Genomic DNA, 56,592 nt, shown 5'->3' on the forward strand with positions numbered 1-56,592 from the left:
GTCGAGACGGCACAAAGTGCCTTCGGCCATGTCGACACCCTGGTGAACAATGCCTTCGCGATTCCGCCGATCACCGATCTGGCCGATGTCGATCTCGATGATGTGCGCGCCGGTTTCGAGACGAATGTGCTTGCCGCACTGCGCTTGACGCGTCTGTTCGTGCCCGCGCTCACCGAGTCGAAGGGTTCGGTGATCATGATCAATTCGGCGGTGCTGCGGCATTCGCGGCGCACCTTCGGGCCGTACAAGATGGCCAAGGCGAGTCTGCTCGCGCTGGCTCAGAGCCTGGCCACCGAGCTCGGGCCGAAGGGCATTCGGGTGAATACCATTGCGCCCGGCTACATCTGGGCCGACAACTTGAAGTGGTACTTCAACTATCAGGCCAAGCAGCGCGGGATCACCCCCGAAGAGGTGTATGCCGAAACGGCCGAGACGATCGATCTGCGCAAGCTGCCCGAGCCCGATGAGATCGCTGACGCCGTCGTCTTTTTCGCCTCGTCGCTGGCGCGGGCGATCACCGGCGCCTGCCTGGATGTCAATGGCGGCGAATACCACCACTAGGAGATGACTGTGATCGGCAGAGACGACGTCGGCACCATCGACGATCTGCACGCCTCGGCGACCAAGGTCGTCGGATTGAGCGATTTCGGCGACGACGGCTACCGCGAGGGGCTGGCAGTGCTGCTCGAGTCCTATGCCAAGGAGGCTGAGCTGACGCCCTTCGGGAATAAGGTCAATCGGGCCTTCCTGCGAGGTGCGCTGATCGCTCGGCTGCTGAGTGAGGCGGCGTGGCAACGCTTTCCGGAACATGCCGAGGTCGCGATCGAGCGCCCGATCTTCGTGACCGGACTGCCGCGTTCGGGTACCACGGCGGTGCATCGGCTGCTCAACGCGGATCCGGCGCATCAGGGCCTGGAAATGTGGCTGACCGAGATGCCGCAACCGCGGCCACCGCGCGAGACCTGGGCGGACAATCCGGTGTATCAGCGGATCGAGGCGGCATTCGAACAGCACCATGTGGAACATCCGGAATTCATGGGCGTGCACCATATTTCGGCGGACCAGGTGGAGGAGTGCTGGCAGCTGCTGCGGCAGTCGTTGATGTCGGTATCCTACGAATGCCTCGGCTATGTGCCCGGATATTCCGAATGGTTGCGCGAACAGGATTGGACCGATGCCTATCGCAGGCATCGGCGCAACCTGCAGTTGATCGGGATGCCCGATGCCGACCGGCGCTGGGTTTTGAAGAACCCGAGTCATTTGTTCGCGCTGGACGCGATCTTCGAGGTATATCCGGATGCGCTGGTGATCCAGATGCACCGGGATCCACGCACCATCATCGCCTCGGTATGCAGTCTGAACGAGCAGGCCTCGGCCGGGTGGTCGGAGAAGTTCCGCGGTCCGGTCGTCGGTGCGGCGCAGTTGGATCTGTGGGCCAGGGGCGCGGATAAGTTCCTCGCGGACCGCAAGCGGCACAATCCCGCTCAATTCTGCGATGTGTACTACGACGATTTCATCGCGGACCCGATCGGCACCGTCGGATCGATCTACCGGCACTTCGATATCGATCTGAGCTCAGCGGCCGAAGCCGCGATGACGGCATTGCATGCGGAAAGCACCACCGGGGCGGCCCGTCCCGTGCACCGCTACACGCTGGAGGATTTCGGCCTCACCGCCGATCAGGTCGACGCGCGCTTCGCCGAATACCGCAACAAACATTTCCCGACGAGCTAGGACATGCGAGATCAGGTGGAATTTGCGATTTCACCTGATCTCGGTTCTCACTGCTGACCTGGTTTGAGCACGATGAACAGCCCCTTCGCCTCGGCGCAGAGGCGTTCGCCGTCGTGCAGGGTGGCCCGGACATAGACCTTTCGGCCCTCCTGCCGCTCGGTCCAAGCGTGCACCCGCAGTTCGGTGTCGAGGGGAGTGATGGAGCGGTAGTCGACGGTGAGCGACGCGGTGCGGGTCACCTGGCCCGCGTGCACCGCGGCGGCCATACCGAGCAGATCGTCGAAGCCGACCGCGACCTGTCCGCCGTGGGCGGCATTATTGCCGCCCAGGTGGAAGGTGCGAAAGGTGATGCGGGCTTCGATGCCGTCCTTGCCCGCCTTGTCGACGACGAACGGCGGCAGCGTGATGTTGCCGCGGGAGGGCAGGTCGACCCTGGTCCAGGTCGGCGCGGACCATTCGTCGACGATTGCCGTATCCAACTTGTCGTTGAGCTGTTTGAGGATGCCGATCGTCTCCAGCGCGAGCTCATCGGTCGGGCAGGCCAGCCTGGCCCGATCCATCAGACTGCGCACTTGCTCGACGAACGCACCATAGTGCGGCCCGCCGCGCGAAATATCGAGCTCGTCCAGCTGTGCATTGATCAGCTCCGACATCGGCCGGAACCCGCCCTCATGGTGTTCTTTGCTCGGCAGCGAGTTACCGACCTGCTCTTCGTTCATGTAGAACACGTTATCGGTTGCCGGTCGAATGCTCGTTCGGTGGGGCTGGAGCAGCGTCGCATCGGCCGTACGCCATGGCTGGTTGCGCGCGTCGACACGATGGCCGAATGCGGGGGCGGGGTGGGCTGGCCTAGTGTGGGTACTCGTTGTTCATCAGGTCTTCCGAAAACCCCCACCGCGGGGCGGGTCGATGGGTCGACCATCGGGTCGTCGCCGAACGGTGTCGCTGGCGAAAGGCTTTGTCCCGTATGCACATTGCGGCTGTTGTTTTTGATATGGACGGCGTTCTGATCGACTCCGAGCCAGTGTGGGAGCAGGTGCGCCGCGCGTACGTGGCGGAGAAGGGCGGGCGCTGGCTACCCGATACCCAGCAGCGCTTGATGGGGATGAGTACGGGGGAGTGGTCGGACTATCTCAGCGGTGAACTCGGTGTCGGTGCGACGCCGGATATCGTGGCCAATGACGTGATCGATCGGATGGCCGAGCACTACGAGAAGTCGGTGCCGCTGCTGCCGGGGGCAGTTGAGGCGGTGCAGCGCATCAGCGAACACTGGCCACTCGCGGTGGCCAGTTCGTCGCCGCGCAGTTTGATCGACACGGTGCTCGGCCGCACCGGGCTGATCGAATTCTTCGGCGTCACCTTCTCGACCGAAGAGGTCGATCGAGGTAAGCCCGCACCGGATGTGTACGTGGCGACGGCCGCCTTCATGCGGCACAAATCCACCGAATGTGCCGCCGTCGAGGATTCGAGCAATGGACTGCGCTCGGCACATGCCGCGGGGATGCGTGTTATCGCCGTGCCGCGCCCGGAATATCCGCCTGCGCCGGACGCCCTTGCCCTGGCCGCCGAGGTGATCGACACCCTCGACAAACTCACCCCCGAAATCGTCGCCGGAGGGTGAGACCGACTCGCCGATCATCCAGACCACCGAGGTCTTCCAGTGCGGACGCATGCGCCCCCGTGTCGGCGATCGGGTTCGATTCCGGTGCGATTCGGAGCCGAAAACCATCGCCACAGCGCCCGCAGAACCGCTTGGTTATCGAGTTCATCGACACCCGCCGGTAGACGCGACCTCGCGGTCTGCGCTCTGAACCCCTTTCATGTGGGGCCGTAAGACGCGCGGATCCCGGGACAGGGGTCAGGGCTGGTAGGACTCGAGCAGGGCGCGGGCGGCGGCGGTGAGGTCGGCTTCGAGCCAAGTGGGGAGGGCGGGGGCCTGGGCGTGGCGGCGCAGGGCGGCGTAGGGCAGGTCCACCACGGCGCGGCTGACGGCGTCGATTTCGCGCTCGCCGTCGCGGCCGAAGCGGGCGGCGGCGATGCGGCGCAGGTGCTCGATGAGCGGTGCGTTCATTTCGTCGAGCCGGGCACGGAACTCCGCGTCCGGTCCGCCGTCGAGCAGATCACTGGGGCGCAGGTTCAGCAAAAGCCTCGCGTCGTCGGGTAATTCGCGACCGAAGCGAATGCTCGCCACGGCCATTGCGACACCGGCCTCGACCGGATCCGGATCGGTGGCGGCGGACTTGACGCGGTCCTGGAAGCGTTCGAGCGCGCGCAGCCAGGCCGCGGTCAGCACGCCGTTGCGGTTGCCGAAGCGGTGATAGAGCGTACCGACGGGTGCACCACTGGCCGCGGCGATCGCCGCGACGCTGGCGGCGCGGGGGCCATCGGTGAGTACGAGGGTGCGCGCTGCGTCGAGGATCACGTCGGTGTCGTGCTTGCGGGGAGGCGCCATGTACTAGTACGTTCCTTCTATATGGAGCGATTGTCCTACATAGATGAGCATGCCAGATCGGTGGAAGCGAATCGCGATCGGGCGTGGAAAGCCTTGCTGAAGGTTGTCTGCAAGGATCCGAGCGATCCCTCGAAGACGCCGGTCGGCTTCGTGCTCGACGCGGCCGAGGAGCCCGCTCGGCTGGCACTGCGTGGGCGGCACTGGTTCTCGCGCTATGCGCTGGTCTTCGAACTGGACGAGCAGGGGCCGAGCCGGACGTTGCTGCGAGCGCGCAGCTGGGCCGAATTCCCAGGTCTGCACGGAAAAATTTACCGCGCGTTGGTCATCGGCACCGGCGGCCACAAGATTGTGGTGCGCGATATGCTGCGCCGAATCGCGGCCGCGGCATGATCCCGGGGTTGGTCTGGGGTGCCACCGAGGCCGAATGCGAACTCCCCCTGCCATGTGACGAGGTGCAACCTGGTGGGGTGCAGGCGGATCGGGCCATCAGCATTGATGCGCCACCCAGCGTGGTATATGGCTGGCTGTGCCAATTGCGGGTCGCCCCTTACAGTTACGACCTGCTCGACAACTTCGGCAGGCGCAGCCCACGCCACCGTGATCCGGCGCTGACCGAACTCGAGGTGGGACAGCGGTTCATGTCCACGTTCACCCTCGTCTCCTTCGCGCTGTGCCGCCATATCACCCTGGTCTCCGGCAACGTCTGCGTCACCTACGCGGTGCGACCCGAAGCGCACGGCACCCGACTGATGGTCCGAATGCATTGCGGCGCACCGTGGATTGTCGCCCGCGTGCTGGCCCTCGGCGATGTGGTCATGATGCGCAAACAGTTGCTGACGTTGAAGGAGTTGGCCGAGGCCGAGGTATCGCAATAGCGGTTACTCACATCCGGCCATGCGGTCCAGCAGCAGCGCCTGTTCGGCATTGTTCCCGGTCAGCTCCGCCGCGCGGGCGAATTCGGCCCGCGCTTCGGCTGGTCGACCGAGCCGGTCGAGCAGGTCGCCGCGGACAGCGGGGAGCAGGTGATAGTTGTCCAATGTGCCGGTGGCGACGAGCGCGTCGACGAGTTCGAGACCCGCGGCGGGTCCGTGCACCATGCTGACCGCGACGGCTCGATTCAATTCGACGATCGGGGACGGAAAGCGTTCGGCGAGAACCGCGTACAGGCCTGCGATGCGCCGCCAGTCGGTCTCCTCGGCGCTCGGCGCCATGGCATGCAATGTGGCGATCGCGGCTTGCAGCGCATAGCGGCCCGGCCGCAGCCCGCGATTACGGCTGGCCGCATGGGCCCGGCCCAGCGCTGCGAAACCACGTCGGATCAGCAGCTGATCCCATCGGGAACGCTCCTGATCCGCCAGCAGGACAACGGTTTTCGTGGGACTCATCCGTGCGGCCGAGCGCGAGGCCTGTAATTCCAGCAGCGCGGCGAGGCCGTGTGTTTCCGGTTCGTCGGGCAGCAGATTCGCCAGCATCCGCGCCAATCGCAAGGCGTCCTCACACAATTCGACGCGGATCCAATCATCGCCCGTCGTCGCGGAATAGCCTTCGTTGAAGATCAGGTACACGACCTCCAACACCGAATCCAAACGCCTGGCCAGCTCGTCACCCTGCGGCACCGCATATGGCACGCGCCTGGCGGCGATGGTGCGTTTGGCCCGCACAATGCGTTGGGCGACAGTCGATTCGGGTACGACGAAGGCGCGAGCGATCTCGTCGGTGGTCAATCCGCCGAGCAACCGCAGCGTCAATGCCACCCGGGCCGGTTGTGACAGCACCGGATGGCAAGCCGTGAAGATCATGCGCAGCAGATCGTCCTCGATATCCTCCGCCGACTCGGGCTCGGGAGCGGTCCGCAGTTCATGGCCGACCAGCGTCAGCTTCCGGGCGAGGTTCTGATTGCGCCGCACCCGATCGATCGCTCGATGTTTCGCGGTGAGCATGAGCCAGCCGCCCGGATTCGGCGGCACGCCTTCGCGCGGCCACTGTTCCAGGGCGGCGACCAGCGCGTCTTGGGCCAGTTCCTCGGCGGCGTCGATATCGCCGACTGTCCGGGTCAGCCCGGCTACGAGGCGCGGCCATTCCATCCGCCACACGGTTTCGACGGCATCGCGGATCTGCTCGGGCGGCCGGCTCATCTATCGGATCAGCCCTCGACGACCTGTCGAATCTCGACCTCGATATTCCACTCCGGCCCGTGCACGCTCAGGAAGCGCGAGGTCCATTCCACCGCCTCCTGCTTCGTCTTCGTCTGCAGCAGGCAGTACCCGCCGACGACTTCCTTCGACTCGGTGAACGGTCCATCGAGCACGGTCTGCTTACCGCCGACCTGGGTGATCTTGGTGGCTTCGGTGATCGGATGCAGACCGGCGGTATCCAACAGCACCCCGGCCTTGGTCATCTCCTCGATCACCTTGTTGACCTGCTCGATCAGCGCCTCGTCGGGAACCGGCGCATCCGTCGGATCGACTCGGATCAGCATCATGTGTCGCATCTGGCCATCCTTGGTTCGGTGGTCGGCTTGTCCGACCCTCACTCAACGCATCGAACGGCATCGGCTCGAATCGACATTCTCTCGAAAATTCTTCCAAAAGGCACATTTGTCACGCGGGCCAGGCCCGCACAGCGGCCCGCGCGGTCCAGCGGCCGTCGTCGTAGCGGACTGCCACCGGGTGGTCGAAGGCCGCGCTCACAGTGTCCGTCGTGACCGTCTCGGCGGCGGGACCGGCGGCAACTGTCCGGCCGTCGGCGATCAGCAGTGCGTGGGTCGTGGTGCTCGGCAGCTCCTCCAGATGGTGGGTGACCAGGATCGAGGCGACCTCGGGATGGGTTTCGCCGAGCGCGTCGATGGTCTCCAGGAGTTGTTCACGAGCCGCCACATCGAGTCCGGTGGACGGCTCGTCGAACAGCAGCAGGCGCGGCTCGGCGATCAGGGCGCGCGCGATCAGGGTTCGGCCGCGTTCGCCCTGGGACAGCGTCGGCCAGATCTCCTCGGCCTTACCTTTGAGACCGACGGTGTCGATCATGGCGTCGGCGCGGCGCAGATCCTCCAGTGTCGGCGTCCAGCGCATCGGGGTGTCGATGGTTGCGGTGATGCCGGTGAGCACGACCTCGCGGACGGTCAGCGGATACCGCAGTGGATGGCGCGGATTCACATGGCCGATCGAGTGGCGCAGTGGGGCCAGATCGACTCGGCCCATCCGCTGGCCGAGGATATCGACGGTGCCCGAGGTCGGGAAGGTGACCGCGGCGCAGAAGCCGAGCAGGGTGCTCTTGCCCGCGCCATTGGGTCCGAGCAGTGCCCAGTGTTCGCCCGCGTGGACGGTCAGCGAGATGCCGTCGATGATCTGTTTGCCTTCGCGGCGGAAGGTGACCTCGGTCAGTTGCAGCACTGGGGTTTCGGGCATGAGAGATCTCCGTTCGGTCATCAGGTGAACGCGTCTTTCAAAGCGCTCAAGTGCCTTCGGCTGAATTCGGCTGCGGCACTGGGGTTTCGATGTGCGATCGCATCCGTGAGCCGAATGTGCGCGTCGTGGTCGGTGGGCTCCGAGGGGACCGGGCGGATCTTGAGCATATCGATCATCGCCACCCGGAGTCGGGGGAGGAAGCTGTCGAAGAGTTGGGTGAGCACATCGTTGTGGGCGGCGACGATGACAGCACGATGGAATGCCATATCGGCATCGACATGGTCGGCGATCGGTTCGCCGTGCGCCTCGCGCGCGGCCAGGGCCCGGCGGATGGCGCGCAGGTCGGCCGGGGTGCGGCGCTGCGCGGCCAACGCCGCGGCCTCGGCCTCGATCGCGATGCGGGCTTCGATGACCGCCGCGATGGTGGCACGGCGCAGCACCACATCCCAGTCCTCGGTGACATCCAGCGCGGTCACGAAAACCCCCGCCCCCTGACGACTGTCGAGCACGCCCTTACCCGCCAATTCGCGGATCGCCTCGCGCAGGGTCGAGCGGCCGACGCCGAGCTGCGCGGCGAGGGTCGTTTCACCCGGAAGGCGATGTCCCAGTGGCCATTCCCCGCTCCGGATGCGGGTCAGCAGCAGTTCCGCCGCCTGTGCCGCGAGCGGATGCCGCCGTACCTGCGAGACCATCCGAACCTCTCTACTTGTCTGAGGAGTTGTGTATAGTCTAGCAATCATGCGCACCATGCTTCTGCTCAGCCGCCACGGCGGGGCCTAACGACCGGCCGCCCGCCGTGGGGCTTCGTCGTGGCCGGTCACCGTTCTCTGTGACGGCCCCGAAGGCCAGGAAGCAGCAATCATGACCATGTTCCCCACCATTGCCACGCCAGCGGGTGCCGTTCCGCATGTCGCTCCGGCGTGGAACAGACAGCGGCATTCGCAAATGCCGTCGCACCGCTACCGCAACGTCTACGATCGGGTGGAAGTGCCACTCGCCGAACGCGATTGGCCGAATGCCCGGCTCACCCACGCGCCGCTGTGGGTGCCGGTCGATCTGCGCGACGGCAATCAGGCGTTGGCCGAACCCATGGATCCGGTGCGCAAGCAGCGATTCTTCGAACTGCTGGTTGCCATGGGCTACAAGGAGATCGAGGTCGGCTACCCATCCGCATCGCAGACCGATTTCGATTTCGTCCGCCTGATCGCGCGCACCGATATCGCGCCGGAGGACGTCACGATCGTGGTATTCACACCGGCCCGACGCGATCTCATCGAGCGCACGGTGGAATCGGTGCGCGGCATCCGCAACGAGGTCGTCATCCATATGTACACCGCGACAGCGCCGGTATGGCGAAATGTCGTGCTGGGCAAGGATATCGGCGAACTGCGCGAGTTGATCGTCTCCGGTGGCCGCGACGTGCTCGAATTCGCCGGTGATCTGCCGAATGTGCGGTTCGAATTCTCCCCCGAGGTATTCAACCTGACCGAACCGGATTTCGTACTCGACATATGCGACCGCATGACGACCCTGTGGGGCGCCACTGCGCAGCGGCCGGTGATCCTGAATCTGCCTGCCACGGTGGAGGTTGCGACACCGAATGTGTATGCCGACCAGATCGAGTACATGCACAAGAATCTGGCGCGTCGCGACAGCGTCATCCTGTCGGTGCACCCGCACAATGACCGGGGTACCGGTATCGCGTGCGCGGAGTTGGCCGTACTCGCCGGAGCCCAGCGCGTGGAAGGCTGCGTTTTCGGCAATGGCGAACGCACCGGCAATGTCGATATCGCGACCCTGGCGCTGAATCTGCACGCGCAGGGCATCGATCCGATGATCGACTTCTCCGATATCGACGAGATCCGCAGGACCGTCGAGTACTGCACGCGTATGCCGATCCACGAAAGGCATCCCTACGTTGGCGATCTCGTGCACACCGCGTTCTCCGGCACCCATCAGGACGCGATCAAGAAGGGTATGGCCGAACATCGCGAACGGGCGGCCGCGACCGGTATCGACGAACGCGAACTCGATTGGCATGTCCCGTATCTGCCGATCGATCCGGCCGATATCGGGCGTGGCTATGACGCGGTGATCCGGGTGAATTCCCAGTCCGGCAAGGGCGGCATCGCATATCTGCTGGAGTCCGAATACGGCCTGGAACTGCCGCGTCGACTGCAGATCGCTTTCGCGCGGAACGTGCAGGCGCGTACCGATGACACCGGTCTCGAGATCACCGCCGCCGAACTGTACGAGCTGTTCGAGGCGACCTATCTGCATACCTCGGCGGAGTCGGTCGAGTTGACGCAATGGCGGACGACCGACGCGTACACCGAGGTCACGCTGAGCGTTGGCGGTGTCACTGAGCGTAGCGAACATCGCGGTGTCGGTCCGATCGAGGCGCTCACCGCGGCATTGGCCCGGGTGGGGTACCCGGTCGAGGTGCTCGGCTTGACCCAGCAGTCGATCGGGGCAGGCAACGCCGGGACCGCGATCACCTACCTCGAGTACCGCGTCGGTGCGCAGACCGGATGGGCCTGCGGAAGCAGCGATTCCGTCCTCACAGCATCGCTGGCCGCCGTCATCCGAGCCGCGAACGCGATAGTCTCCTAACGGGTACCAATACGACATCTCGGTCAAAATGCCCGGGACGACGGCCGCGCATGAAAAGGTATGCAGCGTGGTGCGGCACGTGACAGGGAACCTCCCCGCTGAGGTGACGAGCTTCGTCGGTCGTGACGCCGAGGTCGCCACGGCGCGCAAGCTGCTGTCCAGCACGCGGCTGCTCACCCTGACCGGGCCGGGCGGCGTCGGGAAGACCCGGCTCAGCCGACGGGTGGGGGAGACGGTGCGTCGCGCCTTTCCCGACGGTGTGTGGCTGGTCGAGGTGGCGCATGTGCACGACGGGGACTTGGTGGCGTTGAGCGTCGCGCAGGCGCTCGGCCTGCGCGACGACACCACTTCCCCCGTCATCGGCCTGACCGAATTCCTGGCCGACAAGAGCCTGCTGTTGATCCTGGACAACTGCGAGCACTTGATCGGCGCGTGTGCCGAACTCGTGGACCGGCTGATTCCGGCGACCACCGATGTGCGGATTCTCGCGACCAGCCGCGAGTCGCTCGGGGTCTCCGGGGAACAGGTGATGCCGGTATTGCCGCTCGCGGTGCCGGAGGTGGATGAGGACGAGACACGCCCGGCGCACGTCGACAGCGATGCCTTGCGGCTGCTGATCGATCGGGCCGTCGCCGCGAACCCTGACTTCCATGTCACCGATGCCAATCGCGGGACGCTCGCGGCGATCTGTCGTCGCCTGGACGGCATACCGCTGGCACTCGAACTGGCGGCATTGCGGCTGCGGATGTTCACACCGGATCAAGTGCTCGCGCGTCTGGACGATGCAATGCGGCTGCTCACCGCCGGGTTGCGTACCGCGCCGGAGCGGCAGCAGACCCTGGAGGCCGCGATCCGGTGGAGCTATGACCTGTGCACGCCCGACGAACAGCGGCTGTGGGAGCAGCTGTCGGTCTTCGCGGGTGGTTTCGATCTGGAGGCCGCGGAGGCGGTCTGCGCGGTCCCGGACGCACTGTTGGACGCGTTGACCGGACTGGTCGACAAGTCGGTGCTCGGCCACCGGCAGAACAGCGACGGTACCGGGCGCTACACGATGCTCGAACCGTTGCGTCAGTTCGCCTTGGCGCGATTGGTCGCCCGCGGTGGTGAGCGTGCTGTGCGGCTGCGTCATCGCGACTACTACCACGGGATCGCCGCGCAGGGACGCACCGCGTACTGGGGGAGCGAGGATGTCACGTGGTTCCGTGACGTCACCCGCGAACATCCGAATCTACGTGCGGCGCTGCAGTTCTCGCTGGCCGATGCGGAAAGCGCCCATCGCGCACTGGAGATCGCGACGGAACTGCGCCCGTTCTGGGAGCATTACCGCTTCCTGCTGGAAGGCTACCGCTGGCTCCTGGAAGCACTGGAGAAGGATCGCGACCATACGAAGGATCGGGCACGCGCACTCGCGGCGGCCTCGGTGATCGCCGCCATGCTGTCGGATCCGGCGACCGCGACGCGATTCGCTGACGAATGTCTGGATATCGCAACGGAACTCGATGCCGAAGACGTGCTCGTCGAACACGCCCTGCTCGCCGCGCTACTCGCATTCGCCAACGACGAACCGAGACAGGCACTCGATATCGCCGAGTCCGTCTCCGACCGTGCGCGTGCCTGCGCCCACCACGGCGTCGAGATGGAGAGTCTGGCCTTCGCGTATGTGTGTGCGCTGGTGCTGGGCGACGAACGGGCTGGCGCGATCGCCGATCGCTTCCTCGCCAAGACCAACGACTACGGCTCGCACCTGTTGGGCGGGCTGGGGCATTGGGCGGTGGGCACCGATCGCTGGCGTAAAGGCGCGCAGGACGCGGCGATTGCGGAACTGCGCAAGGCGGTCGAGCTGTTCAGCCTGTTCGACCGATGTGTGTGGACGGCGTCCGGGTTCGACGGACTCGCGTGGGTGGCGACGGCCGATGGGGATCTGCAGCGCGCGGCGCGGCTGATGGGGGCGGCGTCGACGGTGCGGCGCGGCAGTACCCAGCGGCTCGCCCATGAGATGACCGAATTCGTGGGGGACAAGGTGCGCCTACAGGTGCGCGATGCGATGGGCGAGAAGGAGTTTCAGGCCGCCTTCGATGCGGGTGCGGCGTTGGGGTTGGAGGCGGCGGTGGCCTTTGCGCTCGGCACCGCGCGGCCTGCCGCGCCGGTGAAAACTGTTGCGGCGGACGTGCTTACTCGACGCGAACGTGAAGTCGCGCGGTTGATCGGGGCAGGTTACAGCAATAAGAGCATCGCGAGTGAGTTGGTGATTTCGATTCGGACCGTCGAGAGCCACGTCGACCACATTCTCACCAAATTGGGCTTCACCTCGCGGACACAGATCGCCGCGTGGGTCAGCCGGAATCAGATCTGACGCATCAGTCGCCGGTCGCGCCGTCGATGCGTTCGCGCAGGAAGTCGGCATGACCGTTGTGTCGCGCGTATTCCTCGATCATGTGCACATAGACCCAGCGCAGGCTGAATTCGGTGCCGCGACGAGTGAAGACGTGGTCCAGGGGAAGGCCCGCGACGGCGGCGTCGGCCGACTTGATCTCCGCGTGCAGCGTCGCCAGATCCGCGGCGGCATCGGCATTGGCTATATCGTCGAAATCGCCGTTCGGGTTGTCTTCGCTGCAGTACAGGTAATCCAGCGGTTCGCCGCGGGTGGCGATGCGGAACCAGCCGCGTTCGCATTCGGCGAGATGGCGGACCAGCCCCAGCAGCGACAGCGTCGAAGGTGCGACGCAGCGCCGTTTCAGCTGTTCGGCCTCGAGGCCGGCGCATTTCCACAGTAAAGTGCGGCGGTGCAGGTCCAGCCAGGTCTGCAGCATGGTCCGCTCGTCGGCGACCAGCGGCGGCTTGGTTCTGGTGATCTCGGGTGCGGTCCACGTCACCGGCCGACTGTAACTGGCGAACCGCGACCGGATCTCGCGAATTAATGCGACATCGTCCGGACATAGTGATGCCTATGTCGCCTCGGCATCGGCGCTACAGCCCGGAGTTCAGGAAGTCGATGACCGCGCGCTCGAAGGCGTCCTTGCGCTCGATCTGCACCCAGTGTCCGCATCGCCCGAACAGCCGCAGATCGGCATTCGGCAGCTGACGTGACGGCAGCAGCGCACCCTCGGCCGGGGTGACCCGATCATCGCGACCCCACAGCAGCAGCACCTCATTGCGCAACGCGCGCAGCCGCGCCCACAGCGGAATCGGTTCCGCGAAGGCGGGATTCGCGAAGGTCGCGTAGGCATCGCGGATCGCCGCGATGGCGGCCGGATCCGCTGCCACGGCCCATCGGTTCTCGATGAGTTCGTCGGTGAGTACCGCCTCGTCGAAGACCATGGTCCGCAGCCAGGCTAGTACGCCGTCACGAGTCGGATTGCCGGTGAAGTCGAGTAGTCGTCGAATCCCTTCGGACGGTTCGGGTCCCAGTACGTTGACGCCGACACCGCCCGGGGCCATGAGCACCAGTCGATCGATGCGCTGGCCGTGTTCCAGCGCCACGAGCGTCGCCACCGCGCCACCCATGGAGTTGCCGAGCAGGTGCACCGTCGGTAGTTCGAGTTGATCCAGCAATCCGAGCACCGCGTCGGCGGCGATGCGCAGATAGTTGCGCTGGTACACCTCGGGTCGCTCGCTCGCGCCGAAGCCCGGCTGATCCAGGATGAGGCAGCGGAAGTGTTCGGCGAGTATCGGCAGATTCGCGCCGAAGTTGGCCCAGCCCGATACTCCCGGGCCCGAGCCGTGCAGCAGCACCAGAGGTGGACCCGAACCCGCCTCGTGGTAGCGCAGTTTCAGGCCGTCGACGGTGATGTGGCGACTGGTGTCCGCCGCGTCCATCAGACCATCCGATCTTCGACCGGCAGCCCGAATTCGCCGCGGCCGAACATCGCCAGGGCGCGCTCGACATCGTTGATGACGTGCACACTGCCCGCGTGTGCGTCGCGCCAATGCCGTTCGATCGGATTGGGTTTGCGGATCGAGTGGCCACCGGAATTGTCGAACAGCAGCTCGATCGCCTGGATCGCGCGCTCGGTGCCGCGCACCTGGTCGCGGCGGGTGCGCAGCCGGATTTCGTACGGAATCTCCTCGCCCGCTTCGGCATAACGCAGTTGCTCGGAGATGTTGTGTTCCATTTGCAGGATGGCCGCGTCGATTTCGGAGCCCGCGCGAGCGACCCGCACATGTGCGAATGCGTCCTCGGCCACCTTCTGGCCGCCGTAGGACAGCCGGACTCGCTCGCGCATGCGCTCGATATGCGCCTCGTACGCGCCCTGTGCGGCACCGATGATGGGTGCGGTAATGGTGTTGGAGAACACGCCGGCAAACGGAATCTTGTACAGCGCAGCGGGATTGGCCTCCTGGCCGGGACCGCGCAGCTGTGATTGTTCGGTGGCGCTGTAGGCGCGGTGGTGCGGAACGAAGGCCTTCTCGATGACGATATCGTTGCTGCCGGTACCGGACAGGCCGACCACGTGCCAGACGTCATCGATGCGATAGTCGTTGCGCGGCACCAGGATTGTCAGATAATCCTTGGGATTGCCGTGTTCGTCCGGGGCCAGTGCGCCAAGGAATGCCCACTGGGCGTGGTCGCAGCCGGAGGAGAAACTCCATCGTCCACTGACCTCGTACCCGCCTTCGACCGGCGTGAGTCGCCCGGTCGGAGCGTACGACGAGGAGATGAGCGTGTCGGCATCCTCCCCCCACACCTGTTCCTGCGCCTGCAATGGGAAAAGCGCCAGCTGCCAGGGGTGCACGCCGAGCACCGAGGAAACCCAGCCGGTGGACGGGCAGGCCGAAGCGATCGTACGAATGACCTCGTAGAACGCCACGGGGGAGGCTTCGTCGCCGCCGAAACGCGACGGCTGCAGCATGCGGAACACCCCGGCCGCGGTCAGTTCCCGGATGCTGGCCACCGGAACCCGCCGCTGCAGATCGGTCTCCGCGGCTCGCTCCCGGATTGCCGGGAGCAGATCGCGAACCCGATCGAGCACCTTATTGGCCATGACGGGTGTCCTCCTATGTTCTGATTCCGCGACCGGTGTGCCGGACGACGCCATAGTTGTGACGCTATGGCGGCCGTGACCGCGCGTCGGGAACAAGTCCCGGTGATCGGAACGCTCGGAGGGGCGTCTATACCGCGTGCAGCAAATTCGAATCGGCGTTGGTTTCGTACGGGTCCGGACCCCACCGGTAGCCGTAGCCGCGGATATTCGTGATCAGCCCGGGACGGTCCAACTTCGCGCGCAGCGAGGCCATATGCACATACAGTTTCCGCGAGACCGCCAGCATCGAGTCGCCCCAGACGCAGTCCATCAATTGCTCACGGCTGACCGCGATTCCGGGCCGCTCGACCAATACCCGCAGCAACTCGAACTCCAGCCGGGTGAGCGGAACCAGTTCCCCGGCTACCTCCACCCGCCGTGCCGCGAGATCCACGCGAACGTCCTCACTGGTCACCGTCTTACCCCGGGCGATACTGGCAACGCCGACCCGGCGCGTCACCGCCTCCAGCCGCGCTGCCAACTCACCGATACGCGCGGGTTTGACGAGATAGTCGTCGGCGCCGCTGTGCAGCCCCAGCACAATCGAACGCTCATCGGCGTGCTCACCGAGAATAACCACCGGCACCGAGCTCACCTCGCGCAATTTGCGCAAAACCTGCAACCCGTCCATATCCGGCAGGCCCATGTCGAGGATAACGGCGTGATAGCCATGATGCGCCAAGAGTAGATCGGTCCCACGATGCTTACGCTCCACCTGATGACCGTGTAATTCGAGTCCCTGCGCCAGGGCGTCGCCGCCGTCGGCGTCATCATCGATCATGATCAGCCGCATCCGTCTCACCTTCCCGCACGATCCGCCGAAGAGCAGCGAACTTGCATGGTTGCCGCCTCTGCCCCAGCACGCAAAGTTATTCCCTTGCCACCCTTGGGAAACAGCGTTCCGCGCCCGCGGAGATCGCCGGAGGCGGACATTGTCGGCCGTCCAGCGGAATTCGTGCCGTCCGATCACTACGGCGAGTTCGTCGCGCGCCTCGACCTCGATCGGCAGCAGTGGCGGGTGGCTGCTTGATTGCGTTAGTGCCCAGGTGACTGCGCGGCGGTGGTTCCGGCTTTGCGGCCGAAGAAGGTAGCGTCGCCTAGGGAGGTGCCGCTGATGTAGCCCTCGCCGTGCAGGCCGGAGGCAGCTCGGCCCGCTGCGAAGAGGCCGGGGATGGGAAGACCGTCGAGATCGAGGACTTCGCCGTCGAGGGTGGTGTGGAGGCCGCCGAGAGTGAAGACCGAGGCGCCGGTGCCGCGGCGGTCGCCGGATTCGGCGGGCGGGCGGACGCCCGCTTTCACATCGATGGCGGCCAGCGGGGGTGTCAGTGGGCGCAGCCAGCGCGGTGCCTTGTGGAAGTCGGGATCGGTTCCGCGCGAGGCGAATTCGTTATAGCGGGTGACGCTAGCGGTGAGTGCGCCGGGCGGCAGGGCGAGCAGTTCGTCGAGTTCTTCGATGGATTCGGCGACATGGGTCGGGCGCACACCCCAGCGTTCGCGTTCGGGCACCTCCTCGTAGCCCCGTTCGTCGAGCACCACCCACACATTCATACCCTGACCGAACAGCGCGGCCTGGCCGATGCGGCCGGGATAGGTGTCCTCATTGACGAACCGTTGGCCCCGATGGTTGACGACCATGCCGCGCGCGGCGAAACCCGGAATCAGGGAAGCACCGACCTGACCGGCCGACATATGCCGTACGGCGGCCCCGGCGGCCTGAGCGATGCGGATACCGCTGCCGTCGTCGGTGCCCGCGCTCACCTTGGTGTGGCCGAGCAGTCGCGGCGCGTGGGCGGCGAGCATATCGTCGTTGTCGACGAAACCGCCGGTGGTGAGCACACATCCACGGCGTGCCCGAATGGCGAGCTCCGTGCCGTAGCGTCGTGCCACTACTCCGACCACCGAACCATCCTCGCCCAAGATCAGATTCGTGGCATAGGTGTCGTATTGTGCTGTCACACCCGCAGATTCGGCCGCCGATAGCAAACAATCCAGCAGCAACCTACCGCCGAAGTCGTTCGAGGTGGGCCGGTGCCCGCGCGGCGCCGGGATCGCGATTTCGGTAAACGGCCAACTGTTTTCGCCCAGCCACATGAGCCCGTCATCGGTCGGCGGCACCCAGCTGGGAGCATCCCAGAGGCTGGGTTTGAACGGCACACCGCAGTCGACGAGCCAGTGGAAATGCGCCACGCTGTGCTCGCTGTAGTGCACGATCTTCGCCACATCCGCGCCCGGCCCGAGCGCCGCCACCAGAAATGCCGCCATCTGCTCGGGACTGTCGTCGAACCCGCACCCCCGTTGGATCGGCGTCCCACCGCCGAGATAGATCTCGCCACCTGACAACACCGACGCGCCACCCGCACCACCGGCCCGATCCAGTACCAGAACCTCGGCACCGGCCCTCGCGGCCTCGAATGCGGCGCAGGCCCCCGCGCTGCCGTACCCGACGACCAGCACTTCGGTCTCGATGTCATAGGACTTCACCTCGGCGGCGGCACGCGGCGCGACCGATTTGCGGACCGTCATGGTGTCGAGACTGCCGCCGGTCCGTCGGATGACGGAATCGATCATCTCGGTGGTCGGGCCGGTTGCTCCCGTTCAGTGGGACTGGCGCCGATCGCCGCGTCCCGCACTCGCGATGGTGTGTGAACGGCGTCACGTTTGCATATCCCGGCGCCAGTGAGGAGAGGAAATCGATGCGGGTCCTGGTCACCGGAATCACCGAGCCGAGCGGTCGCGCGGTGGCGCGCATGTTGTTGGCCGCCGGGCACGAAGTGGCCGGGCTGGACCAGCGGTGGCATCGTTATATCGATCCGCGGGTGCGGTTCACGACCGACCACACCGCAGCTGTCGACGGCTGCGCGAGCATCGTGCATCTGGCCGCAAGCGGACTCGCCGAAATCGCCGCTGAAGCGCGCAAAACCGGTGCGCGCGTGGTGGTTCCGGTCGATCCACGCTCGGCGCATGCGGACGGCAAGGCCGTGGCGGTGCTGCGAGCCTCGCGTGCGGACAGCGTGCTGGTGCGCACCGCGCCGACCGCCGGTCGCCGGGGCGGACCCGAAACCCGCCGGGCACTGGAGCCGATTCTCGGTTCGAAGTCCGACGACGGATTTCAACTGCTGCACAGCGACGACCTGGACCGCTTCCTGGTATCGGCCGCCACCGCACTACCGTCGGGGCATAGCGAAGATGGGCTCGAGATCGTCGAGCTCGCGGCTCCCGGCGTGGTCACCACCGACGAGGTACGCCGCATGATGCGCGAAGCGGGCGTACGCTACTCGGCCTGGGTGCCCGGGGGGTCCGGTCGCCAACCGCTCCTGGATCCCACTGTCGCACAGGAGAAGTGGGGCTTCCACTGTGGCTGGACGGCAAGCGAGGTCATTGCCGATCTGGTGCGTGGCATGATCGGCCGCAAGCCCGACGGCGGTGGATTCCGCACCCGCCGGGGCGCAATTCCGCTGCCGTCACACGTGATTCCCTCTCGTGCCGCCACCTCGGACAACCATCTGCTCACCGATATCGCCCCCGACGGTCTCGAGGGTGAGTTCGATGATCGAGTCGACGAGCGCTACCCGGTCCACACCGCCACCAACACTTCCGAAGCGCTTCCCGGCCCGATGACGCCCCTGACCATCGATCTGCAGGCCGGTGCCATCCGCCTCAGCAACGAGGCCATGGGCGAGATGATCGCACTCGACGGAATCGCCTTGGAGCACTGGACGAGTCGGGTCACCACCGTGCTCGGCCACCACATCTACATCAATGCCTCGATCGGCGTGCTCGCCGCGGAGAATATGCCGGGCTGGGATGAGGAGAGCATCCGCCGCGATGCCTACGGCAATATTCCGGCCGAAATCGCCTTGCAGCCGCACGGCAAGCCGCCGATGCCAACGGGACTGGCGAGCACGCTGGCAACGGCGCGCGCGACGTCCCGCGTCATCGCAACCGCCCGCCGCTTCGCTAAGACGGCCGAACTGATCAATGCCGCATCTCATGCGGAAGCGTTGAGCGCGAACGAGATTCGCGAACTGTCCGATGAGCGGCTGCACGTTCGCGCCTTGCTCTGGCGCGACCGCCTGCACCAGGCGTGGCAGGCCGCGGCGATCGGTGTGATGATGACAGGTGCCGCCACCGCCATCCACGCACGCGGCAAGGATGCGGGCGAGGTTGCGATCGACCTGAATCGGTTGGAATCGGCGAAACCCATGCTCGCGGTGGAACGCCTGGCCGAATTCTGCCGCGCCGACGCCGATCTCGCCGAGCTTGCACGCGCCGGTGACATAGATGCGGCCCGGACGATATCCCCCGCATTCGCCGCCGCACTCGACGAGGAGCTGGCGAAGGTCGGGCATCGAGGTCCCGGCGAATGCGAGCTGATCAACCCCACATTCGGTGATCGGCCCGCGCTGTTGGTGAGCGCCGCCGCCCGCGCCGCGCAAATGCCTGCGCCCAAGCGCGAATCCGTGGATCCGTCGCCGAGCCGTACCGCGCGAATGGCCGCAGGAGCCACGGTGGCCCGGGAACGCGCACGCGACGGCGTCGTCCGGATCACCCACTGCCTGCGACTTGCCGTGCGCGAGCGGGCCGATCGGCTCGTGCGCGCCGGTCGATTGCGCGAGATCGACGACGCCTGCTATCTGACGCTGGACGAAATCTTTTGCCCTCCAGCGGACGTGGCCGCCAAGGTGGCCCGCAGGCGCGCGGAACGCGCTCGGTTGCAGACCATCAGAATGCCCGATGTCATTGCCGGACAATGGGAACCGGTCCCCGATGCGGCGGCCCTCACCGCCGACGAGAGCCTGACCGGCATCGGCGTCTGCGCCGGCGTTGTGGAGGGCCGGGTCAAGCTGGTGCTGTCGCTGGATGACGATATCGAGCCCGGCGACATCCTGGTCGCCGCGGTGACAGACACCGGCCACACCGCCATGTTCGCCTACGCCGCCGCTGTGATCACCGATATCGGCGGCTCCGCATCCCATGCCGCGATCGTCGCCCGCGAATTCGGCATTCCCTGTGTCGTCGATACCAAGACCGCGACCACCAGTCTCGCCGACGGCCAGCGCGTGCGCGTGGACGGCGCGGCCGGGACGGTCACGCTGCTGGCCGACTGAGCGCGGCCCGAACTTGGGTCGCCGACCATATGCGGCCCTTGATGAAAGGAACACCCCTCGTGAAGAATTCGCGCGCTTTCCGCGGCACGATCACGGCCGCGGCCGTAGTGCTGGTCGGCGTTCTCCCGGCGCTGACCGGACCGGCGTCGGCGGGTCCGGCGCTCTCGGGTCCGGCCGTGCCGGCGCTGCGGTCTCCGGGCCAGGCCGATCGGCCGCTGGGTCTGACGCATGCGCCGAATGCCCGCGATATCGGCGGCTATCCGGGCAAGGGCGCCAGGTCGGTCGCGACCGGTGTTGTGTACCGGGCCGACGCGCTGGCCAAACTCGACGCGAGCGAACAGCAGAAGCTGGTGTCGCTCAATATCACTCAGGTCATCGACTTCCGCAGCCCCACCGAAACCGGACGCGATCCCGATCGACTTCCGGCATCGATTCGCCGCATCGAACAGCCGGTCTACGATCCGGCCAATGACTTCTACCTCATGGTGGCGCGCCTGATCCAGGCCGGACCGGCCGCCCAGCAGGAGGCGCTCGGCGACGGCAAGGCCGCCAAGATCATGCGCGACTACTACGCCTGGTTCGTTTCGAATCCCACCGCTCGCGCCCAGTTCGCCCAGGCCTTCACCGCCATCGCGAGCGCGCAGGGTGCGGTGCTGTACCACTGCACGGCGGGTAAGGACCGCACCGGCTGGATGACCGCGATGCTGATGAGCGCGCTGGAGGTGCCGAAGGGGCAGATCTACAACGACTTCCTGGATTCCAACGACAACTTGGCGGCCGGAAACAAGGCGCTGCTGGACGGGCTCGTTGCCCAGGGTTTGGTGACCGATCGTGCGCTGTGGGAGCCGATCCTCGGTGTGCAGCGCGAATTCCTGGACGCGGCATTCGACCAGGTCCAGGCATCGTTCGGCTCGTTCGACCGCTTCCTCAGCGATGGGCTCGGGATCGACGGCGCGACACTCGACGCGCTGCGGGCGAAGTTGCTGACCAAGCACTGAGCTTGTGCCGGTGTCACCGTGACGGTGGCACCGGGTCGGTGAATCTCTCTGCGGCCTCGCCCCGCAAACTCCCCGCGGGCAGCGTCCGGCCGCACAACACCAGCAGCAGATCCTGGGCCGAGCCCGCGAGCAGCTACCGAGAGCCGGCCGAGGCCGATCAGCGCCCCACCCGCCAACATTCCCGCAGCAACGTATTCATCGAGCGTAGAGGGCTTGCCGGGTGCTCGCGTACGTGGCCCGGATCCGCTTGCCGATCGCCCCACCGTCGCTGGGAGCGCGGACCTCGGCGACGGTGCGCGCGGGCCAACTCGGTGGCTGTGCGGTGCCACTCAGAGCCCAGGCCGCCTGCCGGGCGGCGCCGAGCGCGACGTATTCGTTCGGCTCCGGGACCGTGACCGTGAGCCCGAAGATCTGGGCGGCGACTTCGGCGACCAAGGCGGAGCGGGCCGCGCCGCCGATCAGCAGGACACGCTGCATCGGGATTCCAGCGGTGCGCAGATGGTCGAGCGCGTCGGCCAAGTTGCAGAGCATGCCCTCGACGGCTGCGCGCGCAATATGGCTGGGGCGCAAGGTTTCCGGTCGCAGACCATGCAGACTGCCGGTGGCATGCGGCAGGTTCGGGGTGCGTTCACCGCAGAGGTAGGGAAGCATGACGACACCTTCTGATCCCGGCGGTGCCTGGCGCGCAATGGTTTCCAAGCCGGCGATATCGACTCCGATCAGTTCGGCGGTGGCGCCCAGTACGCGGGCGGCGTTGAGTGTGCAGGCCAGTGGCAGGAATGCGCCGGTCGCGTCTGCGAATCCCGCAATGGCTCCGGTGGCATCTGCGCTGGGTGCGGCGGCGCGGGTGTAGACGGTGCCGCTGGTGCCGAGTGAGAGGACGACGTCACCGTCCGCGATCCCCAAACCCAGTGCGGCACCGGCGTTATCGCCGGTACCAGCCGCGACGATTGCGCCCGCAGGAGTGCGTCCGACCACTTCGGCGGGTCCGACGACGCGGGGAAGTTCGGGTGTTCGCCCCCGGAAGGCACGGGTGAGTATGTCTCTGCGGTACATACCGGTCGCGGGCGACCAATAGCCAGTACCAGAGGCGTCGCCGCGATCAGTGGTCGGTTCGACGGTGGGATCGGATGGCCCACCGCGTAACCGCCAGGTCAGATAGTCGTGCGGAAGGAGCACCCGGTGTGTGCGGTCGGCATGCTCGGGTTCGTGATCGGCCAGCCACCGCAGCTTGGCGACGGTGAATGCGGCCAGCGGCACACTGCCGACGGCATCTGCCCACACCTGCGGGCCGCCTAGTTCGGCGATCAACTCCTCGGCCGCGTGGGCGGATCGAATATCGTTCCACAGCAACGCATCCCGGACCGGCCGACCATCGACATCGAGTGCGACCAACCCGTGCTGCTGACCTGCGACCGCCACCGCATCGGCGCGATCCAACAACCCGTCGCCGGCCGAACACAGTGCCTGCCACCAGGATTCGGCGGGCACCGCGGTGCCCTCGGGATGCGGGGCGCGCCTTTCGTCCAGAATCTCGCCGGTGTCCGCATCGCACAGGACGACCTTGCACGACTGGGTGGAGCTGTCCACTCCTGCGACGGTGGCCATCAGGCTTCCGGCCTGAGCTGGATCTTGCGGCCGGTGCCAGCGCGGAAAGTCTGTAGCGCGTCCGCGAATTCGTCCAATCCGAAGTTGTGGGTGATCATGGTGTTCGCATCTATCACGCCCTTGCCCATGAGTTCGACCGCCCGGCCGAAGCTGTGCAGTACCGCCATCGAACCCACGATGGTGATCTCGTCGTTGTAGATACGGAACGGTGAGATCGACGCGGTCGCCGCACCCGGCGCCACCCCGAACTGCTGGAACACCCCGCCCTTGCGCACCCGGCCGAGTCCGTCCTCGATGGCGGCGACCGCGCCCGTACAGTCGATGACCACCTCCCAACCCTGCGGGCGGTCGAATTCGTCGGCAGTGGTCGCGGCGGCATCCGCGCCGAGCTCGACGGCAACCCCGAGTCGTGCGGTATTGGTATCGACCACCGACACCGACGCGGCCCCGGCCACTCGCGCCAGCTGCAATATCAGCAGACCCATGGTGCCCGCGCCGTACAGCAGATAGTGCGCGCCGAGCGCACGCGGCAATACATCGAACGCATGTACCGCACACGACAATGGCTCGACCAGCGCCCCGTGTGTGGTCGACAGCGTCTCGGGCAGCCGATAGCAATTCGCGGCAGGCACCGCGACGTATTCGGCCATCGCGCCGTCGACGGTATCGCCGATCGCGCCCCACCGTTCGCACAGATTCCCACGCCCGATCGCGCAGTAATGACACGCCCCACAGAACAACGACGGGTCTACCGCGACGGCATCGCCGACCCGCACACCATCGACCCCGGTGCCCAGCGCCACCACCGAACCGGCGAACTCGTGACCGGGCACGATCGGATACGGCGTAGGTGGGAATTCGCCATCGGCAATATGCACATCGGTGCCGCATATCCCGACCGCATCCACCCGCACCACGACCTCACCGGGCCCGGGCGTCGGATCCGGCTCGTTCTGTACGGCGAATTTCCCAGGGGTCTCGATCACGACCGCGCGCATAGCACTACCTTGCACCCGAACCCCGCCGCGCCGTCGCATTTCGCCCCGCCGCATCGCGGATTTCTGGATGAGGCAGACTGTCGCGGTGAACGACGACCCGGACCGGCATGCCGACGTGCACGTCCGCACGGGCGACGGAACCACACTGCCCGCCCTGACGGATCCGCTGCTGGACGATCTGCTGCGCGAACCACCAGACCCGGAATTTCCGGCGATTGTGGTCGAACGCGGCGAGCACGCCTACATCCAGGCTCGCCTGCTTCCCGACGGCGTGTACGAACTCGAGCACCGCGCGGCCGGATCGGGCGAGTGCTTCCAGATGTACACTCCCGATGCCAAGCTGGTGCGCGATGTCATGTGGGCGTGGATCGACGAAAATGTTTGGTGGCGTGAGAGTGTCGGGTGGTATCGCGTCGATCCGGCGGTCGCGGAATTGGAAGCCGCCCGGCGCGAGTTGTCCGGTCTGCTGGACGGACTTTCGGTTATGGACGGCATCGAGTCGGCGATGGATGACGCGCTGAACCGCGCCGACGAGCTACTCGCCATGGAACTTCCGGATGACGAGCTAGGCCGCGATTAGGCGGCTCTGATACCACAGCGCCGTTGTCGCGATATCCGCTTCGGTCAGCGGGAGATAGGTGCCGTCGTCGTGCCAGCCGAGCGCCTGGATCGTTACGCGCAACTCCTGCTGGAAACAGATCGGATCGCGAATATGCCAGCGGTACATCCCGAATCGCTGGTGCGGCTGGTAGATCTCATCGGGCGGCAGGACCTGGTGCAGGCCGAGGTAAGGCGTCGAATATGTCCGGTAAGCACCGTCGAGATCGAAATTCCATGCGCCACCGAAGTAGTCCTCGGTGCCGGTGCCGCACAGTGTTGGATGTGTGGTGTCGCCATCGAGGTAGAACTTCAGCTCGCCCTCGCCCCACCAGCCTGGTGCGCCGGGCCGAATCGCCAGGTAGGTGCCGACATATCGGCCGGGCCCCGGTACCGCGTCGAGGATTGTGTGCACAGCGGGCTCGTTGAGGGGCGTGCTGTGGCGGCGCAGTGCGTGCAGATATCCGGCCGCGTCGGGGACGACCTCCTCGGTATAGGTGAATTGGTAGTAGACCGGCACCGCACGGTCGCTGGCATTGTGCAGTGTGATCCTGGCGTGCGCGCGAAAAGGCATGGGCCAGAAGCTGTTCAGTCCACCGGCGGGAGCGACGACGACCATCTCGGAGTGTACAAGTGCCAGTTCGTCCCAGCCGTTGCAGAAGAAATCGCCTAGTGGAAGGTCGATCGACGGCTCGGGTTCGTCGTCCCAGTACATGCGAAGCGTGAGCTGCCGCAGCACCGTCCGGTCGGTAGTGAGCCAGCAGTGGCGCAGCACACCGGAGCCGGAAATATCTGCCAGCGTCACGGTTTCGCCCGCACCGAGGTGAATGGACGGGGAGATTTTCCAACCGGGTCCGAGCAGCCGCGCCGCATGCGCGCCGGTGCCCTCGATGGCGCGAGCTCCGGCACCGGGGGAGCCGGTCGGATTCTCCGCGCTGATCGAGCGGGTGCGTGCGGCATCGAGCCGCCAGAGTTCCGATGCCGAACCCGCGACGTTCACAGCCCGGGCCAGCCGTATCGGTCGGTGACGGCGGCGTGGCCCGCGCGTTTCTGGTAGGAGGTGGTGGTCGGCGGCTGTTCGGGTTCGCCGACCGCGACCAGTCGCCGGGTCTGACCGCCTGCCATGGCTTCGAGGTTGTGCCGCACCCCATAGGCGATGCCCTCCGGCACCGCGCGGTACAACTCCGCACGTCCGTGGCCGAGGGTGCGGCCCGCGATAACGCCCCTGGCATCCAGGTCGAACAGCGGCGTGCGTTCGCCTGCGAAGTACGGCAGCGCGAGCAGGCCGCGACTGCCCGCCGGGACGTCGGCAGCCTCGGCCATCAGGTCGCACTCACCTTGCCGCCAACTTCGGTGGGCCAGGCCGACTCGGGCAGCTTCAGACCGGGAGCAACAACTGCGGCCCAGTCGTGCGCCCAATCGCGGTGTCGAAACACCTTGCGTTCGTTCGGATCTGGCGATAACGGTGCCTTGCGACCGGACCGGGACGCCCTTGGAGCTGGAGGTCCCGATATCGACGCCGAGAAATGCGCTCGTCATCGGGTGAACTCGTCGAGGGTGATATCGAGCAGTTCACAGGCGGCCCGGACAGTGGCTCGATGGTCGCCGGGGACGGCGTGAATATGGTTGGCGCCGAAGCGGGACAGGAAATCGTCGGCATGTGCGTCCAACCGGGCGAAGGCATGCGGCCATTCCCAGGTGGACTGTTTCATCAGCGATTCATTGGTCGCCTGGTCATAGGTCTCGAAATCGCCCAGCATCAATTGCATTCGGTAGTTACCGTCCTTGCGGGTGAGCCGCGCCAGCGTCATGCGGCCGGGCGCGGCCAGATGGTGCACCGACGCGCCGCCCGCCGGGAAGAAGAACACCTCGGGGTAGAGATGTACGTTGGCGAGATTCTCCGTCGGCTCGTCGCTGCGTGCGGCGAACCAGGTGGCGTGCTGGCCCGAATTGCACAGATCCCAGATATCGCGGTCCGCGTGATAATGCCGGACGTCGGCGAAAAGCACCGGAGTGTCGGCGATCTGCTGCAGCAGCCGCATGGTGAGTGCGCCGTCCATATCCGCTTCGGTCGCACACACATGGGGTTGTTTGGGGCCGTTCCAATCGTAGGGATCATTGAGGAACGCCTCGGTGATATCCATGGTGGCGAAGTACTGGGTGAGCTCGGGCTGGCCCTTGATACCCGAGAAGTCCAGCCGCCATTCCTCGATCAACTCACGCACGGCCAGATACGAGCGAAGCTGGCGTTCCAGCAATTCCGGAGTGAGTTTCACGCCGTCGTAGTGCACACCGGCGGTATGGCGTTCCAACCACTCTCGCGCACCTTTCGCCTCACCGGCATCGGCCTGTTCGGCGCGGCGGACGATCTCCCACTGATCGATCTCCTCGACGTCGATGCCGAACAGGCGCTGCCACTGATCGGTATTGGCGACGGCCGTATTCATCCCCATCGGCCGACCGCCGAAGCGCCCGAAAGTGCTGCCGCGCAAGCTCGATACCGCGGCGGCCGCAGTCGCCCGGGTACCGATCGCCTCGATGAGCTCGGTATCGGCCGGATCGCCCCACAACCGGGTGTGCGTGCGACCGATCTGATCCAGCGCACCACCCGCGGCCAGCATGCCGACCATGCCCGGTTGCACCGGATCAATGTTGGACAGCAACAGCAGCGGACCGGGCGTCGCACCCGCGGCCAACATAGTGAAGTGCGGGAACGCCCAGACCGCGTAGTGCAGCACCGTGAGATCCACACCGGCGGCGGCCACTTCGCGCGCCACCGATCCAGCCAGCGCATTCGTACTGATCTGCGTCGCGCCGCGGATAACCTCGTGGCCGGCCGTCCGCAACGCGCTGACCAGCCGATCCTCGGCCGACTCGATGAACTCCGTGATCCCGGCGTGCACATAATCACGCCCATCGGACACGCTCATGACCCCTATCCGCGCCATCCCGACCGCCTCCCAACGCGCAGGCCCCCTCCAGGATTATCTATCCGAAGGGGGCCGCCGGTGGTCGGCTTCGGGCGAGCGGGTTCGAGGTCGTTATCCGCCGGTGACCCGGCTGTCGACCAACTCGGCGGTGATCGCGTCGAGCCGCCGGGCACGCTCGGGATCGAAGTCCTTGCCCGCCAAGGTGAGTCGCGTGCGGCGCCGGAAAGCGGTGATCGGTTCGGTCGGTGGATGGTCGATCAGTTCGGCGATGGGGACGATGGCCTTGCGCACCGGTTGGCCGGCGAGTAGGAGCCACGTCTTGGTGAGGATGCGGTGCGCCGTCGGCAGCGGGTCGGCCATGGCGGTACGCACCATGAGCGGGTTGTACAGGACATATCGCGTGCGGGCTCCCGGATGACGTTGCGCGAATGCCACCCCGAGCAGGTCGATGCAGCGCGAGGACTGCATGGCCGCGCGCATGCCGCGAAAACCGGTTCGTAGCTGCAGATCGTCCCATTCGATGGTGCCCGGCAGCCCGCCCGGACCCGCGATATTCATGATGACCGGGGCTTCGGCGCGTTCCAGTGCGTCGAAGAGTCCGTGTCCGATGACATAGCGGCTCAGGTAGGTCAGGGCGAAGGTGTATTCGAAGCCATCGGCGGTCTCCTGACGTTCGGACCGGAAGTTCTGCGCGCCGAAGACGACACCATCGACGGTATCGGTGACCGCGGCGGCTTCCGCGATGACCTTGTGCATGCCCGCGAGCGTGCTCAGGTCGGCCTGGATGAAGCTGGCCTGGTCGGCGGCGCCGAGGGCGGCGGCCTCGCGCAGGAATCGGGCGCCCTTCACAGCGCCGCTGGCCACCGCGAGCACACGGTCGCCGCGGCTGAGGAAGTGCAGGCCGAGCCCCTTGCCCATGCCGTCGGTACCGCCGGTTATCACGTAGGTGCGCATCGAATCGCTTCTCCTCGAATCACTTTCGGTTGAGTCATCGGCCGATGACATCGAGGCTAAGAGGACTGCGAGACGCAAGTCAACAATTGGTGACTTATGCTGACTAGATGACCGAAACCGCAGCGCCGGGCCGTCGGCGCGACCGTGCCGCCACCCGATCCGCACTCTTGGATGCCGCCCGAATGCGGTTCGCCACGACCGGATTCGACCGCACCGGAGTCCGCGATATCGCCGGTGATGTGGGCGTCGATCCTGCACTGGTGTTCCGGTACTTCGGTTCCAAAGAAAAGCTCTATGCCGAGGCGATGCATATCGAGATTCCGAAAGGCGTTGCGGCCGACCAGCATCGACCCGTTGTCTCGATCGCGGATGCCCTTCTGCGTGATGTCGTGTTCGATGACTGGCCCGAATTCGGCGGTGAACATCCACTGGTCGCGGGGCTGCGATCGGCCGGTCATGACGTCGTGCGCGACCAGTTGCGCGCGCAACTCTGCGATGGTTATCTGCGCGAGATGGCCACGCGCCTGGGCGGTGCGGACGGTGACTTGCGTGCGGAACTGATCGGTGCGCTGCTGCTCGGGCTGGGGGTCATGCGCACGGTGGTCAACGCGCCGGCGGTATCCGAAGCGTCATTCGAGCAGACCAGGGTGCTGGTGGCCGGTATGGTGCGAGCGCTCAGCGGGGAACGTCCGCGGTGACGGAACGCGGGGTGGGGAAGGTGAGTGGTGCGAGGTGGACGCCGCCCTGGGCCCAGCCCGCGCTGGTGATCCACCAGCGGTCGTCGTCCCGCACGAGTTCGGCGGCGTGGGCAGCGATATGGCCGACCTTGTCGCCGATGCGGAACCGGAAGGGGTTGTCGCTGCGGAATACATCGGTGCCGACGTAGCGCGGGCGCGGACCGATGAACAGGTACCACCAGCCGCCGTGGTGCGCCACGAACGGTGATTCGGTATTGCCCGCTTCGGTGCCGACGGTGGGGTCGGTGTATGCGATATGGCGGTCGCCCCAGTGCAGGAGATCGCCGCTGGTGCGATAGGCGACGACGTGGTGTCCACCGCTCGGCGTACTGGTAGCGCAGTAGTACATGACCCATTTCTCGCCGATGCGCACGACCATCGGATCCCTGGCGTCGTAGCCGTCACCGAACAACGGTCCGGCTCGGCTGCGGGTCCAGCCGAACAGGTCGGTCGAGGTGGCGAGGTTGATGGTGGCGGCGGTGCGGTCGGGGCCGCCGCCCGCGTAGAACATGTAGTAGCGACCATCGACGCCGATGACATGCGGTGCCCAGAGATGGGTTTCGCCGTAATCCGGATCGACGGTCAGGGCTGGAGCTCGCTTGGTCCACGGTCCCTGGAGTTGGTGTGCGGTGGCGTGCGCGAATTCCGTTTCGTGGAACGGGTCTGCCGGTTCGGGATGGGTGATGCCGAACAGATGCCAGCGGCCGACTTCATCGCGGACGACGGTGTGGTCGTTGATGTACCAGGGGTGTGTTTCCTCGTCGCCGGGGTCGTAGATCCTCGTGAACGCGCCTGCTCTCACTACCTCGCGCGTCGTCATAAGGCTCATCATGACGTGCGCTGACCTCGTTGAGGTCAGGTCTGAGACATTGAGATGTCGCGGGTCAGGGGTTTGGCGGCTGCTTCCGGGTGTTTTTCGGGGGATTCGGACGATGTGCTCCGAGTTGGCTCGGGAGCCGTGGACGCGGGTGTCGTCGCCGCGGCGGTAATCGGTTCGGCAGCGGTGGTCTGGGGCGTCGTGGCCCGCAGGCGCTGCGGACTCGGATGTCGTTGTCTGCTCGTGCGCTGTGGTCTGAAGCGCTGGCGGCTCGGCCGCCCTGGACGTGGGTGTCGTTGTCGGCTTGGCAGCTCTGGTCCGGGTCGGCGACTCGGGTGATGTGGGCTCGGCCGTCGTTGGCTGGGGAGCCGTCGACTCGTGTGTTGTGGGCGTGGGTGTCGTCGCCTCGGGCGTTGTGGACGGGTTGTCGTCGCGTCCGGTGTTGTTGGGTCGGGCGCCGTTCGTACGGTGCTGCCGACTGAGTCGGCGCTGGTCAGGGCTTTTTTAGCTCGGCCGTTGTTGGTTCGGGAGTGGTGGACTCGGACGTTGTCGCCTCGTGCGTTGTGGACGGGGTTGTCGTCGCGTCCGGGGCTGTCGGCTCAGGTGCTGTTGGCTCGGTAACTGCTGTGTGGGGGTTCGCTGGTCCAGGTGCCGTCGGCTCGGGTGTTGCGGTCCGGGGCGACTCGAGCTGGTCCGCAGTCGGGCCAGGAGTAGTGGTCTGAGCTGCTGGGGACTGGGGAGCCGACGGCTGCGGAGCCAATGGTTGGGGCGTTGGCGGCTGAGACGCCGGTGATTGGGGTGCGGTCGGCTGCGACGTTTCCGTCGCGGGTGTTGTCGCCTGGGCCGCGGCAGCCCGCTGCTGGTTACGGCGCAGCACTGCCTGGCTGAAACTCGTACTGCTGAAATGCGTTCCGTAGACCCCGAGCGCGACCACTCCGGCCGCGATCACCGCGACGCCCGCGCTCCAGTCGATATGCCAGAAGGCCGCGACGACGCCGACGAGGGAGCTGAGCAGGGCGATGGCTTTGGCTGCCTCGTCGGTCATGCTCGGGCTGGGCGCTTGTTCGCCCGACTGCCATTCGTCGAGCATCAGCAGCACCGCGAGCAGTGGCAGCGAGATCGCGAAGGCGATCATGGAGATCCGACCGGATGTGCCCAGCGGCGAGGCCGTGAGGAAGCCCTGGAGGATGACGACGCCGATGGCGATCAGCCCGCCGTACATCAAGCTGTTCTGCTTGGCGTATTTCTTCTTCTCGGCGGGGGTGGCCAGCTTCGTGTAGTCGACATCGTCGTGCACGCTGGTGACCCTACTGGACTTTCGGCGGTAATTCCGGGTGAACAGTCGCCACCGCGGGGACTAGTCGACGAGCATCGCGCGCAGCTGCGCGAGTTCCGCACGGGATAGTCCGTTGGTGCGCAGCCATTCTGCCGCTCCGTCATGGGTAGTGTGCAATTCGTCGAGGAACCGGATGATCACATCCGGATCGACCGCGAGGATGCCGGTGCGGACCGGTGGCAGCCCGTGATACGACGGCAGCGCGTCCAGGCGTTCGCGGATGCGTTCCAAGCGTTCGCCGGTGAGCGCGTAATCGGCGGCGATGGCCTCCGCGGGGACACCCACCGCGTCCAGCACCATGGCCGCGAGGATGCCGGTGCGGTCTTTGCCAGCGGCGCAATGGAAGACGACCGAGTGCCGCGAGGCATCGCCGATCAGGCGGGCCGCCGTCACAATGGCTTCGCTACTGCCGGTGAGGAGTTCGCGATATAACGCGACAAGGTCGTACTGTCTGCCGTCGGGAACCAGATCGGCGGGGGTCGCGACGACGTCGGTCGACTTGCGCACCGGGAGATTGACCATGCGCACCGTCGCGCTGCCGGTCAGTAGGCCATAACCCTCGCGTAGTACCTCATCGGGGTTGCGCAGGTCGATCAGCGTGCGCACGCCGACCGGGCCGGTCAGCATGGCCAGATCGTCCTCGGTGAGATGCTGGGGGGTGCTGGAGCGGTAGACGACGCCGAATCGGGTTGTGCCGCCGCCGATCACGGGAAGTCCGCCGAGGTCGCGGACATTGTCGATCTCGGCGAACTCGACCCATCGCCGCTGGGCGCTATCGGTGAACATCGCGCTAGTGGGCCCTGCCCGCGGCGGCCTCGTCGGTGCGGCTCAGGCCGCACAGACCGATGAGGTCCTCGTGCAATTCGAACCACACGGTGTGATAGCTGTCGATGATCGGCCGAGCCACCCAGCTGTGGTCGCCGCCGTTCATCCGCTCGACGGCGCGGGCCAGGCGGTCGGTGTAGGGAGCCAGGCGCGGCGCGATGGCGCTGATGCGTTCGACAAGGGGTGTGACGCCGTGGTGCAGTGCGGTCAAGCGCGCCAAAACAGCTGCGTCATAGGTGTTGTCGGAATGATCGTTCACCGTGCTCGCGTCCTTCATTTGCCAGGCCGTGATGATTGCCTTCAGCTCGGCATTGAACTCGCAGAATTCATCGTAGGCCGCGGCGAGGTCGCTACGGTCGAGATCGGCGCGCTCGTGTTCGAGGAGTTGGGCGAGTTGTTCGCGGCCCTGCGGGGTCAGGCGAACGCCGACAGGTGTGCGGGCGCACAGCCCGCGTGTCACGAAATCGGCAGTGCGCGAGCCGGCTTCGGTCTCGGAGATTGTGAGGCTTGCGGCGATGGTGTCCGGCTCAACTCGCCCCTTGATGCCGATCAGGCGCAGGACAGCGAGTTCGGAGACCTTGTTGCCGTTGGTATCTTGGGTCATCGGCAAACGAGCCGAATCGGAATCCGTTGCCGCTGAACGATCGTCGTTCCGTTTCGACAGGAACACGGGCAGCTGGGCCGAATCGACCTGTGCCCATTGTGCGAGTCGCTCGATATCCTCGATTACCGAGGCTTCCACTGCCTTGCCGCCCACTTGGCCCGGCCACACGGTGCCCGCCCCACCATCGACGGTGACGATGCGACCGACCAGTGCCTCGACAACCCCAGCCCCGCAGCCGACTACGCACGGACGGCCCAGCTCCCGGCTGACCAGCGCGGCATGCGAGGTGGCACCGCCGAGTTCGGTGACGATGGCCTGCGCCGCGATCATCCCGTGCAGATCGTCCGGGCTGGTGGTCGGACGTGCCAGGATCACGTGCTCGCCTGCGGCCGAACGGGTTTCGGCTTCGTCGGGATCGGTGACGACGATGCCGGAGGCGAGTCCGGGACATGCGGATTCACCCTGGGCCAGCGGGCTCAGTCCGGTGTCATCGCCCGATGCGGGCCGCAGGACGGTGCGCACCTGGTCGGCATCGACCCGGCGCAGTGCCTCATCCGCATCGATGAGTCCCTCATCGGCCATGGCGACGGCGGCGCGAACCGCCGCGCGCGCAGAGCGTTTCGCCGGTCGCGACTGCAATAGCCACAGGCGGCCGGATTCGACGGTGAACTCGATATCCTGGATATCGCGACCGTCGCGCTCGAGCAGTTCGGCGGCGGCGAGCAATTGGCGGTGCACCTGCGGCAGCGTCACCGCGAGTTCGTCGAGTGGACGCGGGGTGGTGCGTCCGGAGACGACATCCTCACCCTGTCCGCCGACCAACCATTCGCCGAAGACCGCACGCGCACCGGTATTCGGATTCCGGCTGAACAGCACGCCGGTCCCCGAGAGCGCGTCGAGGTTTCCGAAGACCATGGCCTGCACCGTGACCGCCGTACCGAGCGCATCGGAAACACCCCGGGTACGCCGATAGGTCTTGGCCCGCGCGGAATCCCACGAACGGAATACCGCGGTGACCGCGCCACGCAACTGCTCCCAGGGATCCTCCGGCACCACGCCATTCGGGTCACCGAGCACGATCTCCCGATACTGGGTGACGAACCGCCGGCGAGTATCACTGGCGTATCCCGGATTTCGCGTCTCGGCGGTCAATGCTCGCTCGACCGAGTCGTTCATGCCCAGATTCAGCACGGTATCCATCATCCCCGGCATACTCACCGCGGCCCCGGACCGCACCGACACCAGCAACGGATGCTCGGCGGCCCCGAACCGCCGCCCCGTTCCGCGCTCCAATGCGGCGATACCGTCTCGCACTCCGGCCCAGAGCTGCGCGCCGAGCATCCCACCGTTGGCCCCGAATTCCGCCCAGGCCTCGGTTGTCAGCACGAATGCGGGCGGGACCGGCAACCCCAACCCTCGCATGTGATCAACGCTCCACGCTTTGCCCCCGATCCGCTCCCGCGAAAGTCCGCACGCCCCATCGAGTGCCACCACGACCGAACCATCGGCGCCGGCCCTGCCGAAGGCGCCCTCCGGTCGCCGCACCGGCTCCACTCCGATCGTCATAACACTCCTTCGGTCATCGACAGCCACCGCGCAACCAAGCGCATGACAAGGGCAGATCACCGGGCCGCTGGCACAGCCCGAACGCCCTGGCAAATGGCGCAACCCCGCAGTGCGCACACCGCGGGAAGCCCGATTTCAGCCTGCCGCCCAGCCCCGGCTCGGTGTACTGGCCGTCTCGGTCAGCAGGATGTAGCTAGGGCACCACGACAACTTTTCCGGTGGCTTGGTTGTTTTGCATGTGGTGGTGTGCCGCGACGATGTCGTCCAGGCCGAAGACGCGGTCGATGTTTGGCCGATAGACGCCCGCCTCGACCTGGCCGATGACGCGTCGCAACACGGTCGTGCCCGCGCGCCCCTTGAAGTTGTCGCTGTGGAAAGCCGTGAGCTTGGTGCCAGAGGGGATCATCGCTATCGGTTCGAAGTTCTGGATCAGCCAGCCGCTGAGAGAGCCTGATACACACACTGTCCCGCCGCGACGGACCAGGCGCAACGAGTCCACCGCCGTGCTTGTCCCGACAAGATCCAGGACATAGTCCGGGCCCTCGGGCCAAACCGCGTGCACGCTCGCCCTCAGCGATTCACCGGTGTCGAGGAGTACGTGGTCGACGCCGGCCGTGGTCAATGCGTCGCTCTTGCCTTGTCGCCGAGTCGTGGCCGCGGTCTCGACGCCGTAGCCGGATGCGATCGACGCGGCGGCCATCCCTACCGACGAGGTCCCGCCGCGGATCAGCAGCTGTCCCGTGCTACCCGGCACTATGCCCAACGCGTCCAGCGAGCCCTGTGCGGTCAAGTAGGTTTCGGGTAGCGCGGCCAACACATCCCACGGCAACGTGCTCGTGACCGGCATGAGCAGCGAGTTCGGCAACAACGCGTACTCCGCGTAGCCGCCGTCGAACTCCCGGCCCATCTCACCCATCACCGCGGCAACCTGCGTCCCCTCCGGCAGTAGGGGATCGGTCGAGGCTGCCACGATTCCCACACATTCGATCCCGAGCACACGCGGGAACCTCACGTTCGGGGAATGCCCTTGACGGGTCCGCAGCTCCGATCGGTTCAAGCCCGCGCCCTTGACCTGCACCAGGCTCCAGCCATCCCGAACCGCTGGCACCGGTAGCTCACGAATCTCCAGTACTTCCGGGCCACCGGCTCGGACACAGACCGCCGCTCGCATTTTCCGACGGCGTGAGTTCGTGGTGCTGGCTGAGTGAAGATCATCGCGCATGCCTTCACTCTGGCCAGTAGGCCGTATGGCTGGCTACCGGTAGAATGCCAACATATGCCCGTAGGCCGCCAAATTCCCTCGCCCGGTCGGACGTCGCGTCTGTGGCCCTCTGGAGGAGTTCATCTCTGGTCGTCGGGGGGAACGAGCACTGTGCATTCCCATCCACGTGGACACCTGGTGTACGCCGCGCGCGGCGTTCTGTCAGTGCACACCGAACGTGGCACATCGATCGTTCCGGCCAATCGAATCGCATGGACCCCCGCCGGGTTCACGCACTACCACCGCGCGCACAGCGATACCGATATGCGGATCCTGTTCCTCCCGGCGTCCCTGGCCCGGCTCGCGCCAGAGCAACCTGCCGTTTTCATGGTCTCCGATCTCGCCCGCGAAATCCTGCTGACCCTCACGGGCCCACGCGAATTCGATCGCGCCGCACTTGCTCGGCTTCGCCGAGTACTCGTCGACGAACTCCGCGAAGCACACGAGCAGCCACTGCAACTGCCCGAACCACGCGACGATCGGTTGCGCGCCATTGCGCAAATGCTGTACCAGCGGCCCGCGGACAACAGCTCACTCGCCGAACTCGGACAGCAGATCGGAGCCAGCGCACGCACTCTCAGCCGACTGTTCCACAACGAACTCGGCATGACCTTCTATCAATGGCGCACACAACTACGCATCTATCACGCACTTGTCCTGCTTGCCGACGGTCACGATACGACCCACGTCGCGTACGCCTGCGGATGGGCGAACCCCAGCAGCTTCATCGCCGCCTTCACCAACATCATCGGCACCACCCCGGGCCGCTACCGAACCAGTCGCACTGCCCCTTGATCTGAGCGGCACGTCCTTTGGGGCGCAGCACAATCTTGATTTGGTCAGTCTATCTGACTATAGTAGTCAGTGACACTGACTAAATTGTATCGGAGGCCGATATGGACCGGGATGCGCAGTGGCGGGTCATCGAGCAGCAACGACGTGCCGTCGCCGACGTGCTCGACGACCTCGCGCCGAATGAGTGGGAGCTGCCGTCGCTGTGTGCGGGCTGGCGGGTTCGGGATGTGGCCGCGCATATCGCGTTGGCACCGCAGCCGCCCGGCCCGGTCGGTATGGTTCGCGAAGGGCTGCGGGCGCGGGGGCGGTTCCATCGGCTGAATCACGATGTGTCCGTCCGCTACGCTGAGGCGGGGCATGATCTTGTAGCCGAAATCCGAGCGCATGCCGCATCGCGAAAGTTGCCGGCGGTCACCAATTATCGCAATATCCTCTACGGCATCATGGTGCACGGGCAGGACATCGCGATCCCGACGTGCAGGCAGGTCGACCTCCCGATCGAAGCCGCGGTGACGGCGGCCACTCGGGTGTGGACGATGGGGTGGCCGTTCTGGGCGAAGCACCGGCTCGAGGGATTCCGGCTCGTCGCGACCGACGCCGACTGGGCGGTCGGCGCCGGTGACGAGGTACATGGCCGCATCGCCGACCTGCTGTTGCTGACGACGGGTCGCTCGGTTGTCATGCCGCGCTTGTCCGGTGCCGGTGTCGGCAAGCTCTGGATGCGGTTGTCGTATCGAAATCTGGTCCGCGGGGGCATGGTCACGTCGAGGGGCCGCGGCCGGGTGTCATGCGACGCTGCGCCGCAGATAGTCGGCGGTGATGGAGCGCTGATCGTCGAGTAGCGCCGAAGGTGTTCCGGTGAAGACGATTTCGCCGCCGTGCTTGCCGCCGTCCGGTCCGAGATCGATCACCCAGTCGGCCCGTTTGACGACCTCGAGATCGTGTTCGATGACGATGACCGTATTGCCCGCGTCGACCAGCCGGTCCAGCAGGGCGATCAGGGCCTCGACATCGGCCATGTGCAGTCCGGTGGTCGGCTCGTCGAGTACGTAGATGCCGCCGCTGCGATGCAGGTGGTCGGCGAGTTTGATGCGTTGACGTTCACCGCCGGAGAGTGAACTCAGCGAGCGACCGAGCGTCAGATAGCCGAGACCGACCTCGTTCAGCGCCCGCAGCGGAGTGCGAATCTTGCTGCCCGCATTGCCATTCCAGAAGTCGATGGCCTGCTCCGCGGTCATATCCAACACGTCGGCAATGGATGCACCGCGCACGGTATAGCCCAGCACTTCGCGACGATAGCGGCGTCCGTGACAGCTCTGGCACACCGTGGTGATCGGGTCCATATAGGCGAGATCGGTGAAAATGACGCCCGCACCACCACATTCGGCGCATGCGCCCGCGGAATTGAAGCTGAACAGTCCCGGCTTGACGCCGTGCTCCTTTGCGAACACCTGCCGCATCGGGTCCATGATGCCGGTGTAAGTGGCGGGGCTCGAGCGTCGGGAGGCGGCGATGGCGGACTGGTCCACCGCGATCGCTTGCGGGTAAGCATGCGCGAATGCACCAGATACCAACGTGCTCTTGCCCGAACCCGCCACACCCGTGACCGTGGTGAGCACGCCGACGGGGAACCGTGCGGTGAGATTCTTCAGGTTGTACGAATCCGCGCCGGTGACCGTGAGCCAGCCGGTCGGAGTGCGGCTCACGCTTTTGACTTGTTGCACCCGCCGTAGCCGCTCACCGGTCGAGGTGCCCGACGTGCGCAACTTTTCGACGGTGCCCTGGAAGATGACCTGACCACCGTGTCCGCCCGCGCCGGGCCCCATATCCACGATGTGGTCCGCGACGGCGATGACATCGGGGGAATGTTCGACCACCAGCACTGTATTTCCCTTGTCGCGCAACTGGATCAGCAACTTGTTCAAACGGCTGATATCGCGCGGATGCATGCCGACGCTGGGTTCGTCGAAAATATAGGTCATGCTGGTGAGGCTGGAGCCGAGATGCCGAACGACCTTGAGACGCTGTGCTTCTCCGCCGGAAAGCGTGGATGTCTCGCGATCCAGCGAGAGATAGCCGAGCCCCACCTCCTCGATCCGGCGCAACCGGGCAATGGCCGCATCGGCGATCAAGGCGGCGGCGGTCTCATCGAGCTCGCCGAGCACTTCGATGAGATCGGACACCTCCATGCGGCCGAAGTCGGCGATGCCGAATCCATTGATCCGGCTCGCCAGCGCGGCGGAATTCAACCGTGCGCCACCGCATTCCGGACAGGTCTGCGCGTGTACCACTTCCATCGCCGCCGCGCGGATCTTGTCGCTCAGCGCACCGAGGTCGCGTTTGATGTAGAGCCGGTCGAAGCGCTCCAACAGTCCCTCATAGGCATTGCTGCCCATCGAACCGGTCTTGTTCGGGCGCGGCACCCGGAATCCCTTGCCGCGCAGGAACAACTGCCAGTCATCCGGGGCGAAGTCACGTAACGGCTTGTCCGGATCGAAGAGTCCGGACTCGGCGTAGATCTGCCACTGAAATGTCCCCACCGCGAACGGCGGAAAGTTGATGGCACCCTCGTTGAGTGATTTGGCGGTGTCGAGCAACTTGTCCAGATCCGGCCGCACTACTCGGCCCAGCCCGCCGCACTCCGGACACATGCCCAACGGGTCGTTGAACGAATAGCGGGTCGCTTCACCGGCACTCGGCTCGCTGTACCGCGAGAACAGCACCCGAATTATGGAGTGGATATCGGTCATGGTGCCGACGGTGGAGCGGGAATTTCCGCCGATGGGCTTCTGGTCGACCACCACCGCGGGGGCCAGATTGTCGATCACATCGGCCTCGGGCCGCTCGTATTTGGGCAGTCGATTGCGGATGAACCAGGTGAAGGTCTCATTGAGCTGACGCTGCGATTCGACGGCCACGGTGCCGAAGACCACCGACGATTTGCCCGATCCGGATACGCCGGTGAAGACGACGATCTTGCCTTTGGGGATGGCCACGGAGATATTGCGCAGGTTGTTGGCGCGGGCCCCGATGATCTGGATGGTGTCTCGGTCTGCGTTCACAATCGCCACGGTAGGTGCCAATGAGGTCAGGTTTGGTCCTCATTGCGGCGGATACTTCGAGGCTGTGACCGAAACCGCCGCCCGCCTGCTGCAACTGCTCGCCCTGTTGCAGACCCGCCGCGAATGGACCGGCCCCGAGCTGGCCGAACGCCTCGGCGTGACGGTCCGGACGGTGCGCCGCGATATCGAGCGGCTGCGGGAACTGGAATATCCGGTGTATGCCAGCCTCGGTTCGATCGGCGGCTACCGCCTGGAGGCCGGGACCGCACTGCCGCCGTTGCTGCTCGACGACGAAGAGGCCGTCGCGATCACGCTCGGACTGCGCAATGCGGCGCTGGGCGCGGTCGAGGGTATCGACGAGTCATCGGCGCGGGCGCTGGTCAAGCTGCAACAGGTGCTGCCCGCCCGACTGCGCCGCCGAGTCGAGGCGGTACGGTCGGCAACGGTGTCGCTAGCAGGCCCCGCCGCTGGACCGATGGTCGACCCGGAAACCCTTGTCGTCCTGGCCGCCGCCTGCCGTGACCGCGAACGCACCCGCTTCCGCTACCGCGATAAAGGCGACACCGAGACTCGCCGACTGACCGAACCGCACAGCCTTGTCTCCGCGGGCCGCCGCTGGTATCTGGTCGCTTGGGATATCGACCGCACCGACTGGCGCACCTTTCGCGTAGACCGCATCGATTCTCCGCGACCGATCGGAACACATAGTGCCCCAAGGCAATTGCCCACCGAAGACGCTGCTGCGTTCGTCACCCGGTCGCTGGCCCGATCCCGCCCGCTGCGCCGAGTCGTGTTCCTCGTCCACGCCCCGGCCCCGCAGCTGATCGAAACCTTTCGGGTCCGCCCCGAGGAAATCGAGCCCATCGACGAGAAATCCTGCCTGCTCCGCACCACCGCCGATTCACTGGAATGGACCGCCGTGCGCATCGCCCACCTGGGCCTGGAATTCGAGGTCAGAGAACCGCCGGAGATGGCGGAAATGCTGGCCGATCTCGGCGCGAAACTACTGCGCGCCGCCGGAGCGGATTCATCTGAATGCGGAAAATGATGCCGAATGCGATCAGCGACATAGTGCGGGAACCGCGGGTTCACCATCGACAAGTGCCGCCCGATCTACACCTCGTTTCGCATCTGGGCGGTGATGATGCGCTGGTAACCCGAACCGAAGATCCTTGGCAACAAATCGATTACGCGGGCATCGGCGCCGATGAGGATCTTGGCCTTATCCTTTCGGATCCCGCGCAGGATGGTCTTCGCCGCGGATTCGGGTGTCGTCTTGGCCAGTCTGTCGAAGTTGGCGGCCAAGGCGTCGCGGTCGCGGTCGCCGCCCGTGCGGGCCTTCCAGGCGATTTCGGTTTTGATCATGCCGGGATGGACACTGCTGACCCCGACCGGGTGGCCCGCTATCTTCATCTCCTGACGCAGCGCGTCGGTGAAGCCACGGATGCCGAATTTGGTCGCATTGTATGCGGCTTGGCTCGGGCAGGCGGCTAGGCCGAACATGCTGGAGACGTTGGCTATATGACCGTCGCCCGAGGCGATCACCTGTGGCAGAAAAGCTTTCGTGCCGTACATGACGCCCCAGAAGTTGATATCGACGATCCACTCGAAGTCTTCCCAGGTCAGCTCCTCGATATTCGCGGTGAGGGAGACGCCCGCATTGTTGACCACGAGATTGGCCGGGCCGAAGTCGGATCGGACCTCATCGGCGTGGGCGTAGACGGCGCCGCGATCGGTGACGTCCAGTTTGTAGGCCCGTGCCTTGGCACCCGCTTTCTCGCACAACGCGGCGGTTTCGGTGACATTGGCAAGGTTTCGGCCGGACAATGCCAGCCGCGCGCCGTGGCCGGCGAGTTCGAGCGCGAGCGCGCGGCCGATGCCCGCGCCCGCGCCGGTAATGACGACGACCTTGTCCTCAAAGTTCTTCACAGCAGCTGTCCTTGGTCATTTGGTGGTGTAGCCGCCGTCGGCGACGAATTCGGAGCCCGTACAGAAACTTGCCTCATCGGAGATGAGGAACAGCACAAGATTGGCCAGCTCACCCGGTGCCGCGGCGCGGGGCAGGGGCTGGTCATGCACCATCGAGTGCGAGCGATCGGAGTCGGCGGTCATTTCGGTGGCCACCACGCCGGGATGTACCGAGTTGACCCGGATGCCGTCGGCGCCGAACTCCTGGGCGGCGGCCTTGGTCATCCCACGCACGGCCCATTTGGAGGCGACGTAGCCGAGGATATTGCTGAATGCGATGATGCCGCCGATCGAGGAGATATTGACGATCGAGCCACCGCCCGCCCGGCGCATCGACGGCACAACGGCTTTCATGCCGAGAAACACCCCGACCTGGTTCACATCGATCACCCGGCGGTAATCCGCCTCGGCGAGCCGCTCGATCGGGTCGACGTGCACGATGCCCGCATTGTTGACCAGTCCGGAGACGGGGCCGAAGGTGTGCTCCGTCTCGGCAATCAATGCGGCCCAGGCAGATTCGTCGGTGACGTCGAGGGGACAGAACATGGCCTGATCGCCGAGTTCGGAGGCCACCGCCTTGCCCTCGTCGGCGAGCACATCCGCAACGATCACCGATGCGCCCTCGCTGACCAGCCGACGGGCGAATGCCGCGCCCATACCGCGCGCACCACCGGTCACGATGATCGTCTTGCCGCTTACCCTGTCCACGTCATGCTCCCGCTCGGATTTCGAGATCGGCGATGTGATTTGCCGCGATATAGCCGAACACCATGGCGGGCCCGATTGTCGCGCCCGCGCCCGCGTAACTGTTGCCCATCACGGCGGCCGAATTATTGCCCGCCGCATACAGTCCGGCGATGGGCGCGCCGTCTTCGCGCAGCACCCGGGAATGTTCGTCGGTGGCCAGGCCGCCCTTGGTGCCGAGATCGCCGGGCACCATCTCAACCGCGTAGAACGGCCCTTTATCGATTGGTGCCAGACAGGGATTCGGTTGCACAGTGGGGTCGCCGTAATAGCGGTCGTAAGCGGATTCACCGCGATGGAAGTCATCGTCTCGCCCGGCACGTGCGAAACCGTTGAACCGCTGCACCGTGGCGATCAAGGAATCGGCCGGAACTCCGATCTTGGTGGCGAGTTCGGCGAGGGTATCGGCTTTCTTGATGATCCCGGCATCGAAATACTTCTGCGGGATGGCCTGTTTCGGGAAGGTGCCGAGGAACAGGTATCGATCGCGGAAGCGCTGATCCATGATGAAGTGCGCTGGCACGTGCCCCACACCGGTAGCGTGTCGCTGGTACATGGTGTGCACCACATCGACATAGCTGGCCGATTCATTGGTGAACCGCTCGCCCGCATCGTTGACCATGATCGCGCCGGGCTGGGATCGCTCGGCCAGGCAGAAGAACGGCGGCCCGTCCGGATTGCGCACCGACGGTCCCCACCAGGCATCGTCCATCAGATCCAGTGCGGCGCCGAGCTTTTCACCGGCCCGGATGCCGTCACCGACGTTCTCGGTCGCGCCGACGGTCCAATCGGTACTGACCGGCGCGGTGAAGAACTGTTTACGCATCTCCAGGTTGTGCTCGAAACCGCCAGCGGCGAGCACCACACCGCGCCGCGCACGGATGACGATCGGTGCACCATCGCGCTCGGCGCGCACTCCGACCACCGCATCGTCGGTGGTAATCAGCTCGGTGAGCGGCGTGTTCAGCCAGACCGGCACGCCCGCGTCGCGCAGCGCCAACCACAGCCGGGCCACCAGCGCCTTGCCGAGGCTCAGCGGCTGCCGTCCCCGGATCCGGTTCAGCACCGCCTTGGCCCCGACCTTCATCGCGGTGCGCTTACCCTTCCAGGTCCGCGCGATCATATTCAGATCGTGGAAATCGCTGACGGTGAATGCGATTCCCTTCGGCCCGGACATGGTCGGCCGGTTGATCAGCTCCAGATCCTCGCCGAGCAGGCGGCCATCGATAATCGCCGGTTCGATGCTGCGGCCCTGCGCGAGGCCACCGGGCAGTTCCGGGTGGTAGTCGGAATAGCCGCGGTCGTAGACGAATTGTAGATGGTTGGTGCGTGCGCCGAGATAGGTCATCATGCGCGGGCCGTTGTCGAGGAATGCGTCCTGTTTGGCCTGCGGAACACGATCGCCGACAACGGATTTCAGATAGACCCGGGCGAGATCCGGACTGTCGGGCACGCCCTCGCGGACCAGCACCGGATTGTTCGGAATCCATACACCACCGCCGGAACGCGCGGTGGAACCGCCGAAGCTGCCACTCTTCTCGATCAGCACCACCGAAAGCCCGCGATAGGCGGCGGTGAGTGCGGCGGTCATCCCCGCCGCACCCGAGCCGACGACCACCACGTCGTAGGTGTATTCCTCGGACATCTGGCTCCCTTTCCCTAGTAACCGGCGCCGGTGAGCATGCCGCCGTCGATGACGACCTCGGTTCCGGTGCAATAACTCGCGGCATCCGAGGCCAGGAAGACGGCCGCCTCAGAGACCTCGCCGGGCTGTCCCCAGCGCGGAATCGGCAATCCGGCGAAGAAGGTATTGCCGTCGACGCCCGAACCCGCCGCCGCCGTCATCGGCGTAGCGATACCACCGGGATGGATGGAGTTGACCCGGATTCCGATCGCACCGAGCTCGCGCGCGGCCGATTTGGTCAGTCCGCGAATGGCGAATTTGCTTGCGCTGTAGGCCGATAGGCCTGCGGCACCGACGAATCCCTCCACCGAGGAGATATTCACTATCGCGCCACCGCCGGTCATCGCGGGCGCGGCGGATTTGATGCCGAGCCAGGTGCCGGTGACGTTCACCGTCATGATCGTGGTGAAATCGGCCAGGCTCATCTCGGCGATGCGCTGGAACCGCAGCAGGCCGGCATTGTTGACGAGCACATCGAGCCTGCCGAACTCCTGCACCGCGGTCCGCACCGCGGCTGCCCAGTCCGCCTCGCTGGTCACATCGTGGTGCAGATAGCGTGCACCGGTTTCGGCGGCCAACTGTTCGCCCTGTTCGTCGAGGACATCGCCGAATACCACCCGCGCACCCTCGGCAATGAAGCGGCGGACATGTTCGGCGCCCATCCCGCGCGCGGCGCCGGTGATCAGCGCGACCTTGTCATCGAGTCGACCCACGTCAGGTCCGTCCTTTCTCCGGCGTTGGTTCGAACGCCGTGTGCGATCTCGACGCTATGGGCGCGCGGACGGCGCGAACCGGAATAGTCCCATCCACCGAGACATGCACCTGACCTCAACAAGAGCATCGGAAATATTTCTACTAGGCATATCGAATTGGGGATGGACAGCCGGCGGAGCCGGTGGGGTGGGAAGAACAGATGGAGGCAATGCATGAAGTTCTCGATGATCTTCGAGGCGCAAATGACCGACCCGTCGGCCGATCACGAAAGGCAGGTATTGCGTGACTGTGTCGAGCAGGCGGTACTGGCCGAGGAGATGGGATTCGACACTGTCTGGGCGGTCGAACATCACGGCTTGAAGTGGTACGCGCACATGAGCGCCCCGGAGATCTTCCTGACCTGGGTGGCCGCGCGCACCGAGCGGATCCGCATCGGCCACGGTGTGGTGTGCATGCCGTTCAACTTCAATCACCCGGTGCGCGCGGCCGAACGCGCGGCCATGCTCGATGTGCTCTCCAACGGGCGGGTGAATCTCGGTGCGGGGCGCGGGGCCACCCCGCAGGAAACCTCGATGTGCGGTGTCGATCCCGACCGCACCTATCAGGAGGTCGAGGAGTCGCTGCGCATTATCGGCAAGGCCTGGCAGGATCCGGAGGGCGAATTCGAATGGCACGGTGAGCTGCTCGATATCGATCCGCATCCGATGCTGCCGCGTCCGGTGCAGCTGCCGCATCCGCCGCTGTTCATGGCGTGCACCAAGAAGGACACGCTGAAACTGGCCGCCGACTACGGAATCGGCGCGTTGGTACTGGGTTTCGCGGGTGTCGAGGAGATCGCCGAACTGCGCCGCACCTATGACGCGGCGATTGCCGAGCGGACAGGGGAGAAGTTCGTCTCCACGGTCGTCAACGATCACTTCGCGGCCCTGTGCCCGACGATCGTGCTCGACGACCGGGAGAAGGCGCAGCAGATCGGCGCGCGTGGGCAGCGGTTCTTCGCGCAGTCCATCAAGCACTGGTACGGCGCGGGTCCGGTGCCGGACGAGGCCATCGATCCGACGGTGGACGAGGTGGCCAAGATTCGTGAGGCCGCCGATGAGCATGTGGCGTATCTGCACGAGGCGAAGATTCCGGTGAAGGCCGGGGCCACTTCGGTTTTCAATGCCGAGCACGCGTACGGCAGCCCCGAGGACGCCATCGCGTATGTCGAGCGGCTGCAGGCGGCCGGTGCCGACGAGATCCTGTGCCTGATCCAGATGGGAACGGTGCCGCAGCAGGCATGCCTGGAGACCATTCGGCACTGGGGCGAGAAGGTCATTCCGCACTTCAGGGCAGCGGAGCGTGCTGAGACAACCGAATTCGTAGGAGCTTGAGATGATCGACCTCACTGGCAAAGTCGCCCTCATCACCGGCGCCGCACGTGGCCAAGGCGAGCAGGAAGCGCGCCTGTTCGCCGCCGCTGGCGCACGTGTCGTCCTCACCGATGTGCTGGAACCCGAGGGCAAAGCAGTTGCCGAATCCATCGGTGATTGCGCCCGTTTCGTCACTCACGATGTCAGCAGCGCCACCGACTGGGCCGTCGCCGTCGAGACCGCGATCGTCGAATTCGGCGGCATCGATGTGCTGGTGAACAATGCGGCGATCTACACCGCCAAACCGCTTATCGAAACCTCCGCCGCCGAACTCGAACGCATTCTGCGTATCAACCTGATCGGCTCGTTCCTCGGCATCCAGGCCGTCGTGGATCCGATGCGGGCGGCGGGCGGCTCGATCGTGAATATCTCCTCGCAGGCCGGATTGCAGGGGCTGATGGGACATTCCGCTTATGGTGCGTCCAAATGGGCGCTGCGCGGGTTGACGAAGACGGCCGCACTCGAGTTGGGACCGCTCGGAATCCGGGTCAACTCGGTGCATCCGGGTCCGATCGCGACACCGATGATCGGGCATCTCGGGCTGAGCACCGGTGCCGGCAGCTTTCCCTCGCTACCCCTCGGTCGCGTCGGATTGCCCTCGGAGGTAGCGGATTTGGTGGTATTCCTCGCTTCCGATTCCGCGGCGTTCATCACCGGTGCGGAATTGGCCATCGACGGCGGATTGTCGGCGGGACAGTTCATTCCCCCGGACGCGCTGCCGCCGGTCGAAGCCGTGGGCGAGGGATAGGCATGCCGCTGAAGCCCGAAGCGCAGGTGATCGTCGATCTCGCCGCGGCGGCGTTTCCCGCGCTGGGCACTGAAGTGCTCGATGCCGTCGAGGCGCGTCGGATACTTGCCGCGCGTCCGGCGGCCCAGGTCGATCCGATTCCGGTAGGGCGGGTCGAGGAGCGCCTGGTACCGGGACCTGTTGGAGCGCAGCAGGTTCGGGTCCGTATGTATTGGCCCGCTGCGCCCGGTGCCGACCTGCCGGTCGTGCTGTTCTGCCATGGCGGCGGTTTCGTGATCTGTGGTCTGGACAGCCACGATCAGCTGTGTCGTGCGATGAGCAATAGTGTCAGTGCGATCGTGGTATCGGTCGACTACCGGCAGGCTCCCGAAAATAGGTTCCCGGCCGCCGCCGAAGATGCGTTCATCGTCCTGAAATGGATTGCGACCCAAGCGGCTTCGTTCGGCGGCGATCCCGCTCGCATCGCGGTGGCCGGTGACAGTTCCGGTGGCAACCTCGCCGCCGTGACAGCACTGATGGCTCGGGATCACAATGGCCCGGCCATCGCCCATCAATTGCTCATCTACCCGATGCTCGATCCGGCCCGTGACACCGCCTCCTATCGGGAGAATGCCAGCGGTTACTTCGTCACCGACGACCATTTGCGCTGGTATTGGGAGCAATACCTCGCCTCGGACGCCGATGCCGAGAACCCGTACGCCGCACCGCCGCGTGCGACGGACCTGTCCGGCCTCCCGACCGCCTACATCATCACCGCCGAATTCGATCCACTCCGCGATGAGGGCGAGGCCTACGGGCGGCGGCTGCGGGATGCGGGAGTCGAGACCGTCACGATCCGTTACGACGGGCAATTCCACGGTTTCTTCAGCATGGCCGACAACCTGTCTGATGCGAAAGATGCCGCCGACCAAGCCTTTTCGGCTGTGCGCCGAGCATTGGAGAAACCATGACCGTCGAACGTATCGGCACCATATTCCCTGCCGAGAATCTCGCCGCCGCAATAGATCTACTCACCGCGGTACTCGGCACGACCGCAACATTCGTCGACGGTGATCGATGGGCGCAATTCGATATCGGCCCGACCCGGGTCATGCTCGCCGGTGCCGATGAACGCGATATCCCGTCGCTCGCCGTCAAAGTCGGGGACCTGGACGCGACCCTCGCGCGCCTGCGCGCCGCTGGATTTCCGGCCGACGATCCGGTGACCGGTCGGCACGAACGGCGTACCTCGGTCCGCCCGTCCCGCGAATCCCCGTGGGCGATCGTCGTGTACGAGCCCTCTGTCGGATAACTGCCCCGTGTGGCTCGGATAACATCGCGCGCCGACTTCCATACGCTACCGTATGGGCAGTGTTCCATACGGTAGCGAATGGAGGTTGGGGCATGGTGCGAAATGTCCACCAGCGGGAATACCCGGTGCCTACGGATCAGCTCGGCGCATTGCTCGCCAGGGCCGCCGAGCCGGACAGTCCGGTGTGGCCGCCCGGCTGGCCCGCGCTGGTCCTCGACCGGCCACTCGGGGTGGGTGCCGACGGTGGACACGGAGTCATCCGGTATCGCTGTACCGAGTGGATACCGGGCCGCCGCATCGAGTTCACCCTCGCGCCCGGATCCTTCCTGGTCGGCACGCACAGCCTCGACGTGTTGGACGGCCGGTGGCCGGACAGCAGCATCCTGCGCCACGAGATCGACTGCCGCCTGCGCGGTATCGGCTACCTGCTGTGGCCCCTGGCCATCCGCTGGATCCACGACGCGATGATCGAGGCACTACTCGACCGAACCGCGGTCTCCCTCGGCCACCCGCCCGTCACCCCGGCCCGCCCGTCCCCATGGGTCAATTTCCTGCGCTGGATCATGAAGCGCCGCCCATCGGCACGGACCGCCACACCCGCATAGCCCGGATAAAGCAGCGGCGTAAGCGATCACTCGTCCGTTACAGTCGCGGATAACCGGACCAGGCCTCATCTTCGGCAGGAAAGTGGGGCGGCAGGAGGCTTACATGGCGTTATCGGCGCAGGATCGGTTCGAGATCGGTGATCTGATCGCGCTGCACGGTCATCTGATGGATGCGGGTGAGCTCGATCGGATGGATGAGCTGTTCACCGCTGAAATCATCTACGACCTCAGTGATTTCGGGGCCGGTGAGCTACGCGGAATTCCGGCGCTGCAGGAGGCCGCGGTCGCCCTCGGCAATGGAAATCCGGTCGGGCATCACATTACGAACGTGGTCATCGCCGAGGTGGGCGGTGCGGTTCGGGTGCGGTCGAAGGGGATCGGGATCTATGCCGATGGGACCAGCGGAAGCATCGAATACGACGATACGGTCGTGCGCGGAGCAACCGGCTGGCGCATCTCGTATCGCCGGTTGATCGCGCACAAGGTGCCGCTGGGTGGTCGGGCGACCAGGTCGACTTAGGGCGACAAACCGACCGCTTTTCTACTTTTCTCGGCTACATGTTTGTTAGCCGTATACGGACGGTCGTGCGTTGATATGGTCGCGCAATGTCGGACATGCGGGACGCTCATCTAGCAGCCGAGCCTCCCGCCGACCGCCACGCCGTGCGGCCCCGGGGCGGTCTGGACCGGGCAGGGCCGGGCAAGATCGAGGTCGACGACGAGGAGAAGCCCGCGCGGATATTGCGCGGATGGGCCGAGTGGGTGCTGGCGACGGTCGCGTTCGCGGTCGCGTTGCTGGTGCTGTGGCAGGTCTTTCGGCCGCTGGCGCAGGGGAGCCAGTACTACCTGGTGATCTTCCTCGCCGGGACATTGCCGGTGGTGTTCCTGGCCTATCGGTCCGGGCTGCGATGGTTCGATCGATGGAATGGTCCTGGTCGGCTCGACTGGTTGCTGGCGGTGGTCGCGCTCATGGTGTGCCTGTATCCGGTGCTGCCGATGGCGATCGGGTCCGGCGGGGGCGGATACAACGCATTCCTGGATCGGCAGGGTCTATTCGATCCGGTCGACACCGCCATGGGCACGGTGCTGTTGGTCTTGGTGCTCGAGGCCTGTCGGCGCACCACTGGCTGGATGTTGCCCGCGGTGTGCATGGCGTTCCTCGCCTACGGCTACTACGGCGGGTACCTGCCACAGCAATGGACCATCGCGCATGCCGGACTCGACTTCGGACAGATCATCGATGCGCTCTACAACTCCGGTAGCGGGTTCTACGGCACGCCACTGGATGTCGCGGCCAGCTACATCGTGCTGTTCACCCTCTACGGCGCCGTACTCGAATTCTCCGGTGCGGCACAGTTCTTCGTCGATCTGTCGGTCGCGGCATTCCGGCGCTCGCGCGGCGCGGCCGGACGCACCACCGTGGCATCGGGATTCCTGCTGGGCACCGTCTCCGGATCGGGCACCGCGACCGCGGTGACGGTCGGCGCGGTCACCTGGCCGATCCTGCGTCGCGCCGGATATCCGCCCGAACAGGCGGCCGGTGTGCTTGCCGCGGCAGGTGTCGGTGCGATCCTGTCACCGCCGACGCTCGGTGTCGCCGCCTTCATCGTCGCCGAATATCTCGATGTCTCCTATGTGACGGTGCTCGGGCGGGCAATGATCCCGACGCTGCTGTACTACTTGGGAATTCTGCTCGCGGTGGAGATCGATGCGCGCCGGCTCGGTGCCGAGTCGGTGGAGATGAGCACCACCTCGGTGTGGCGGCTGCTGGCCCGATTCGGTTACCACTTCCTGTCTTTGATCGCGATCGTGGTGCTGCTGCTGATCGGCCTGAGTGCCGCGCGCGCCGTGGTGTACGCCACCGCACTGGCTTTCGTGCTCGCCTTCGTCGATTCGCGCATTCGCGCCGAGGCTCGATCACCGCGACGGATCTTCCAAATGATCGGCAGCGGTGTGCGTTCGGCGCTGCCGGTGGTCGCGGTGTGCACATCGGCGGGGGTGATCACCGCCATCGCCACCAAAACGGGCCTCGGCGCGCAGCTGGCATCACTGCTGGTGAGTGCGGGAAAGGCATTGTCGGACAACCACACCGTGGTGTTGGCGTGCACCGTGGTGCTCGCCGCGCTCGCACTCGCGCTGCTCGGGCTCGCGGTTCCGGTGACCGCGTCGTTCATCATCGGCTGGGCGATCATCGGTCCCGCCCTGCTCGCGCTCGATGTATCCCCGCCCGCCTCAGCGATGTTCGTCTTCTACTACTCGGTGCTGTCGGAGGTGACGCCACCGACGGCGCTGGCCGCGGTGGGCGCGGCGGCCATCACCGGTGCGCGCGCGGTGCCGACCATGTGGCAGGCATTGAAGTACGCGCTGCCCGCCTTCCTGGTACCGATCGTGTTCGTGCTCAGCGGCCCCGGCGAGTATCTGCTCGGGCACGGGCCCGTGCTCGGTGTGCTGTGGACGACGATCGTGGCCGGGGTCGGCGTCGCGGCGCTAGCCGCCGCGACCGGCGGCTGGATCCTCGGCATCGGCCCGGCCGGACTCCCGGCCCGGCTGCTCGCCGCGGTGGCCGGACTGGCGCTGCTGTACCTGGAACCCGGCGCGCTCGTCGTTGGTCTGGCCGCGCTGACCGCGGCCGTCGGGGTAACGCTGCTCTCACGAAGGAGGACGACTTGAGAAGAGTTGCCATAGGACTCGCCGTCGCCATGGTGTCGGCCGGATTGCTGACCGGATGTGGGGGCCGCCGCGACACACCGCAGTCCGACACCGGCGGGGAGGTCACCTGCGAGGTCGACACCGACACCCGCGTCGGCATCGCGACGGGCAATTCGACCGGCGTGTACTTCGCCCTCGGCAATGCCTACGCCGACCAGATTTCGCAGGCCACCGGCGGCAAGGTGAAGGCGACCGCGGCCGAAACCGGTGCGTCGGTGCAGAATATCCAGCAATTGGTGGCAGGCACCTATCAGGTCGCATTCTCCCTCGCCGATACCGCCGCCGACGCGGTGCTCGGCAATGCTGGCTTCGACGGGAAAAAGCAACCGGTGCAGGCACTTTCGCGGCTCTACCCGAATTACACCCAGGTGATCGTGCGCACCGGCGCCGATATCGAATCGGTCGCGGATCTGCGCGGTAAGCGGGTCTCCACCGGCTCGCCGAAGTCCGGCACCGAGGTAATCGCCCAGCGGATACTGCAGGCCGCGGGCTTGAACCCGGACAACGATATCGAGGCCCAGCGCTTGGATCTCACCAAGACGGTGGACGGTATGAAGGACGGCTCCATCGACGCCATGTTCTTCTCCGGCGGCCTGCCGACACCCGGTATCACCGATCTATTGACCTCCGCCAACGGCAAGGTGCGTTTCCTCGATATCCCCGAACTCACCGGCAGTATGCACGCGGTGAATTCGGTCTACGAGGAGGGCACGATTCCGGCCACCGTCTACGGGCTGTCCGCCGATGTGAAGACCATTGTCGTGCCGAATCTGTTGCTGGTGCGCGATGATCTGGACGCGAATCTGGCGTGCGTCCTGACCAGGACGCTGTTCGATCGCAAACCCCAACTGGAGCAGGCCAATTCGGCTGCGAAAGGGATCAGCCGCGATTCCGCGACGATTACGGCTCCGGTGCCCTTGCATCGCGGTGCGGCGTACGCCTTGACGAAATAGCTCATGATGCCAATGCTTCCGTTAACGACCGCGCGATATCGACTGTGGCGGATATGAATTCGTCGCGCTCGGATTTGGTGGTCGATGCCCGCAGCGGCCCCGATTGGACTTCATACGCTGCCGTACCTTTCGCATCGAAAACCGGTGCGGCGAGGTAACTCAGCGGGAGTTCGGCATCGGAGTCGAGTTCGGCCTTGGTGAATGGCCGCGAGGTGAGAAATGCGAGGCGGCGTAGGGCCCGCGTGCGCAGGTGCGGTTGTACGAGTTCGGTCCCCATCGCACTCAGTAGGTCGGCGAGGAGTTCGACTGTGCCCGCATCGTCGGTGCGTGGACGGAACAGCGCAACGCCACGATCGCGCACGAGGGTGAGCAGTCCGCTGGCGATGCGGCGGTCGGAGTCGGGTGCGGTGGCCAGCCAGGTGTTCTGCTCGGCCGCCGAACGCCACGGCATCACGCTCGCCCCGGCCGGAAACTGCATCGGGATGCGATGGCCGACGGGGATGCCGGGGACGACGCGTTCGGGTCCGTGGCGCACCTCGAGCACCGTGAGGTGATCGGGCTCTATGCGACTCAATGTCGCGCCGTAGCCGGTTCGGGCGGTGAGTTCGGCGAGGATATCGCCGAGTGCGTGCGGCAGGGCGGGGCCGTGCAGATTCGCCAGTCTCGGACCGAGCCTGTATCCGCGGCTCGAATCGCGTCGAACCCAGCCCGCCGAATCCAGTTCGGCCAAAATCGCTGTTGCGGTCGCGCGGGCGATATCGAGCCGGTCCGCGATGCCCGCGACGCTGATCGGCTCCGGTGTCGCGGCGAGCAGCGACACGATATCGATGACCCGGCGGGTCGGCGGGGAGGGGGACCGGTCGGACATTTGCAACCCCTTGTGCGGTTCAACAGGACAGCTCTACGATGACGAATATTACGACAAGTAGCCGTCGAATATTCGACAGTTGGAGCGCGCATGATCCTGGACAGATTCCGAATCGACGGACAGGTCGCCGTTGTCACCGGCGCGGGGCGCGGCCTCGGAGCGGCGATCGCGGTGGCCTTCGCGGAGGCGGGCGCGGACGTCGTCATCGCATCCCGCACCAAGAGTCAGCTGGATGAGGTCGCCGAGCAGGTGGCGGCGGTGGGTCGCCAGGCCCACGTGGTGCCCGCCGATCTCAGCGATATCGAGGCGACCGCCGGGCTGGCCGCTGCGGCAGTCGAACGCTTCGGGCGGCTCGATATCGTGGTCAACAATGTCGGCGGTGCGCTGCCGTGCCCGCTGCTCGATACCACGCCGGACGCGCTGGTGGAGGCGTTCAACTTCAACGTCACCAATGCGCACGCGCTGGTCCGGTCGGCGGTGCCGAAGATACTCGAAACCGCCGGTGGCGGTTCGATCCTCAATATCACCTCGACCATGGGGCGGCTGCCCGGCCGCGCCTTCGTCGCCTACGGAACGGCGAAAGCGGCGCTGGCGCACTACACCCGGTTGGCGGCGATGGATCTGAATCCGCGCATTCGGGTGAATGCCATTGCGCCAGGGTCGATTCTGACTTCGGCGTTGGAGATCGTGGCGGGCAATGACGCGATGCGCACCGAGCTGGAGGCCAAGACGCCGCTGCATCGCATCGGTGAGCCCGAGGACATTGCCGCCGCCGCACTGTATTTGGTGTCGCCCGCCGGAAAGTACGTCACGGGCAAGGTACTCGAACCCGACGGTGGTCTGATCGCCCCCAATCTCGACCTTCCTCTTCCGGATCTGTCATGAGCTACCGCGTAGTCCAATGGGGCACCGGGAATGTCGGCGCACATGCGCTGGCGGGTGTCATCGCGAATCCGGATCTCGAGCTGGTCGGGGTGTGGGTGTCGGGTCCGAAGAAGGACGGGCTCGATGCGGGAACCATTGCCGGATTGGAGCATTCGGTCGGTGTGACCGCGACGACGGATGCCGAGGCGATCCTGGCCGCGAAACCCGACTGTGTCGTCTACTGCTCGATGACCGACAATCGCCTGCTGGAGGCTGTTGAGGATCTGCGCAGACTGCTGAGCGCGGGCATCAATGTGGTGGCGTGCGCGCCGGTGTTCTTCCAGTACCCGTACGGCGTGCTGCCAGACGAACTGCTGAAGCCGATCCAAGAGGCCGCGGCACAAGGGAATTCGTCGCTGTGGGTCAATGGCATCGATCCCGGTTTCGCCAATGATCTGCTGCCGCTCGCGCTCGCGGGCACCTGCCTGCGCATCGATCAACTGCGGTGTCTGGAGATCGTCGACTACGCCAGCTACGACAACCGCGAGGTCATGTTCGACATCATGGGGTTCGGCAAACCGCTGGACGAGATCCCGATGCTGTTGCAGCCTGGGGTGCTATCGCTCGCGTGGGGCGGCACCGTGCGCCAGCTGGCGGCGGGAATCGGTGTCACCCTCGACGCCGTCACCCAGACCTACGAGCGCATCCCCGCCCCCGAATCCTTCGACATCGCCACCGGCCACATTGCCGAAGGTACCGCTGCCGCACTGCGTTTCGAGGTCCGCGGCATGGTCGGCGACCAGCCCGTGACGGTTCTCGAGCATGTCACGCGGCTACGCCCCGACTTGTGCCCGGACTGGCCACAACCCGCACACCACGAGGGCTCCTACCGCGTCGAGATCACCGGCGAGCCGAGTTACGCGATGGACCTGGTCACCTCGAGTCGCAATGGCGACCACAACCACGCCACCCTCCTGGCGACCGCCATGCGCATCGTCAATGCCGTCCCGGCCGTGGTGCAGGCCCCAGCGGGCATCCTTACCGCCCTCGATCTCCCACTCATCACCGCACCCGCCACTCGCCCGGCGTAGTTCCTCGGGGATTCGCACCTGAGGTGGGACACCTTCGGGTAGCGAATCCCCGAGGGCTGGTTGTTACCGGGCTGCCTGGGCGTGTTACTGAGCGAGGGCGGAGAGGGCGCGGTCGACGTCGGCGGCGCTGTTGTACAGGTGGAACGAGAAGCGGAGGCCGCCGCCTCGCGCGGAGGTGAGTACGCCTGCCTCTTCCAGACGCGCTGCCGCATCGCCCGCACCCGATACGGCGACAATCGCCGAATCGGCGGGCACGGACTGAAAACCCAACTCCGCCAAACCGGTTCGGAATTGTGCGGCGAGTTCGCGATTGTGCGCGCCGATCTTGTCGACGGTCAGCTCTTCGATCAACGACAGCGCCGATAGTGCGACAATGACGCCGAGCCAGTCCGGTGTCGAATCGAAACGCCGGGCGGTGATCGGCAGCGCGATCGGCTCGTACAGCTCGGCCCAGCGGTCGGCCGCCGCGTACCAGCCGGGACTGATCGGGCGCAGCTGCGCGGCCGCTTCCGGCGGTGCGGCGAAGAAGGCCACGCTGCGCGCGCCGATCAGCCACTTGAATGTCGCGCATACCCAGTAGTCGGCATCGACGAAACGCAGTGGCACCCAACCGGCGGCCTGGGTGGCATCGGCGAGCAGTCGGGCATTATGCGAAAGAGTTGCCGCGCGCAGCATCGGCAGATCGACGGCTCGACCGTCCTTCGACTGGACAACGCTGACCGCTACCAACGCTGTCTCGGGCCGGACCTCGTCGGCGATACGCTCCAACGGCACGAACCGGACATTCAGATCGCCACGGTGTACGAATGGCATGGAGACAGAGGAGAATTCGCCTTCCGCGAGCAATACCTCTGCTCCCGGCGGCAGCGCGGCGACCACCGGCGCGATCAACGCGGCCACGGTACCGCCCAGCGCGATATCGTCGGCCGAGGCACCCGGGAGTAGTCGCGCGAATCCGGCCCGCAATTCGGGTACCAGATAGTCCCGCGTCGTCGGTGCCGCACGGCCGGCCGCCCAGAGCGTGTTGAACTCCTGCAATGCCGCCAACGTTCGCGCGGCCGGCAACCCGTGGGAAGCGGTGTTCAGGTAGGCGGTCTCGATCGTGAATTCGGCGGGCGCAAGGGAAGACATGCTCCCACCCTCCGCCGCCGCTGTGGCTCGAGTCGAGTGCCACCGGGAAGATAGTGGCCTCAAATCCGCCGCGCTCTGCTATTTCTGTGTCGCCCACATGTTGGTCAGCAGCTGGTAGCTGGGGGTGTCGGCGAGGGCCTGCATCGATTCGTAGATGCGCTGGTAACTGGTCGAGGTGATGCGCCAGTGGCCGTCCGGATCGAGTCGGTAGGTGTCGGAGTAATAGCCCGCACCGCGGATGAGGATGCCGTATTCGGTGGCGATCACGGTGTCCTCGAAAGCCCATGAGCCCGTTGCGGTATCGCCGTCCACGGTGATCTCCGGATGGTTCGCGATATGGGTCGTGACCACGGAGGGGCCGAGGTTCTCGCGCATGAATGCGGTGACAGC

Annotated in this window: 54 protein-coding genes (2 of these 54 cut by a window edge); 24 read left to right on the forward strand and 30 right to left on the reverse strand. The window is 65.7% G+C overall.

Annotated features, from left to right (window positions below):
* On the forward strand, positions 1-561 hold the 3' portion of the coding sequence (locus ACIBJI_RS15950; RefSeq protein ID WP_364343522.1) for an SDR family oxidoreductase. The gene continues 216 nt to the left of window position 1, outside the view; the window shows 561 of its 777 coding nt (coding positions 217-777); its start codon lies beyond the left edge, outside the window; its stop codon occupies positions 559-561.
* A 9-nt stretch (positions 562-570) separates the two neighbouring features.
* Positions 571-1,734, forward strand: a complete 1,164-nt coding sequence (locus ACIBJI_RS15955; RefSeq protein WP_364343519.1) for a sulfotransferase — start codon at positions 571-573, stop codon at positions 1,732-1,734.
* A gap of 47 nt (positions 1,735-1,781) precedes the next feature.
* Here the strand turns inward: ACIBJI_RS15955 and ACIBJI_RS15960 are convergent, their stop codons facing one another.
* Positions 1,782-2,453 carry a PaaI family thioesterase gene (locus ACIBJI_RS15960; protein WP_364343516.1) on the reverse strand — a complete coding sequence of 224 codons (672 nt, stop codon included), beginning with the start codon at positions 2,451-2,453 and terminating at the stop codon, positions 1,782-1,784.
* A 248-nt stretch (positions 2,454-2,701) separates the two neighbouring features.
* Here ACIBJI_RS15960 and ACIBJI_RS15965 point away from each other — a divergent pair, with 248 nt between their 5' ends.
* A complete protein-coding gene (locus ACIBJI_RS15965) occupies positions 2,702-3,355 on the forward strand; it encodes an HAD family phosphatase (protein WP_364343513.1) in 654 nt (217 codons plus the stop codon).
* Positions 3,356-3,592: 237 nt separating this feature from the next.
* Here the strand turns inward: ACIBJI_RS15965 and ACIBJI_RS15970 are convergent, their stop codons facing one another.
* Positions 3,593-4,186, reverse strand: coding sequence for a TetR/AcrR family transcriptional regulator (locus tag ACIBJI_RS15970; protein WP_364343510.1), 594 nt, complete (start codon positions 4,184-4,186; stop codon positions 3,593-3,595).
* A gap of 21 nt (positions 4,187-4,207) precedes the next feature.
* On the opposite strand from ACIBJI_RS15970, the gene ACIBJI_RS15975 reads away from it, so the two are divergent.
* Together ACIBJI_RS15975 and ACIBJI_RS15980 are read left to right on the forward strand one after the other, a co-directional pair.
* On the forward strand, positions 4,208-4,576 hold the full coding sequence (locus ACIBJI_RS15975) for a hypothetical protein (protein WP_364343507.1): 369 nt from the start codon (positions 4,208-4,210) through the stop codon (positions 4,574-4,576).
* Positions 4,573-5,061: a hypothetical protein gene (locus tag ACIBJI_RS15980; RefSeq protein WP_397084661.1), complete on the forward strand. Its 489-nt coding sequence runs from the start codon at positions 4,573-4,575 to the stop codon at positions 5,059-5,061. The genes ACIBJI_RS15975 and ACIBJI_RS15980 overlap by 4 nt, the downstream gene beginning before the upstream one ends.
* A gap of 3 nt (positions 5,062-5,064) precedes the next feature.
* Here the strand turns inward: ACIBJI_RS15980 and ACIBJI_RS15985 are convergent, their stop codons facing one another.
* From ACIBJI_RS15985 to ACIBJI_RS16000, 4 genes are all read right to left on the reverse strand, one after another.
* Complete coding sequence (locus ACIBJI_RS15985) at positions 5,065-6,321, reverse strand: sigma-70 family RNA polymerase sigma factor (RefSeq protein WP_364343501.1); 1,257 nt, start codon at positions 6,319-6,321, stop codon at positions 5,065-5,067.
* 8 nt (positions 6,322-6,329) lie between these two features.
* The gene (locus ACIBJI_RS15990; RefSeq protein ID WP_364343498.1) at positions 6,330-6,677 is read right to left on the reverse strand and encodes a YciI family protein; all 348 of its coding nucleotides are present in this window, start codon (positions 6,675-6,677) and stop codon (positions 6,330-6,332) included.
* A gap of 109 nt (positions 6,678-6,786) precedes the next feature.
* Positions 6,787-7,590: an ATP-binding cassette domain-containing protein gene (locus ACIBJI_RS15995; protein ID WP_364343489.1), complete on the reverse strand. Its 804-nt coding sequence runs from the start codon at positions 7,588-7,590 to the stop codon at positions 6,787-6,789.
* A 20-nt stretch (positions 7,591-7,610) separates the two neighbouring features.
* Positions 7,611-8,282, reverse strand: coding sequence for an FCD domain-containing protein (locus ACIBJI_RS16000; protein WP_364343486.1), 672 nt, complete (start codon positions 8,280-8,282; stop codon positions 7,611-7,613).
* Between the two features lie 253 nt (positions 8,283-8,535).
* Between ACIBJI_RS16000 and ACIBJI_RS16005 the strand changes: the two genes are divergently transcribed.
* Together ACIBJI_RS16005 and ACIBJI_RS16010 are read left to right on the forward strand one after the other, a co-directional pair.
* Positions 8,536-10,203 (forward strand): 2-isopropylmalate synthase, encoded by a 1,668-nt coding sequence (locus ACIBJI_RS16005; protein WP_397084744.1) that lies wholly within the window; start codon positions 8,536-8,538, stop codon positions 10,201-10,203.
* Positions 10,204-10,282: 79 nt separating this feature from the next.
* Positions 10,283-12,556, forward strand: a complete 2,274-nt coding sequence (locus ACIBJI_RS16010) for a LuxR C-terminal-related transcriptional regulator (protein WP_396955427.1) — start codon at positions 10,283-10,285, stop codon at positions 12,554-12,556.
* A 4-nt stretch (positions 12,557-12,560) separates the two neighbouring features.
* Here the strand turns inward: ACIBJI_RS16010 and ACIBJI_RS16015 are convergent, their stop codons facing one another.
* From ACIBJI_RS16015 to ACIBJI_RS16035, 5 genes are all read right to left on the reverse strand, one after another.
* Positions 12,561-13,076, reverse strand: coding sequence for a DinB family protein (locus ACIBJI_RS16015; protein ID WP_364343477.1), 516 nt, complete (start codon positions 13,074-13,076; stop codon positions 12,561-12,563).
* Between the two features lie 94 nt (positions 13,077-13,170).
* On the reverse strand, positions 13,171-14,019 hold the full coding sequence (locus ACIBJI_RS16020; protein ID WP_397084664.1) for an alpha/beta fold hydrolase: 849 nt from the start codon (positions 14,017-14,019) through the stop codon (positions 13,171-13,173).
* The gene (gene hsaA / locus ACIBJI_RS16025) at positions 14,019-15,185 is read right to left on the reverse strand and encodes a 3-hydroxy-9,10-secoandrosta-1,3,5(10)-triene-9,17-dione monooxygenase oxygenase subunit (protein ID WP_364343470.1); all 1,167 of its coding nucleotides are present in this window, start codon (positions 15,183-15,185) and stop codon (positions 14,019-14,021) included. Before hsaA ends, ACIBJI_RS16020 begins: the two co-directional genes overlap by 1 nt.
* 127 nt (positions 15,186-15,312) lie before the next feature.
* Positions 15,313-16,017: a response regulator transcription factor gene (locus ACIBJI_RS16030; RefSeq protein ID WP_364343467.1), complete on the reverse strand. Its 705-nt coding sequence runs from the start codon at positions 16,015-16,017 to the stop codon at positions 15,313-15,315.
* Between the two features lie 242 nt (positions 16,018-16,259).
* Positions 16,260-17,747 carry an FAD-dependent oxidoreductase gene (locus ACIBJI_RS16035; RefSeq protein WP_397084667.1) on the reverse strand — a complete coding sequence of 496 codons (1,488 nt, stop codon included), beginning with the start codon at positions 17,745-17,747 and terminating at the stop codon, positions 16,260-16,262.
* Positions 17,748-17,917: 170 nt separating this feature from the next.
* Between ACIBJI_RS16035 and ACIBJI_RS16040 the strand changes: the two genes are divergently transcribed.
* Both ACIBJI_RS16040 and ACIBJI_RS16045 read left to right on the forward strand, forming a co-directional pair.
* Positions 17,918-20,332 carry a PEP-utilizing enzyme gene (locus ACIBJI_RS16040; protein WP_397084669.1) on the forward strand — a complete coding sequence of 805 codons (2,415 nt, stop codon included), beginning with the start codon at positions 17,918-17,920 and terminating at the stop codon, positions 20,330-20,332.
* A gap of 59 nt (positions 20,333-20,391) precedes the next feature.
* Complete coding sequence (locus ACIBJI_RS16045; protein WP_364343458.1) at positions 20,392-21,330, forward strand: tyrosine-protein phosphatase; 939 nt, start codon at positions 20,392-20,394, stop codon at positions 21,328-21,330.
* A 195-nt stretch (positions 21,331-21,525) separates the two neighbouring features.
* Here the strand turns inward: ACIBJI_RS16045 and xylB are convergent, their stop codons facing one another.
* Both xylB and ACIBJI_RS16055 read right to left on the reverse strand, forming a co-directional pair.
* The gene (gene xylB, locus ACIBJI_RS16050) at positions 21,526-22,938 is read right to left on the reverse strand and encodes a xylulokinase (RefSeq protein ID WP_364343455.1); all 1,413 of its coding nucleotides are present in this window, start codon (positions 22,936-22,938) and stop codon (positions 21,526-21,528) included.
* The gene (locus ACIBJI_RS16055; protein ID WP_396955434.1) at positions 22,938-23,936 is read right to left on the reverse strand and encodes a zinc-dependent alcohol dehydrogenase family protein; all 999 of its coding nucleotides are present in this window, start codon (positions 23,934-23,936) and stop codon (positions 22,938-22,940) included. Before ACIBJI_RS16055 ends, xylB begins: the two co-directional genes overlap by 1 nt.
* Positions 23,937-24,003: 67 nt before the next feature.
* On the opposite strand from ACIBJI_RS16055, the gene ACIBJI_RS16060 reads away from it, so the two are divergent.
* Positions 24,004-24,516 carry a hypothetical protein gene (locus ACIBJI_RS16060; protein ID WP_364343449.1) on the forward strand — a complete coding sequence of 171 codons (513 nt, stop codon included), beginning with the start codon at positions 24,004-24,006 and terminating at the stop codon, positions 24,514-24,516.
* On the opposite strand, the gene ACIBJI_RS16065 is transcribed toward ACIBJI_RS16060, so the two are convergent.
* From ACIBJI_RS16065 to ACIBJI_RS16080, 4 genes are all read right to left on the reverse strand, one after another.
* Complete coding sequence (locus tag ACIBJI_RS16065) at positions 24,502-25,533, reverse strand: glycoside hydrolase family 172 protein (protein ID WP_364343446.1); 1,032 nt, start codon at positions 25,531-25,533, stop codon at positions 24,502-24,504. The genes ACIBJI_RS16060 and ACIBJI_RS16065 overlap by 15 nt on opposite strands.
* Complete coding sequence (locus ACIBJI_RS16070; protein ID WP_396955436.1) at positions 25,530-25,856, reverse strand: FGGY-family carbohydrate kinase; 327 nt, start codon at positions 25,854-25,856, stop codon at positions 25,530-25,532. Before ACIBJI_RS16070 ends, ACIBJI_RS16065 begins: the two co-directional genes overlap by 4 nt.
* 212 nt (positions 25,857-26,068) lie before the next feature.
* Complete coding sequence (locus ACIBJI_RS16075; protein ID WP_364343443.1) at positions 26,069-27,481, reverse strand: L-fucose/L-arabinose isomerase family protein; 1,413 nt, start codon at positions 27,479-27,481, stop codon at positions 26,069-26,071.
* A gap of 93 nt (positions 27,482-27,574) precedes the next feature.
* Positions 27,575-28,417, reverse strand: coding sequence for an SDR family NAD(P)-dependent oxidoreductase (locus ACIBJI_RS16080; protein ID WP_364343440.1), 843 nt, complete (start codon positions 28,415-28,417; stop codon positions 27,575-27,577).
* Positions 28,418-28,524: 107 nt separating this feature from the next.
* Between ACIBJI_RS16080 and ACIBJI_RS16085 the strand changes: the two genes are divergently transcribed.
* On the forward strand, positions 28,525-29,115 hold the full coding sequence (locus tag ACIBJI_RS16085; protein ID WP_364343437.1) for a TetR family transcriptional regulator: 591 nt from the start codon (positions 28,525-28,527) through the stop codon (positions 29,113-29,115).
* Here ACIBJI_RS16085 and ACIBJI_RS16090 read toward each other — a convergent pair.
* The 5 genes from ACIBJI_RS16090 to ACIBJI_RS16110 all read right to left on the reverse strand — a co-directional run bounded on the left by ACIBJI_RS16090 (position 29,093) and on the right by ACIBJI_RS16110 (position 35,524).
* Entirely contained in the window at positions 29,093-29,974 is an 882-nt protein-coding gene (locus ACIBJI_RS16090; protein ID WP_396955438.1) for a glycosyl hydrolase family 32, read from the reverse strand. The two genes, ACIBJI_RS16085 and ACIBJI_RS16090, sit on opposite strands and share 23 nt — an antisense overlap.
* A 490-nt stretch (positions 29,975-30,464) precedes the next feature.
* The gene (locus ACIBJI_RS16095) at positions 30,465-31,268 is read right to left on the reverse strand and encodes a hypothetical protein (RefSeq protein ID WP_364343431.1); all 804 of its coding nucleotides are present in this window, start codon (positions 31,266-31,268) and stop codon (positions 30,465-30,467) included.
* A gap of 60 nt (positions 31,269-31,328) precedes the next feature.
* Positions 31,329-32,093, reverse strand: coding sequence for a tyrosine-protein phosphatase (locus ACIBJI_RS16100; protein WP_364343428.1), 765 nt, complete (start codon positions 32,091-32,093; stop codon positions 31,329-31,331).
* Positions 32,094-32,097: 4 nt separating this feature from the next.
* Entirely contained in the window at positions 32,098-34,302 is a 2,205-nt protein-coding gene (locus ACIBJI_RS16105; RefSeq protein WP_364343425.1) for a pyruvate, phosphate dikinase, read from the reverse strand.
* A gap of 193 nt (positions 34,303-34,495) precedes the next feature.
* A complete protein-coding gene (locus tag ACIBJI_RS16110; RefSeq protein WP_396955442.1) occupies positions 34,496-35,524 on the reverse strand; it encodes a zinc-binding dehydrogenase in 1,029 nt (342 codons plus the stop codon).
* 150 nt (positions 35,525-35,674) lie between these two features.
* Here ACIBJI_RS16110 and ACIBJI_RS16115 point away from each other — a divergent pair, with 150 nt between their 5' ends.
* Together ACIBJI_RS16115 and ACIBJI_RS16120 are read left to right on the forward strand one after the other, a co-directional pair.
* Positions 35,675-36,358, forward strand: a complete 684-nt coding sequence (locus ACIBJI_RS16115) for a helix-turn-helix transcriptional regulator (RefSeq protein WP_364343419.1) — start codon at positions 35,675-35,677, stop codon at positions 36,356-36,358.
* Positions 36,359-36,459: 101 nt separating this feature from the next.
* Entirely contained in the window at positions 36,460-37,200 is a 741-nt protein-coding gene (locus ACIBJI_RS16120; RefSeq protein ID WP_397084674.1) for a maleylpyruvate isomerase family mycothiol-dependent enzyme, read from the forward strand.
* Here ACIBJI_RS16120 and ACIBJI_RS16125 read toward each other — a convergent pair.
* Positions 37,144-39,420: an excinuclease ABC subunit UvrA gene (locus tag ACIBJI_RS16125; RefSeq protein ID WP_364343413.1), complete on the reverse strand. Its 2,277-nt coding sequence runs from the start codon at positions 39,418-39,420 to the stop codon at positions 37,144-37,146. The genes ACIBJI_RS16120 and ACIBJI_RS16125 overlap by 57 nt on opposite strands.
* Before the next feature lie 64 nt (positions 39,421-39,484).
* Here ACIBJI_RS16125 and ACIBJI_RS16130 point away from each other — a divergent pair, with 64 nt between their 5' ends.
* A complete protein-coding gene (locus ACIBJI_RS16130; RefSeq protein WP_364343410.1) occupies positions 39,485-40,468 on the forward strand; it encodes a YafY family protein in 984 nt (327 codons plus the stop codon).
* A gap of 65 nt (positions 40,469-40,533) precedes the next feature.
* Here the strand turns inward: ACIBJI_RS16130 and ACIBJI_RS16135 are convergent, their stop codons facing one another.
* The 4 genes from ACIBJI_RS16135 to ACIBJI_RS16150 are packed head-to-tail and all read right to left on the reverse strand — an operon-like array spanning position 40,534 to position 44,529.
* Positions 40,534-41,349: an SDR family NAD(P)-dependent oxidoreductase gene (locus tag ACIBJI_RS16135; protein WP_364343407.1), complete on the reverse strand. Its 816-nt coding sequence runs from the start codon at positions 41,347-41,349 to the stop codon at positions 40,534-40,536.
* A gap of 15 nt (positions 41,350-41,364) precedes the next feature.
* The gene (locus ACIBJI_RS16140; RefSeq protein ID WP_364343404.1) at positions 41,365-42,096 is read right to left on the reverse strand and encodes a glucose 1-dehydrogenase; all 732 of its coding nucleotides are present in this window, start codon (positions 42,094-42,096) and stop codon (positions 41,365-41,367) included.
* Between the two features lies 1 nt (position 42,097).
* Complete coding sequence (gene kstD / locus ACIBJI_RS16145; protein WP_364343401.1) at positions 42,098-43,777, reverse strand: 3-oxosteroid 1-dehydrogenase; 1,680 nt, start codon at positions 43,775-43,777, stop codon at positions 42,098-42,100.
* A gap of 14 nt (positions 43,778-43,791) precedes the next feature.
* Positions 43,792-44,529, reverse strand: coding sequence for a glucose 1-dehydrogenase (locus ACIBJI_RS16150; RefSeq protein WP_364343398.1), 738 nt, complete (start codon positions 44,527-44,529; stop codon positions 43,792-43,794).
* A 213-nt stretch (positions 44,530-44,742) separates the two neighbouring features.
* Between ACIBJI_RS16150 and ACIBJI_RS16155 the strand changes: the two genes are divergently transcribed.
* From ACIBJI_RS16155 to ACIBJI_RS16190, 8 genes are all read left to right on the forward strand, one after another.
* On the forward strand, positions 44,743-45,903 hold the full coding sequence (locus tag ACIBJI_RS16155) for an LLM class flavin-dependent oxidoreductase (protein WP_364343395.1): 1,161 nt from the start codon (positions 44,743-44,745) through the stop codon (positions 45,901-45,903).
* A 1-nt stretch (position 45,904) separates the two neighbouring features.
* Entirely contained in the window at positions 45,905-46,690 is a 786-nt protein-coding gene (locus tag ACIBJI_RS16160; protein WP_364343392.1) for a glucose 1-dehydrogenase, read from the forward strand.
* Between the two features lie 2 nt (positions 46,691-46,692).
* The gene (locus tag ACIBJI_RS16165) at positions 46,693-47,640 is read left to right on the forward strand and encodes an alpha/beta hydrolase (protein ID WP_364343389.1); all 948 of its coding nucleotides are present in this window, start codon (positions 46,693-46,695) and stop codon (positions 47,638-47,640) included.
* Positions 47,637-47,981, forward strand: a complete 345-nt coding sequence (locus tag ACIBJI_RS16170) for a VOC family protein (RefSeq protein ID WP_364343386.1) — start codon at positions 47,637-47,639, stop codon at positions 47,979-47,981. Before ACIBJI_RS16165 ends, ACIBJI_RS16170 begins: the two co-directional genes overlap by 4 nt.
* A gap of 92 nt (positions 47,982-48,073) precedes the next feature.
* Positions 48,074-48,586 carry a hypothetical protein gene (locus ACIBJI_RS16175; RefSeq protein ID WP_364343383.1) on the forward strand — a complete coding sequence of 171 codons (513 nt, stop codon included), beginning with the start codon at positions 48,074-48,076 and terminating at the stop codon, positions 48,584-48,586.
* Between the two features lie 103 nt (positions 48,587-48,689).
* The gene (locus tag ACIBJI_RS16180; protein WP_364343380.1) at positions 48,690-49,106 is read left to right on the forward strand and encodes a nuclear transport factor 2 family protein; all 417 of its coding nucleotides are present in this window, start codon (positions 48,690-48,692) and stop codon (positions 49,104-49,106) included.
* 86 nt (positions 49,107-49,192) lie between these two features.
* On the forward strand, positions 49,193-51,256 hold the full coding sequence (locus ACIBJI_RS16185; RefSeq protein ID WP_397084678.1) for a TRAP transporter permease: 2,064 nt from the start codon (positions 49,193-49,195) through the stop codon (positions 51,254-51,256).
* Positions 51,257-51,285: 29 nt separating this feature from the next.
* Positions 51,286-52,248 (forward strand): TAXI family TRAP transporter solute-binding subunit, encoded by a 963-nt coding sequence (locus ACIBJI_RS16190; RefSeq protein ID WP_396955605.1) that lies wholly within the window; start codon positions 51,286-51,288, stop codon positions 52,246-52,248.
* A gap of 1 nt (position 52,249) precedes the next feature.
* Here the strand turns inward: ACIBJI_RS16190 and ACIBJI_RS16195 are convergent, their stop codons facing one another.
* Complete coding sequence (locus ACIBJI_RS16195) at positions 52,250-53,116, reverse strand: helix-turn-helix domain-containing protein (RefSeq protein WP_396955451.1); 867 nt, start codon at positions 53,114-53,116, stop codon at positions 52,250-52,252.
* 90 nt (positions 53,117-53,206) lie between these two features.
* On the opposite strand from ACIBJI_RS16195, the gene ACIBJI_RS16200 reads away from it, so the two are divergent.
* Together ACIBJI_RS16200 and ACIBJI_RS16205 are read left to right on the forward strand one after the other, a co-directional pair.
* A complete protein-coding gene (locus ACIBJI_RS16200; protein WP_396955452.1) occupies positions 53,207-54,001 on the forward strand; it encodes an SDR family oxidoreductase in 795 nt (264 codons plus the stop codon).
* Positions 53,998-55,071: a diacylglycerol kinase gene (locus ACIBJI_RS16205; protein WP_364343365.1), complete on the forward strand. Its 1,074-nt coding sequence runs from the start codon at positions 53,998-54,000 to the stop codon at positions 55,069-55,071. The genes ACIBJI_RS16200 and ACIBJI_RS16205 overlap by 4 nt, the downstream gene beginning before the upstream one ends.
* A gap of 84 nt (positions 55,072-55,155) precedes the next feature.
* On the opposite strand, the gene ACIBJI_RS16210 is transcribed toward ACIBJI_RS16205, so the two are convergent.
* Positions 55,156-56,202 (reverse strand): aminotransferase class V-fold PLP-dependent enzyme, encoded by a 1,047-nt coding sequence (locus ACIBJI_RS16210; RefSeq protein ID WP_396955453.1) that lies wholly within the window; start codon positions 56,200-56,202, stop codon positions 55,156-55,158.
* 78 nt (positions 56,203-56,280) lie between these two features.
* Positions 56,281-56,592, reverse strand: partial view of a nuclear transport factor 2 family protein gene (locus tag ACIBJI_RS16215; RefSeq protein ID WP_364343358.1) — the 3' portion only. Its footprint extends 165 nt past the window's final position; only the last 312 of its 477 coding nucleotides appear in the window; its start codon lies beyond the right edge, outside the window; it ends in the stop codon at positions 56,281-56,283.

Source organism: Nocardia sp. NPDC050408 (assembly GCF_044458905.1).
Taxonomy (GTDB): Bacteria; Actinomycetota; Actinomycetes; order Mycobacteriales; family Mycobacteriaceae; genus Nocardia.

Bases quoted from the DNA above. Each gene is read 5' to 3' on its own strand.
- ACIBJI_RS15960 (WP_364343516.1), bottom strand. From the start codon at position 2,453: ATGAACGAAGAGCAGGTCGGTAACTCGCTGCCGAGCAAAGAACACCAT.
- ACIBJI_RS15965 (WP_364343513.1), top strand. From the start codon at position 2,702: ATGCACATTGCGGCTGTTGTTTTTGATATGGACGGCGTTCTGATCGAC.
- ACIBJI_RS15970 (WP_364343510.1), bottom strand. From the start codon at position 4,186: ATGGCGCCTCCCCGCAAGCACGACACCGACGTGATCCTCGACGCAGCG.
- ACIBJI_RS15975 (WP_364343507.1), top strand. From the start codon at position 4,208: ATGGAGCGATTGTCCTACATAGATGAGCATGCCAGATCGGTGGAAGCG.
- ACIBJI_RS15980 (WP_397084661.1), top strand. From the start codon at position 4,573: ATGATCCCGGGGTTGGTCTGGGGTGCCACCGAGGCCGAATGCGAACTC.
- ACIBJI_RS15985 (WP_364343501.1), bottom strand. From the start codon at position 6,321: ATGAGCCGGCCGCCCGAGCAGATCCGCGATGCCGTCGAAACCGTGTGG.
- ACIBJI_RS15990 (WP_364343498.1), bottom strand. From the start codon at position 6,677: ATGCGACACATGATGCTGATCCGAGTCGATCCGACGGATGCGCCGGTT.
- ACIBJI_RS15995 (WP_364343489.1), bottom strand. From the start codon at position 7,590: ATGCCCGAAACCCCAGTGCTGCAACTGACCGAGGTCACCTTCCGCCGC.
- ACIBJI_RS16000 (WP_364343486.1), bottom strand. From the start codon at position 8,282: ATGGTCTCGCAGGTACGGCGGCATCCGCTCGCGGCACAGGCGGCGGAA.
- ACIBJI_RS16005 (WP_397084744.1), top strand. From the start codon at position 8,536: ATGCCGTCGCACCGCTACCGCAACGTCTACGATCGGGTGGAAGTGCCA.
- ACIBJI_RS16020 (WP_397084664.1), bottom strand. From the start codon at position 14,019: ATGGACGCGGCGGACACCAGTCGCCACATCACCGTCGACGGCCTGAAA.
- hsaA (WP_364343470.1), bottom strand. From the start codon at position 15,185: ATGGCCAATAAGGTGCTCGATCGGGTTCGCGATCTGCTCCCGGCAATC.
- ACIBJI_RS16030 (WP_364343467.1), bottom strand. From the start codon at position 16,017: ATGCGGCTGATCATGATCGATGATGACGCCGACGGCGGCGACGCCCTG.
- ACIBJI_RS16035 (WP_397084667.1), bottom strand. From the start codon at position 17,747: ATGACGGTCCGCAAATCGGTCGCGCCGCGTGCCGCCGCCGAGGTGAAG.
- ACIBJI_RS16040 (WP_397084669.1), top strand. From the start codon at position 17,918: ATGCGGGTCCTGGTCACCGGAATCACCGAGCCGAGCGGTCGCGCGGTG.
- xylB (WP_364343455.1), bottom strand. From the start codon at position 22,938: ATGGCCACCGTCGCAGGAGTGGACAGCTCCACCCAGTCGTGCAAGGTC.
- ACIBJI_RS16055 (WP_396955434.1), bottom strand. From the start codon at position 23,936: ATGCGCGCGGTCGTGATCGAGACCCCTGGGAAATTCGCCGTACAGAAC.
- ACIBJI_RS16060 (WP_364343449.1), top strand. From the start codon at position 24,004: ATGAGGCAGACTGTCGCGGTGAACGACGACCCGGACCGGCATGCCGAC.
- ACIBJI_RS16070 (WP_396955436.1), bottom strand. From the start codon at position 25,856: ATGGCCGAGGCTGCCGACGTCCCGGCGGGCAGTCGCGGCCTGCTCGCG.
- ACIBJI_RS16075 (WP_364343443.1), bottom strand. From the start codon at position 27,481: ATGGCGCGGATAGGGGTCATGAGCGTGTCCGATGGGCGTGATTATGTG.
- ACIBJI_RS16080 (WP_364343440.1), bottom strand. From the start codon at position 28,417: ATGCGCACCTACGTGATAACCGGCGGTACCGACGGCATGGGCAAGGGG.
- ACIBJI_RS16085 (WP_364343437.1), top strand. From the start codon at position 28,525: ATGACCGAAACCGCAGCGCCGGGCCGTCGGCGCGACCGTGCCGCCACC.
- ACIBJI_RS16090 (WP_396955438.1), bottom strand. From the start codon at position 29,974: ATGACGACGCGCGAGGTAGTGAGAGCAGGCGCGTTCACGAGGATCTAC.
- ACIBJI_RS16100 (WP_364343428.1), bottom strand. From the start codon at position 32,093: ATGTTCACCGATAGCGCCCAGCGGCGATGGGTCGAGTTCGCCGAGATC.
- ACIBJI_RS16105 (WP_364343425.1), bottom strand. From the start codon at position 34,302: ATGACGATCGGAGTGGAGCCGGTGCGGCGACCGGAGGGCGCCTTCGGC.
- ACIBJI_RS16110 (WP_396955442.1), bottom strand. From the start codon at position 35,524: ATGCGCGATGATCTTCACTCAGCCAGCACCACGAACTCACGCCGTCGG.
- ACIBJI_RS16120 (WP_397084674.1), top strand. From the start codon at position 36,460: ATGGACCGGGATGCGCAGTGGCGGGTCATCGAGCAGCAACGACGTGCC.
- kstD (WP_364343401.1), bottom strand. From the start codon at position 43,777: ATGTCCGAGGAATACACCTACGACGTGGTGGTCGTCGGCTCGGGTGCG.
- ACIBJI_RS16155 (WP_364343395.1), top strand. From the start codon at position 44,743: ATGAAGTTCTCGATGATCTTCGAGGCGCAAATGACCGACCCGTCGGCC.
- ACIBJI_RS16160 (WP_364343392.1), top strand. From the start codon at position 45,905: ATGATCGACCTCACTGGCAAAGTCGCCCTCATCACCGGCGCCGCACGT.
- ACIBJI_RS16165 (WP_364343389.1), top strand. From the start codon at position 46,693: ATGCCGCTGAAGCCCGAAGCGCAGGTGATCGTCGATCTCGCCGCGGCG.
- ACIBJI_RS16170 (WP_364343386.1), top strand. From the start codon at position 47,637: ATGACCGTCGAACGTATCGGCACCATATTCCCTGCCGAGAATCTCGCC.
- ACIBJI_RS16175 (WP_364343383.1), top strand. From the start codon at position 48,074: ATGGTGCGAAATGTCCACCAGCGGGAATACCCGGTGCCTACGGATCAG.
- ACIBJI_RS16180 (WP_364343380.1), top strand. From the start codon at position 48,690: ATGGCGTTATCGGCGCAGGATCGGTTCGAGATCGGTGATCTGATCGCG.
- ACIBJI_RS16185 (WP_397084678.1), top strand. From the start codon at position 49,193: ATGTCGGACATGCGGGACGCTCATCTAGCAGCCGAGCCTCCCGCCGAC.
- ACIBJI_RS16190 (WP_396955605.1), top strand. From the start codon at position 51,286: ATGGTGTCGGCCGGATTGCTGACCGGATGTGGGGGCCGCCGCGACACA.
- ACIBJI_RS16195 (WP_396955451.1), bottom strand. From the start codon at position 53,116: ATGTCCGACCGGTCCCCCTCCCCGCCGACCCGCCGGGTCATCGATATC.
- ACIBJI_RS16200 (WP_396955452.1), top strand. From the start codon at position 53,207: ATGATCCTGGACAGATTCCGAATCGACGGACAGGTCGCCGTTGTCACC.
- ACIBJI_RS16205 (WP_364343365.1), top strand. From the start codon at position 53,998: ATGAGCTACCGCGTAGTCCAATGGGGCACCGGGAATGTCGGCGCACAT.
- ACIBJI_RS16210 (WP_396955453.1), bottom strand. From the start codon at position 56,202: ATGTCTTCCCTTGCGCCCGCCGAATTCACGATCGAGACCGCCTACCTG.